A 57,671-nucleotide genomic window follows, 5' to 3' on the forward strand; every position below is an offset into this window, starting at 1 on the left:
CGGAAGTCTTGATAGCCTTGGAAGGAAAGCATGGCGGGCAGGATACGGCCGGCCGCAGATGCGACGAACCCTGCTACCCCACCTGAACCGTTCGACGGTGGAATTGTTAAGACCTGCTTCGACAGTCTGACGAAATGGTCAATGTGTCCAATTCGCTTGTGACCGTGTGCCGGCGCCGCTCCACTCAATCCTGGAAGGACGTTGAGACTGGCATGACCAGGAGCTTTGAGCACGGTTGGAGCGGGTCGTATAGTCGGATGACGTAGAGCAATGGAACGCCGATGAACGCTACCTCGCAAGGCCTCGCGCCACAGGCATGCATGGATGGAGGCCAAGGAAGCTGGCAGCACGAGCGGCGCAACCTGTCGCATGTGCCCCGTAACGCGGTACATCGCGCCGTCTTCCTCGGCCATCCCTCCTGTCCAGCCGATCAAGGATCAGGGCAATCCTGCCGGTATCCTCACGCGCAGAGAACCGTGCCCCGCAGTAACCCTGAAGAGGCGACCCCCCGTAGTACCTCAATCAGCGACACGGACCTCTCATGCTGAAACCCTCCCCCCCTCTCACTCACGTTGTGTTGATCGCCTTGATCACACTGGCCGTTTCTGGATGCAACAAGGAACGCTCATACCCGGTCTATCGCGAGAATCCGGCACCCAAGGATGCGCTACCGATTGTGATTCGGGTCCACGATGCACCTGTGGAGCTCGCTCTCCCGAAGGTTTTCGTCTCCTACGAGATAGATCCGCTCTGCCTCCCGCCGATCAACAACTACGAGGGTGTGCAGTACGCCCCCCAACGGCAGTCTGTAGAGTTCCCAGTACAACGTGTCAGTGCAACCGAGTTCAGCAGCACCGTGTTCGAGGACGGCATGGCAGTCGCTGACTATTACGGGCGCGGGCCATGCGAATGGAAACCCAGCATCATTCGAGCTTCATTCCCAGTCATTTCCGAGGGACACGAAGGCTTCATATCAGTTGCCGTCCACCATCTCGAACTGAAGAAACTACTCACGTCGATTTCGTACGCAGACAGTCAAATGACCCTGCAAACAGCGAGTTCGACGCCGGGGTGGGTGCGAACGCAGTCCCAGTATGGCTACGACAGATTGTCTGATATCGAGAAGCAGAAGTACTTTCCCATAGAGATATCGTCTCCTTCGAAAGGATTCGTCCCATGAGACCTCTAACCAATGCAGCCCTGGCCAATGCAGCCTACTCCCCACCGTCACATCCAGCTCCAGGTGATAAGGAATCGCTGCGCGTTGATGGTGAAGACTTCGAAGTTCTAGGGCGACGTGATGCAGCCAGCGGCTATCAAGGCGTTGTGTACCGGAACATCAAGACCAACGAGATCATCATCGCCCATCGAGGCACCGAGTTTGATCGCCAGGCCATACTTGATGGCGGCGTCGACGCAGCGATGGTCAGCGCCAGAGTCAACGCACAGATTGATGATGCCCTCGTACTGACCAAACGCGCAATCAAGCAAGCTGAGGAAAACGGATATGGTCCGGTGTACGTCACTGGACATTCCCTAGGCGGCGCACTCGCGCAGATCACTGCCCACCACTACAACCTCCCGGGCGACGCCTTCAATCCCTACGGCGCTGCCGGGTTGGCGTATCGCCTGCCTGAAGGCCAGCCGGCCAATGCGGCGCCCTTCACCAACCATGTGATGGCGGGCGACCTGGTTAGTGCGGCCGGCCCTCATTACGGCAAGGTTGAGATGTACGCGCTGCCCAAGGAACTGGAGGTCCTGCGCAATGCCGAGCAGGGCCAGCGCATCGCCTCGCTCGGATCGCTTGGGATGAAAAGCGGCCATGTCATGTCCGCTGCGGTTGCGGTCCAGTTGGGTGATTCCCATCGAATGGTTCACTTCATTGACCGTATGACCGACAAGGGTCCAGTGCAGTCCGTGCTGGACGACCCCGAGGCGCGGATCACAGATGCGGAGGACCTGCGCCGGATAGTGGAGTATCGCAAAGACATCCACCAGTTACGCCTGGGAGCGACCGTACTTGTCGGCGGTGGCCCTGGACTCCTGCGCGACGGGGTCAATTACCTTCGCGGCACCGAGGAAGCCGGAGCATACGTCCGTCGCGAAGCCGAAGCCGTGCAGCGCGCAGAAAGCCCATTGAAACCAGGGGAGCGTTTGGTCCGAGAGGCAACCGAAATGGGCTCGCCCTCTCTGAGCAACCCAGGCTTCGCTCCCAAGAGCTCATTGCAGGAGAGCATCGAATCAACCTTGGACAAGGCAGGCCTGGATCCCAGAACGGAAGCCCACCCCGACCATGCGCTCTACCGGCAGATTCGCGATGGTGTATCGGCCGTGGATGCCAGGCACGGGCGCAGCTTCGATGAAACCAGTGAGCGTGTGACGGCCGGCCTGCTTGCAACGGCCAAGCGCAGCGGCCTGGAACGCGTCGATCATGTTGTCTTGGGCAACACCCCCAGCGATGGTTCAGGCCCTCGCATGTTCGTCGTGCAGGGAGCGCTCGACAATCCGGCACACCTGCGGGCATCGATTGCGGTCAGCGAGGCCGTCAATACACCCGTAGAGCAGTCGCTCGCCAAGGTCGAGCAGATTTCGCAGGCACATCAGGTCGCTCAGCAAGAGCAAACCCAAGAGCAGACCCGAACAGCGATGCGCATGGGCTAGGCCAGCGTGAATTGCTTGGCTCCACCCGAGGCTAGCGCCCACTGGAACGGCCTGCTGAGGCTATGTCGGCCCCCCTCTCCCTAGGAGGAATACAGGTTCCGCCACAGCCAGCCCAGTGCGGCCAGCCCAGCCACCACCACCAGCATCAGCGGCAGCCCGAAGCGGTGCCGCCACGGGATCGGCACCCCGCCCAGCTGCTGGTCCATGGTCTCGGTATCGAGCACCCAGCCGTGCTCGCAGCGGGTACAGGCCAGTTCGTAGCGGCGCTGGTAGGTGAAGCCAAACAGCAGGTCGATGCGCGCCATCTTGTAGCGTAGCTGCGGGGCGAACTCGGTTTCCGCCTGGCAGCGCAGGCAGTGGTGCACTTCGGTGGGGCCGACGATCACCACCCGTTCCTGTTGGCCGATCAGGATCATGGGTCAGCGCGCCTGGCAGGCGGGCTGGGCCAGCAGCCAGGCCTGCGCGGCGGCCACGGTAGCTGCATCACCTTCGATGCGCTGGTCCGGTTCGATCTTCAGCCCATCCCCCTGGCCGTTGCGGTCCTGCATCACGCTCGTGGTCAGCAGCAGCGCGCTGCCATCGACCAGCGGCCGCATCACGTTGGCGGTGGAAAGCCCCGAGGTGGCCAGGCCAAAACTGCGCGTCTGCGGGCGACCGCGGAAGGCAAGCACGGTCGCTTCGCCGGAACTGGCGGTGCGCGGCCCGGTCAGTACGGCCACGGGCGCTCCCGGGTGCTTCAGCAGATGGCCGGGCCCGCCAAGATCGATCCGCACGCGCCCGCCGAGGCGCACGCTGGTCGTAGTCAGCTGCCAGCGCGATGGACCGTCCACGGTGGCGAAGGAACCTACGTCCTCTTCGGCGCCGGGCGTGGTCCGCAGCAGCGGCGCCGCGCCCAGCAGCATCGGCCACATGTTGCCGCCGGTGTTGCCACGCAGATTAACGATCCAGCCGCAACGGAGGCCGCTGTCCTGGTCACGGATGATCGCCTGCCAGCGCTGCGCACGTTCCTTCATCTGCTGATGCGCGGTAGGGCCCTGCATGACACCGTAGCCCCCGATCTCCACCCGACCGATGCGCGGGTCCAGTGATTCAGCCGGGGCAGTCGTTGCGCCCGAGGCTGGCGCCGATGCGCCATTGGCGCGCGCCAGGCGCTCTGCCTTCGCCTGCAGCTGCTTCGCGCTGATCCAGGCACCATGCCCTCCGGAACTGCGGCCGGTGGCCTCCCGCAGCAGCTCGCGGGTCTTGGCCGGATCGTTCTGCGCCGCCTTCAGGCGCGTACGGATGGCGGGCCAGTCCACGCGGTCGCGGTGCAGCGATTCCTTCTCAAGCATGTCCAGCAGCTGGGCCTGCGCCTGTGCTGTCGGCAGGTCGATGGCATCCGGGGCGGCGGCCTGTGCGCTGCTGCAGAACAAGACACCCAGTGCAGCGGCCATCACGCGGAGATCAAGAGGCATTCGACGTTCCTTCGTCGTGGATGAGTACCGCAGCATACGCGTTCGCCGCCATCGTTGTGTGCCGGCTTTGGCATGCGCCGTGCGGGAGGCGATTTACCGTTGCTCATGGAAGATGCGCTGACCGAAGCCATCGAGCAGGCGCCCATCCGCATTCTTCGCGCGGTTGCGTGGTATCGCGGAAAGCCACGCTGCCGATGGCCAGCCCTGGCGCGAACGGCACCTCAGCGAGGCGCGTGCCCGGGAACTGGCCGAGGCCACTCGGTGCCTCACGGCGGTATCCGCCTGTGGGGGTGTGTTCCTGGCGGCGCAGCCGGCGCGCGAGATGGAGGATGCGTCGGCGCAGTGCCCGCCGCAGGTGGAGGAAGGCCTGCTGCACGCGGTGGTGGTGCTGGCCGATCACGCGGGTGGGCCGGAGGCGCCGGGTGCGCGCGCGGCATCGTGACGCCGCTGGATTCGTGTCGACCAAGGTCGACACCCACCAGAGCGGATCGGCGCGTCGGTTGGAACCCGGAGCGGATCATGGCTGTGATGGGGTGGGTGCCGACCCAGGTCGGCACCTACCCAAGCCTGCGGTTGTCACCAATCCGCGCGCAGGCCGATGTTGCCTTCAATGATGCGGCGCTTCTCGTTGCGGTCGCTGCCCAGCTCGCGCGTGTAATCGGCCACGGCATAAGCGCTGATGGTGTGATTGAAGCGACCTACCACACCCACGCCGGCTTCCAGCGCGCGCGAGCGCTGCGAATTGACGATCACGTCATCGTCGAAGCGGATCCGATCCTCGCCGGAACGGCCATGCCAGTAATTGAGCTTGAAATACGGCTGCCAGCCGTTGTCGGCCAACTGGTAATCACCGGCCAGGCGCAGGCCGACGCGGCCGGTCCAGGCGTTGTCGTTGTCGAAGCGCACGCTCGAAACTTCATCGCGGCGGTCATCCAGGGCGGTGCGTTGCCAGATCACCTGCACCTGTGGTTCCAGCCACCACGCGGACTGGCCAAAATGCAGCAGCGGCTTTCCCGCTTCCACCGACGCACTGGTGCCGTCGCCGCTCAGGCCGAAGCCGAGCCCACGCGAGGAACGCACGCGGCCGTCGTAGCGGCTCTGCATCGCCACCGCGTCGATGTACCCCCCGCTGCTGTCGGTGAGCGTCCAGTACAGGCCCACGTGCTTGTCGTCCAGGCGGTTCTGGCCCACCTGCACGTTCTCCCACCCCAATGCCAGGCCGGTGGTCTTGCCCTGCGCGCGGGTGCGGCCGACGAACACGCCGATCTGGTTGCGATGGTTGTCAGAAGCAGCGGCCCACACATCCAGACCGGCCTGCAGGCCCATCACATCGCCATCGAAACCCGGCTGTGCATCACCCTTCCATTGGATCTCGCTGCTCTGGCCCACCAACCGGCCCCAGGCGGTGCGGAATGCGCCCTGGTTGTACAGCAGGCGTTGTTCGCCCTGCCGCTCGTGGAACGTGCCGAGACTGGCCAGCGAAGTCTCGCGCAGCAGTGGCGGCACCACGGCGTAAGCGGCGGTCTCCACGCGGTACAGCGGTACCACTGCGCCTTCGGCCGGACGTGCACCCGGCGTCGGCGGTTGCCCGGTTCCGGGCAATGCACCGCCGGCCACAGGCACGTCCGGCACTGCCGGATCGCTGGGCGGCGCCACCGGTGCCGGTTCCGGCGGCGGCGGTGGCGGCGCGGTCTCGCCCGCGGTCAGGTCCGGATCGGTGGCGCCTTCGGGCGGCGGCGGCGGTGCCGGGGTGATCGGCGGCGGTGGGGCTACCGGCGGCGTCAATGGCGGTGGCGTGGCACTGCCGCCGCCGTTGGGTGCCGGCGTCGGCCCGGTCACCAGCGTCGAGCGCAGGTACCAGTTCTCGCTGGTACCGGCACTGACACCGCCCTTGAACAGGAAGTACTCGTAGGCACCGGCCGCGACCGGTGCAAACAACGAAAACGCGCCCGGCGCGGTGCGGCCACCATTCAAGGCCTGCACCACCAGGATGCCATCGGCCAGCGTGGCCGCGCCGCTGCCGCCAGCATTGAGCACACCGATGCCGGTGGTCCCGGTGGCAGTACCGCCATCGATCACCAGGCGGTCGCTGGTGGAATCGTCCGCACCCAGCACGGTGCGCAGGTACAGGCCACCGCCATCACCGCGATAGTTGCCACGCACGGTGAACACATCGCCAGCGCCAGTACCGGTCAGGTCGATACGCCCGGCATTGACCATCTCCACCAGGGCACCACCGTTGAGCGGACGGATGGCGTGGCCACCACTGCCCGCGTAGACGGTGCTGGTGTCATCTACGGACAGCGTGCCAGTGCCGGATGCGCTGTCGCCGAGCACCAGGTCGCCATCGAAGGCCAGTTCGGTGCTGTTGGCCAGGCGGATCGTCTCCCAGTTCTGGAATCGGCCCACGCCCTCGGTCTTGACGTTGCTGAAGTTGAGCTGGTCGATGCCGCTGCCACCGTCGAACAGCGGCACTGCACCGAGGTTGCCCTGGTTGAGGTTGCTGAAGTTGGCCACGTCGTTGTCCGGGCCCATGTCGATCGCGCCGTAGACGATGCCGCCGCCATTCCAGTTGAAGGTGTCGTCACCGGTACTGAGCAGCACCTGGCCGCGCACGGTGCCATCGGTGATGGTCACGCTGTCGGCGCCGCCACTGACGCTGATGTTGCCGCCGATATACGCCGTACCCGAGATGATGATGGTGTCGGTATCGAAGCCGGTCACCACGTTGCCGTCCACGGTGCCGCCGGACTGGTCCCACAGGTTCTTGTCCAGCTTCATGTTGACGCGGCCGATGCGCCCACCGGTCATCCACGCCTGGTCGCCATCCTCGAACGCGCCGATGATGCGGCCAGCGCTCATGCGGAACGTATCGATATTGTCGCCCTGCTGCAGCGCGCCGATCGTGCCGCCACTCATGACGAAATCATCGCGGCCACTGCCCTGCGCCACCACGCCGGTGACGGTGCCGCCAGTGACGGTCATCTGGTCATCGCCGCTGCCCTGGTCGACGCTGTCGATGGTGCCATTGCTCAGCAGCAGCACATCGTTGCCATCGCCCTGCAGGACGCCGCCGGAGATGCTGCCTGCCTGCATCTCCAGGCGATCATTGCCGGCGCCGAACTGCACGCCGCTGCGCCCACTGATCGTTCCGCTGTTGACCAGCACGCTGTCGCCTGCGCCAACGAACTGCAGGGCAGTGTTGTTGCCGGTGCTGATGCTGCCGGTATTTTCGACGCGGCTGCCACCGCCCAGCTGCACCGCCACACCGCCCGCCGAACTGATCGCGCCCTGGTTTGACAACAGGTGGCCGCCTGCGCCGACCAGGGCGATGGCCGACCCACCACCGCTTTGCTGCAACTGGGCACCGTTGGCGACGTTGACGGTGATGCCGGCCGCGCCATTGGCGGTGACGGGAACGGTCTGCGGATTCGGCGCGTTGGCGTCGCAGGTGACCGTCTGGCCGGCGGCCGGGGTGGCATTGTCACAGCCGGCCCAGGCGGCGCTCGAGCCCAGCAGCATGACAGACGGGACGGCCAAGGCCTGCAGCACGGAAATGGTGAGGCGGCGCGGGTGGAAAGCGCGCGTGACGGCACGGGACATACAGTACTCCTGTACAGGGGATCAGGAACTGCAGAACTGCGCGGGCAGTGTGACGTGTGGTGAACGGTTTCGATAGGTGAATTTGCGTGCCACTTATCACAGTTCAGATTCGAACCTGATCGGGCATCACTTCGCTTCTACCTGGCTGAAATCGTTCATCTTTGCAGCGATCATGAATCAGTGGAGAGCATTTGCGCATGGCGTCATCTACCGGACATTCCACTTCCACCGCGCCACCTCCATCGCGTTCGCCCCGTGTACAGGCCGAACCGCGCCATGCATGGATGACGCGCCATCAGATCTTCAGATAGATCTTCCGCCGGTCCAGCCACCACGCCACACCCCACCACAGTGCGACGAACGCCAGCGCCTGCAGCATCGACGCCAGTTCCAGCGCCTGCGGCATCACGTTGGCCAGCTGCTGCCAGATCCAGCCCCAGGCGCCGGTCGCCATCAGCACCACCGACATCACCGATGCCCCCAGATACGCGGTGATCGCGTTGACCCCGAAGCGCCGGCCCAACGCCGGCCAGCCCTTCTGGTCGATCAGCACGTGCCCCAGCCACAGCGCCAGCGCGGCCAGGCCACCGGTCCACAGCACATAGCTGGGCGTCCATAGCTGCTTGTTCAGCGGCAGCACCGTAGCCAGCAGCAGGCCCAGCACAGCAGTCGCCACACCCAGGCCGGCCAATGCTGCCGGACGCCCGTTGCGCAGCAGGCCACCGGCCAACAGGCCGAGTACGGTGCTGGCCAGGGCGCCCAAGGTGCTCAGCAATCCTTCCGGATCATGACCGAGCCCGGTATCGGCGTGCCACTGGTAGATCCACGGTGCGAACAGCGTGGTATCCAGGCGGCTGGCCGGGTTGGTCCATGGCGCCAGATCACCGATACCCAGCAGCAGCACGGTATACCCCACCAGCAGCGTGACCAGCACGGCCGCCTGTGCGCGCGGGCGGGCATACACGGCCAGCACGCCCACCAGCGCCGCACATGCCGCAATCCGCTGCAGCACGCCCCAGATGCGGAAGTGAGGGGTGTGCAGTGCCCACCAGATCAACAGGTGCAGCAATGCGCCGGCCAGCAGGATGCGCAGTGCACGCTCCAGCACGCCGCGTACCAAGGCCGGCCGTGCCAGCGCATCCAGCGCGCGTGGTGCCACGCTGAACGCCATCGACACGCCGACCAGGAACAGGAAGAACGGGAACACCAGGTCGGTAGGCGTGCAGCCGTGCCATTCCGAATGACGCAGCGGCGCGAACACCGCACTCCAGTCGCCCGGGTTGTTGACCAGCAGCATTGCCGCCACGGTGATGCCGCGCAGGGCATCGATCGAGCCCAAGCGGCGCGGCGGCATGCCATTCATCAGGCGGCCTCGTACTGTCCGGCAATCCAGGTGCCGCGCACCTGCAAGGCGTCATCCAGCAGCACCAGGTCGGCCTGGTAGCCCTCGGCGATGTGGCCGAGGCGGTCGTCGACGTTGAGGAACTGCGCCGGGTAGGTCGAGGCCATGCGTGCGGCTTCGGCCAGCGGCTGGCCGAGCAGCTGCACGGTGTTGCGCACGGCGGTGGCCATGTCCAGCGCAGAGCCGGCCAGCGAACCGGCGGCATTGCGCACCACGCCATCGATGGCAGTGATGGTTTCGCCATACAGCACGTAGCTGGGATCATCCGCACCGACCGGCGGCATCGCATCGGTCACCAGCAGCAGGCGGCCGCGCGGCTTGGCCGCCAGTGCCACGCGCAGGCTGGCCGGATGCACATGCACGCCATCGACGATGATGCCGATCCAGCTGTCGCGGTCTTCCAGCGCAGCGCCCACCGCGCCGGGCTCACGGCCCTGCAGCGGCGACATCGCGTTGTACAGATGGGTGAAGCCACGCACGCCGGCATCCAGGCCGGCACGGATTTCTTCGTAGGTGCCTGCGGTATGCCCAGCGGCAACGATCACACCGCGCTCGACCAGCGCACGGATGGTCTCCAGCGGCACGCGTTCGGGCGCCAGGGTCAGCAGGGTCACGCCGTTGTCGAGCGATGCGGCCAGCGCGATCTCCTCTTCGTCCGGCACGCGGAACTTGCTGGCATCGTGCGTGCCCTTGCGCGTCGGCGCGATGTACGGGCCTTCCAGATGGATACCGATCACACCCGGCACACCCTGCTCGATCGCATCGCGCATCGCGCTGATGGCTTCGCGCATCACGCCCACGTCGTCGCTGATCAGCGTCGGCAGCATCGCGGTGGTACCGAAGCGGCGGTGCGCCTGCGCGATGGTGCGCAGCGACGCCACGTCCGGCGTGTTGTTGAACAGCGCGCCGCCGCCGCCATTGACCTGCACGTCGATGAAGCCGGGCAGCAGCCAGCCACCGCCCAGATCGACCTGCTCGGCCGCCTGGCCCAGCTGCGGCGCTGCATCGGGCAGCAGCGCGCTGATGCGGCCATTCTCGATCACTACCGCCAGATCGTCGCGGAACTCATCGCCCGCAAGAATGCGGGCGTTGCGCAGGACCGTTGCCATTACACCGTCTCCGTAACCTTGTTCAGGTGCGGCGGCAGGTCCGGGTTGAAGCCACGGCGCAGCGCCAGCGCATTGATCGCGCGATAGAAGCTCTGCACGGTCAGCAACGGTGCGCACAGCGGATGCGGCGCGGCAGCCACCGGCAGGTTGCCACCGGCACCGGCCATCCACACCTGCGCGCCGCGCGAAGTAAATTCTTCGACCACCGCACGGGTACCGGCGCCGGTCTCGTCCGGCTGGGCGAAGGCCAGCACCGGGAAACCGCGATCGACAAGGGCCATCGGGCCATGCTTGACCTCGGCCGAGCTGTAGGCTTCGGCATGCAGGCTGCACGTTTCCTTGAACTTCAATGCCGCCTCCTGCGCAGCGCCCAGGCCCAGGCCACGGCCCAGCACGAACAGGTTGGTGGCATCGACCAGGCCCTCGGTCACCGCACTCCAGTCGCACTGCCAGGCCTCGCGCATCGCGTCCGGCAGCAGATCCAGCGCCGCACGCAGGCTGCTGTCCTGCTTCCAGTACGCGGCCAGCTGCAGCAGTGCCGCCAGCGAAGCCAGGTAGCTCTTGGTGGCCGCCACGCTCTTCTCGGCACCGGCATGCAGCGGAATGACCGTATCGGCCAGCTGCGCCAGCGGCGAATCCTCGACGTTGACCAGCGCGACCACGCGCGCACCGGCGGCCTTGGCAGCTTCCGCATTGCGCAGCAGGTCCGGGCTCTTGCCCGACTGCGAGATGACGATGAACAGCGCACCACGCAGCTGCAGCGGAGCAGCGTAGACCGACCCCACCGACGGCGAGGCCGAGGCAACCACCAGGCCCAGCTGGGTCTCCAGCAGGTACTTGCCATAGGTGGCGGCATGGTCGGAGCTGCCGCGTGCGCAGGTGACCACGAACGGCGGCGGCGCGGCGCGCAGGCTGGCGGCCAGGGTTTCCATGGTGGCGTGGTTGCGCGAGAACTGGCGCGCGACCACGTCGGCCGCTTCAGCGGCCTCGGCGAACATCAGGGTGGACGTGGGGTCTGACAGCGACATGGCAGGCTCAGGCAGGATCGGAAGGAAGGGGGCGTGCGCCGGCCGGGCGCATCGGCGCGGTCGAACCGCGCACCACCAGCTGCGGCACGAAGCCCTGGTTGTGCAGCGGTGCCGGCGCATCGTCGTAGGCATCGCTGCGCAGCTGCGCGATCAGCAGGCGCGCAGCGTGGCGGGCGATGTCCTCGGTGGCCTGCTTGGCGGTGGTCAGCGGCGGCCACGACTGGCGGGAGAACGGGCTGTCCTCGAAACCGGCAATCGACAGGTCATACGGCACGTTCATGCCGGCCGACTTCGCGGCGGCCAGCACGCCGGCGGCGATTTCGTCGTTGGAACCGAAGATGGCGGTGGGCGGCTCGCGCAGCGCCAGCAGGCGGCGCGCGCCTCGGAAGCCATCGTCGAAGGTGTAGTCGCCCTGCACCACCAGGTGCTTGTCCACGGTCATGCCGTAGTCCTTCAGCGCGGCTTCGTAACCGGCATAGCGCTCGCCCGAGGACCGGTGCGAGATGCCGCCCCAGAGGAAGCCGATGCGCTGGTGCCCCAGCTGGATCAGGTGCTCGGTGATCTCGTAGGCGGCCTCGCGGTCGTCGACGAATACGCAGGCACCGTCGGCCGGGTCTTCGGTGGCCGCAATGATGCGCACCAGCTTGATGCCACGCGCGGTCAGCGCCTGGATCAGGTCGCGGCGCTCGGACATCGGCGCGGTCAGCACCAGCCCGGCCAGCCGCGAGCGCTGCACCCAGTCGGCCAGTTCATCGGCCAGCAGCGGCGAGCTGGAATCGCAGGGATGGATCTGCAGGCCGAAGCCGGTCTCGCGGCACGCAGCGAGCACGCCGTTCTGCACGCCGATGATGTGGTACGGGTTCGGGTTGTCGTAGACCAGCCCGATCACGAAGGTGGTGCCGCTGCGCAGGTTGCGCGCGGACGGATCGGGCTCGTAGTCGAGCTCGGCGATGGCACGCAGCACCCGCGCACGGGTGGCCTGCATCACCGAGGGTTCGTTGTTGATCACCCGCGAGACCGTCTTCAGCGAGACCTTGGCCTTCTCCGCAACGTCCTTGATGGTCGCTCTGCGCATGGGTTTTCCCTCGGGTTGGCTGCCGTCCATCATCGCCGATCAGCGCTCCTGCGGCAGGCCGGCGCGATGGCCGATCACCGAGTAGAACAGGATGTACAGGTAGCACGGCACCATCAGCAGCACGAACACCAGCTGGAAGTCGATGTGCTGCTTGAGCACGGCGAACAGCTGCGGAATGATCGCGCCACCGGCGATGCCCATCACCAGCAAGGCCGAGCCGGTCTCGGTGAAGCGGCCCAGGCCGCGGATCGCCAGCGGGAAGATCGCCGGCCACATCATCGCGTTGGCGAAGCCCAACAGGGCCACGAAGGCCACCGATACGTAGCCGTGGGTGGCCCAGGCGCCCAGGCAGAACACCACGCCCAGCACCGCTGAAATGGTCAGGTAGCGCGACTGCGAAACGACCTTGGGGATCAACAGCAGGCCGACTACATAGCCGACCAGCATCGCGCCAAGGGTAAGCGAGGTGAACATCTTGGTCTGGTCCAGCGGCAGGTCGAAACCATGGCCGTAGGTACCGATCGCATCACCGGCCATCACCTCCACGCCCACGTAGACGAACAGGCACAGCACGCCCAGCCACAGGTGCGGGAACTGGAAGATGCTGCGGCGCTCGGCGGCACCGGCAGCCGCCGGCGTGGCGTTGGCTTCGGACGACTTGATTTCCGGCAGCGGCGAGAACAGCACCGCCACCGCCAGCACCACCAGCAGCGCAGCCATCGCCAGGTACGGGGTGTGGATCTTGGCGGCAAACTCGTTCAGCAGCGCGGCCTTGGTGACCGCATCTGCCGCCTGCACCTGCGCATCGAGGTCACCGATGCCGTGCAGCACCAGCGTGCCGATCAGCACCGGCGCCAGCATGCCGGCGATCTTGTTGCAGATGCCCATCAGCGCAATGCGGCGTGCCGCCGTCTCGATCGGGCCGAGGATGGAGATGTAGGGGTTGATCGCGGTCTGCAGCAGCGCCAGGCCGCTGCCGATCACGAACAGGCCGCCGAGCGCCCCCGGATACCAGCGCTGGGTGGCGAACTCACCGAACAACGCGGCACCACCGGCCATCACCAGCAGGCTCAGGCTCAGGCCCTTCTTCATGCCGGTGCGGCGCAGGATCCACGAGGCCGGCAGGGCCAGGAAGAAGTAGGACAGGTAGAACACCATCAGCACCAGGAAGGCGCCGACCTCGCTGAGTTCGAAGGCGAGCTTGACGAAGGTGATCAGCGGGCCGTTGAGCCAGGTGAAGAAGCCGATCAGGAAGAACAACACGCCGACGATGGCGATGGAGGTGGCCACGTTCGGGCGCGCGCTTGCAGCGGGGACGGCGGACATCAGGAGGGCTCCTGCGGCGACGGCCGCAGAACGCGGCGTCGGAGAGTGGCTGGGAACAACGTTGTCACATTCTTTCGATGGACAACCGCGGTTTGTCAACTTCCGTGCACGCCCCCATCAACCTCGTGCTGCACTGCGCAAGCCGATTGCCGCGCACCGCACTGAATGCGCGATAGCCCTTGAACCCCATGCGGCAACGGTTCCCGTGTGAATCCAGCACTCACGTCATGTAAACGTTTACTGCCTGCCGCATTCGTTGCGGCGCAGCAACGAAAGTGTCACGAACTCGTTGACATCGTTGTCAGCAGGGTTACAGACTCCGCCCCAATCGCCGCCCCCGATCCCGGGGTCGGCCCCACCTGCAGCAGGAGCCCGCGTGACCGCCAGCCACCCCGCCCCGGCCCATGTCCTGTCCCGCGTCGCGCCCTCGTTCCTGGCCGCGGACGTCGGTGGCACCCATGTGCGCGTGGCCCGGGTCCAGGCCAGCGGTGATGCCGCCCACCCGGTGCAGGTGCTGGAGTACCGCAAGTACCGCAATGCCGACCACGCTGGCCTCAGCGCGATCCTGTCCGACTTCCTCGGCGAAGGCCCGCGGCCCACGCATTGCGTGGTCGCCAGCGCCGGCTACGCCCGCGAGGACGGCACGGTGATCACCGCCAACCTGCCGTGGCCGCTGTCGGCGCGCCAGGTGGAAGCCGACGTCGGCCTGCAGCGGGTCTACATCGTCAACGACTTCGAAGCGGTGGCCTATGCCGCCGCGCAGGTGGACGCCAGCGGCGTGCTGCACCTGTGCGGGCCGGACAGCGCCGCGCGTGGTCCGACCCTGGTGGTCGGCCCCGGCACCGGCCTCGGCGCCGCGCTGTGGATCCCCACCGCGCATGGTCCGGTGGTCCTGCCGACCGAAGCCGGCCAGCCGACCCTGGCCGCCAGCACCGAACTGGAAATGGCCATCGTCCGCCACATGCAGCGCGACCGCGCGCACGTGTCGATCGAACACGCGATCTCCGGCCCGGGCCTGATGAACCTGTACCGCGCGGTATGCGCACTGCAGGGCCAGGCGCCGACCCTGGCCAGCCCCGACGCGGTCACCGCTGCGGCCATGGCCGACAGCGATGCACATGCGCGCCAGGCGCTGGATGTGTTCTGCGGCCTGCTCGGCAGCACCATCGGCGACATGGCGCTGTTCTACGGCGCCCATGGTGGCGTCTACCTAGCCGGCGGCATCCTGCCGCAGATCCGCGAGTACCTGCACGCCAGCACCTTCGTCGAACGCTACCTGCAGAAGGGGCCGATGGGCGAAGCGCTGGCACGCATCCCGGTGAAGGTCGTCGAGCACGGCCAGCTGGGCGTGGTCGGCGCTGCCAGCTGGTACCTGCAGCAGTCGGCCGCCTGACACCGCAACAGGCTTCAACGCAATCGCAGCACGCTGTACGTGGCACGCCAACGCACGGGACTTCGCCGCCGCCCCGCGCCTGTCATCGCAACCGCAACCGAACACCGCCGCCGGCATCCAATCGAGTGATGAGGAGAGACATCATGAACACCCGCAAGACCCTGCTTTCGGCCGCCATCGTCAGCTGCATCGCCTTCAGTGCGCACGCGCAGCAGGCCGCCCCGACCGCCACCGACCTGGACACCGTGACTGTCACGGGCATCCGTGGCTCGATGGAAAAGTCGCTGGACACCAAGCGCGAAGCCAATGCGCGCGTGGAAGTGGTCACCGCCGAAGACGTGGGCAAGCTGCCGGCGCACAACGTCGCCGACACCCTGCAGCGCCTGCCGGGCGTGAACATCAGCTCATCCAGCGCCGATGAAGGCGGCTTCGACGAAGCCGACCGTGTCAGCCTGCGCGGCACCAGCCCGAGCCTGACCCAGACCCTGATCAACGGCCACACCGTCGGCTCGGCCGACTGGTTCGTGCTCAGCCAGGGCAACAACGTCGGCCGCAGCGTCAGCTACTCGCTGCTGCCGTCGGAACTGGTCAGCTCGGTGGAAGTGAACAAGTCCTCGCAGGCCAAGCTGCAGGACGGCGGCACCACCGGTACCGTCAACATCATCACCCGCAAGCCGCTGGAATTCTCCAAGCCGTTCACCGCTGAAGGCTCGATCGGCATGGTGCGTTCGGACCAGGCCAAGTCGAACGACCCGCAGCTGTCGGCCCTGTTCAACTACAAGAACGACGAAGGCACCTTCGGCGTGATGCTGCAGGCCTTCAGCCAGAAGCGCGAGCTGCGCCGCGAAGCGCAGGAAATCCCGGGTGGCTTCTTCACCATTGAAGCCAATGATCCGGTCGCCCAGACCAATCCGGATCTGGTCGGCGTTCAGGTCCCGGGCCTGCTGGGCTCCACCCTGTTCGAACAGACCCGCAAGCGCACCGGCGGCTTGGTTTCGCTGCAGTTCAAGCCGACCGATGACCTGAGCTTCGTACTCAGCGGCTTCAGCTCCAAGCTGGAAGCGAACAACTACAATCGCAACTTCATGATGTTCGGCAACAGCTTCGGCAAGTCGCAGGCACCTGATCCGGGATACGTGGTCAAGGATGGCGTGCTGACCCAGGCCAGCTATGCAGGCAAGCCGGGCACCAACTACGCGGTGTACGACATGATCTACCGCGAGTCGACGGCCAAGACCAACTACATCACCCTGGATGCCGACTGGCAGGTCAGCGACAACCTGACCGCGAAGTTCCAGGCCGGTACCACCAAGGGCACTGGCGAAACGCCGCGCCAGTACATCGCCGAGCTGTTGACCGCAAACGGGGGTGGCGCCAGCTGGACCACTCATGGCAACGGCTCGCCGGTGGATTGGAATGTGGGGGGCGACATCAGCCCCGCCGGCGCCAGCTGGGGCGGCACCTGGGGTAACCAGCAGGTCACTGCAATCGACAAGGAAAAGTGGGCCAACGTTGATTTCAGCCAGTATTTCAACGCGGGCGTGTTGAGCTCAATCGATTTCGGCGCACGCTACGCCGACCACACGCGTGAAGCAAAGTCGCCGGAAGGCGCCACTCCCGGCAACATCTGGGACGCCCTGCGTGGCAGCCCGACCGCCAACTATCCGGGTGGCTTCGCCGACGATATCGGCGGCAACTTCCCGCGCAACATCTGGTACTACACCCCAGCAGCGCTGCGCAATGCGGTGACCAACAATTCCGAATGGCTGTCCGGCAACGATGGTCCCGACGGCCGCCACAACTACGGCGCGGAATGGAAGGTGACCGAGAAGAACTTCGCTGCCTACGTGCAGGGCAACTTCAGTGGCGACCGCTGGAGCGGCAACGTCGGCCTGCGCTACGTCAATATCAAGCAGGATATCGACACTTACGCCACGGCGACAGGTTCGACCGTGCCGGACGTGAGGAGCCTGTTCGGCGCATGGACCCGCGAGGCCTTCGAGAACAAGCACAACCGCGTGCTGCCGAGCGCCAACTTCAAGTACGATCTGCGCGACGATCTGGTGCTGCGCCTCGCCGCCTCTCAGACCCAGACCCTGCCCGATTACTCGGCATTGGGTGCGTCTTCGTACGGCTCGGATCTGAACCGCAAGGGCGGCGGCGGCAATCCGAAGCTGAAGCCGGTGATCTCGACCAACTTCGACGCCAACCTGGAGTGGTACTTCATGCCCCGCGGCATGCTGTCGGTTGGTGCCTACTCGATGCGCCTGAAGGACTACGTGGCCTTCAGCACCGAGAAGCAGATGCTGTTCAGCGAGCTGACCAACCAGCTCGAGGAGTACGACATCTCGCGTCCGAAGAACGCCGACGGCAAGGTGCGCGGTATCGAAGTGGCCTACGAGCAGCCGATCGGCGAGTACTTCGGCGTCAATGCCAACTACACCTACGCCGATGGCAGCACCGAACACACCTGGGCCGACGGAACCGACAACCTGCTGGGCACTTCGAAGAACACCTACAACGTGGGAGCCTACTTCGAGAACGACACCTTCGGTGCGCGTGTCAGCTACACCCGCCGTTCGTCGTTCCTGATCGGCCTGTCCGGCGCCAACCCGTACTACCAGGATGATTTCGGCACGCTGTCGGCATCGCTGAGCTACAAGGCCACCGACTGGCTGAGCATCAGCTTCGATGCGCTCAACCTCAACAACCCGACCTACAAGTACTACCAGACCGCGGCCATCCCGACCTCGTTCTACAGCAACGGCCGCCAGTACTACCTCAACTTCCGCTTCAAGTACTGATCCAGCGGCGGCAACATCGCCGAGTCGTGCACGCACGCCGGGCCTGGGTCATTCCGGGCCCGGCGTTTTTCATGTATAGCGTTCATCGCACCGTTCCAAGGAGTCGTTCCGATGGTCAAGCCTTCCCGCGCCCGGATGCGCAGCGCAGTGCTGCTGGGCAGCCTGCTCGCGATGTTGCCGGCGCTGCCGGCACTCGCCGCCGATCCCACGCCCGCCGCTGAAGCACCTGGTCCGCAGCTGCGTGCCGGCAGCCTGATGCTGATTCCCGCCCCGGCCACCGTGCAGCCCGGCCAGGGCAGCGGCATCACCGTGCGCGCCGATACCGTGCTGCGCGCCGAAGGCGAGGCCGCACAGCGGGTCGCCACCCAGTTCGCCGACCTGCTGGCCCGCAGTGGCGGCCCGCGCCTTGCACTGGCCAAGGGCAAGGCTGCTGGCAAGTCGGGCAGCATCCGCTTCCAGATCGTGCCCACCTTCCGCGACAGCGGCGAAAGCTACACGCTGGAGAGCACCGCGCAGGGCGTGGTGATCCAAGCTGGCAACGAAACCGGCCTGTTCTATGGCGCCACCACCCTCGCCCAACTCGCCACCGGTGGCAGCAACGGCGTGCTGCCGGCGGTGCAGATCCAGGATGCACCGCGCTTCAGCTGGCGCGGTTTCATGCTCGACTCGGCGCGGCATTTCCAGAGCCTGGACGAGATCAAGCGCGTGCTCGACGCGATGGCCGCGCACAAGCTCAACACCTTCCACTGGCACCTCACCGATGACCAGGGCTGGCGCATGGAGATCAAGCGCTACCCGAAGCTGACCGACGTGGGCAGCTGCCGCCTGCCGGCCGGCGACGGTGGCATCGACCCGGTCAGTGGCCAGGAGCACCCGTACTGCGGCTTCTACACGCAGGAGCAGATCCGCGAGGTGATCGCCTATGCCGCCGCGCTGCATATCCAGGTCATTCCAGAAATCGACGTACCCGGCCACGCGACCGCAGCGATTGCCGCGTACCCGGAACTGGGCTCGATCAGCACCCCGCTGAAGCCGATCAGCGAATGGGGCGTGTTCCCGAACCTGTTCAACGTGGAAGACAGCACCGTCACCTTCCTCGAGAACGTACTGGAGGAAGTGATCGAACTGTTCCCGGCCAGGTACGTGCACGTGGGTGGCGACGAGGCAGTGAAGGACCAGTGGGAAGCCTCCAGGCAGGTGCAGCAGCGCATGCGTGCACTGGGCATCAAGGATGAGATGGCCATGCAGAGCCACATCATCAAGCGCCTGGAAACGTTCCTTGAGGAACACGACCGGCGCCTGATCGGTTGGGACGAAATCCTCGAAGGTGGCCTGCCGCCGCAGGCCACGGTGATGTCGTGGCAGGGCACCGAAGGCGGACTGGCTGCGGCCAGCGCCGGCCATGACGTGATCATGTCACCGGTCGGCTACCTGTACCTGGACTACCTGCAGACCGCCTCCCCAAATGAACCGCCGGGCCGCCCGGCCCAGGTCAACCTCGGCAAGCTGTACAACTTCGAACCGGTACCGGCTGAACTGGCTGCCGACAAGCGCGGGCACATCCTCGGCCTGCAGGCCAACATGTTCACCGAGCACACGCGCAGCTACGCACGCCTGCAGCACAACCTGTTCCCACGCCTGGCCGCGGTGGCCGAAACCGGCTGGAGCACGCAGGAACATCGTGACTTCCGCGATTTCCTCGCACGCCTGCCGGCGCAGCTGCAACGCTACCGCGCCTGGGGCCTGGCCTATGCGCAGACCCCGTTCGAAGTAGGCGTGGATTACACCGATGATCGTGCGAAGAACACCGTGACCGTGTCGCTGGCCAATCCGCTGGGTTATGAAGTGCGCTACAGCACCGATGGCCAGCCGGTGACCGCGCAGTCGCCGCTGTACCAGCAGCCGCTGACGGCGCAGCTGCCCGCCGCCGTGCAGGCCGCCGCGTTCTACCAGGGCCAGATGCTGGCCGCGAAACCGACGGTCGCAGACTTCACTGCGCAGTCGCTGCTCAGCCGCCGCAGTGATGAACTGCTCAGCTGCGTAGGCAAGAAGGGGCTGGTGCTGCGCCTGGAAGACGATGGCCCGCGCGAGGGAACGCGCGCGGTGTTCAACGTCGACATTTTCCAGCCGTGCTGGCGCTGGCCGCAGGCACAGCTGGACGGCATCGGCAGCGTCGAGGTCCGCGCGGGCCGTATTCCGTACTACTTCCAGCTGGCCCATGACGAACCCAAGCGTCGCTTCGAGAAGGCCAAGCGCGCGCATGGCGAGATGCGAGTGCGTCGCGGCGACTGCAGCGGCAAGGCGCTGGCCGAAGTGCCGCTGCCGGCCAAGCCGGATGCCGATGGCTTCGTGACGCTGCGTGCGACGCTGCCGAAGGGAACCCAGGGCACCGGTGACCTGTGCATCAACTTCACCGGCGACACGCGCCCGGCGATGTGGGTGCTGGACGAGGTCACGCTGGGGAAATGACGGCAGGTCCGTCCTGGTGGGTGCCGACCCTGGTCGGCACCTCGGGCAGTTCATCCACGCACGGCGTGGATCTACTGGAATTCCATCCACGCATGGCGCGGATCTACGGGTAGGTGCCAACCTTGGTTGGCACGCCCTCAGCCGTGCCAGCGCAGCAGCAGGTCGCGCAGCGGGGTCAATGCGGTAGCCATGCCGGCCAGCACACCGATCGTGTTGGCCAGCGCATCCATCGGGTCGGCAGTGCGGTTGCTGGTCAGCGCGCCCTGCGCGAACTCGATGCCGATCCCCATCAGCACCAGGCCCACGCCCACCCACAGCAGCGGACGTCCGCGCCGGAACAGCTGCACCGCGCTGCCCGCCAGGATGAAATAGGCGAGGAAATGCTCGCCCTTGTCGCTGTTCTCCGGCAGCGGAATCGGTGGCGGGGGGATCAGGCAGACCACGATCACCAGCAGCACCGCCGCCGCCCACAGCGCGGTCCACAACCGCGGCCGCCGCAGCGGCTTGATCACCGGCAACGCGTGGCTCACAGGCGCCAGCTCAGGTCACCCAGCTCGAAGGCCGGTTCGAAATCGACGCCACGCTGCAGGCCGATGGCCTGGAAGCGCTCGCCCATCTCGGTCGGCAAGGTCAGCTTCTTCACCTGGTCGCGCAGCTGGATGCGGCCGACCTCGTCGGTGCGTTCCTCGGCCAGCAGCAGCACCTGGTCCAGGCCATTACCGAGCAGGAAGCTGGCCTGGCTGCAGTAGCCGGCCAGTTCAAAACCACCGTGCAGGCCAGCCTCGGCCATCGCGGTGAAATCCACCGACGCGGTGATGTCCTGCAGGCCCGGCCAGCGGTGCACGTCGTTGTGCACGTGGTGGCGGTAGAACGCACGCACAGTGCCATCGTCACGGTCGTGCTGGTAGAACTCGCCGCGGTTGTAGCCGTAATCGACGAACAACATCGCGCCGCGCTGCAGGCCGCCAGCCACCGCCTGCAGCCAGTACGGCAGCTGCGGCAGCACCTCGGAGCGGTAGCCCTCGGCGAAGGGCTTTTCCAGGTAGCGCTCGATATGCCGCACCGCACCGTTTAGCAGGATGTCGGCGGGCTGCGCACCCCGGATGAAGTTGCCTTCGGCGTCCAGCTCGACGGTTTCCTCGTAGACCTCGCCATCCCTGATCAGGAAGCGCGGGGTGGGCAGCGCGTCGATCACCTCATTGGCGAACACCACGCCTTCCCAATCCTCTTCAAACGGGCGATCAACCCAGTCCACGCGCGCGGCCAGCTCGGCCGGCAGGTTCTGCTGCAGGCGTTGCTGCTGGCGCTCGCGCAGGTCCGCACTGGGTTCGAGGATGGCGTAGCGTGATGGCAGCGCGTCCAGCTCGGCCAGCCGCAGCAGCACGGCCTCGGCGAAGGCGCCGGTACCACCGCCCAGTTCCAGCATGCGCGCCTGCGCACCCAACTGGACGAACACCGGCGCCAACGCATTGGCCACGCTGCCGGCAAACAGGCTGCCGAGCTCGGGCGCGGTGGTGAAGTCGCCGCTGCCGCCGAACTTGCTGGCACCGGCGCTGTAATAGCCCCAGCCGGGGGTATACAGGCACAGCTCCATGAAGCGGGAGAACGGCATCGCCCCACCCTGCGCAAGGATTTCGGCACGCAGGGCGGCGGCCAGCTGGTCGCTGTGGGCCAGGGCATCGGCTTCGGGCAGGGGGAAGGTGGGCTGCATGGCGTCTTCGAATGCGGTGACAATGGTGCACAGGATAGCCGAGCCTTGGAGGACCCTCGATGAGCGACACCCACCCTGTGGTGCTGATCACCGGCAGCGCGCGCCGGATCGGTGCGGCCATCGCCCGCCAGTTCCACGCCTGTGGCTGGTCGGTGGTGCTGCACGCCAACACCTCCAGCGCCGAGCTGCAACAGGCCGCGTTCGATTTCGACAACGTGCGCCCGGGCAGCGTGCTGGCCCTGCAGGCCGACCTGCGTGACGCTGACGCCCTGCCCGACCTGGTGGAACAGGCCGTCACCCACTTCGGCCGGCTGGATGCGCTGGTCAACAACGCCTCCAACTTCTTCCCCACCCCGCTCGGCCAGGTCACCGCCGAGGCGATGGACGAGCTGTATGCGGTCAATGCACGCGCGCCGCTGCTGCTGTCACAGGCGGCGGCGCCCTACCTGCGCCGCCAGCAGGGCAGCATCGTCAACCTGACCGACCTGCACGGCACCGACCCGATGCGCGACCACATCGCCTACACCATGGCCAAGGCCGCGCTGGAAATGGCCACCCGCTCGCTGGCGCTGGAGCTGGCGCCGAAGGTGCGGGTGAATGCGGTGGCGCCGGGCGCGATCCTGTGGCCGGAACAGGGCAAGGACGATTTCGCGCGTGAGGCGCTGCTGGCACGCACCCCGCTGGCACGGATCGGCACCGTCGAGGAGATCGCCGAGGCGGTGTACTGGCTGGTGGCCGAGGCCAGCTTCGTCACCGGCCACACCCTGCGCGTGGATGGCGGGCGTACGGTCAGCTGAAAGGTTGCCGGGATCCACAACGGGGTCAGATCCCTTTTCCCGCCGGGAAAAGGGATCTGACCCCGTCACTCACCATCATTCGAGGTCCACCACCTCGAACGCTTCGCCGAACTGCGAGTGCGCACGCCACAGCGTAGCCAGGTCCAGCCCGCTGACCGGGTCGATGAAGCCCGGCGCGATGTCGGCCAGCGGCTTCAGCACGAAGGCATGCTTCAGCTCCGGGCGCGGAATGCGCAGGTGGCCGGGGCCCTCCACCACCAGATCCCCGTAGAACACCACGTCGATGTCCAGCGTCCGGTCGGAGAAGCGCGGCCCGCTGCGGTCGCGGCCGTGTGCGTCTTCCAGCGCATGCAGCCAGTCATCCAGTTCCTGCAGCGGCAGGTCGGTCTCGATTGCTACTGCATTGTTGAGGAAGGCCGGGCCATCGAAGCCGACCGCGGCGGTACGGTAAGCCGGTGATACCTGCAGCGCGCCGAAGCGCTCGCGCAGGGCCGCCACCGCGGCGTGGAGGTAGCGGCGGGGCTGGACATTGCTGCCCAGGCTCAGGAGCACGGTCGTCATGCGGTTCAGGTGGCAGCGATGGGGGCGTGGACATGCCGTCGTCACGGCGGCCTGCCTACAATCCGGGACGCACATGATAGGGCACCGACATGACCTATTGCGTTGGAATCGAGGTGGACGAGGGCCTGGTCTTCGCCGCCGACACCCGGACCAATGCCTCGCTGGACGATGTGCGCGTGCATCGCAAGCTGCACGTGTTCGAATATCCCGGCCAGGCAGCCTACGTGCTGATGGCGGCTGGCAACCTGGCCACCACCCAGCTGCTGGTGTCGCGCCTGGGACGCGATGCCGACGAACGGCGCGCGCCCAACCTGCGCGACATGACCCACCTGTTCGAAGCCGCCGAGTACGTCGGCCAGCTGCTGGTGGACAGCCAGGTGCGCAGCAGCCACAGCGAACACGGCCACGACGGGGTCAACACCCAGGCCACGCTGATCTTCGGCGGCCAGATCGCCGGCGAGCGTCCCGGGCTGTACATGATCTACCCGCTCGGCAACGCCATCGCCGCCTCGCCGGAGACACCCTACCTGCAGATTGGTGAATCCAAGTACGGCAAGCCGATCCTCGACCGCATCCTCAGCCCGGCCACGCGCCTGGAGGATGCGGCCCGCACCGCCATCGTCTCGCTGGACTCCACCATCCGGTCCAACCTGTCGGTGGGCCTGCCGATCGACCTGGCGCTGCTGCGCGACGGTGAACTGCGCATCGCCCAGCAGCTGCGGCTGGGCGCGGATTCAGCACTGTATGCCGATATCCACCAGAACTGGTCGCGGCGGCTGGAGCAGGCGGTGGACGCCCTGCCGCGGTTCCCGTGGGAAACCGTCCTGTAGAACCCCAGCGGCATCAGCCCAGCGCTTCGGCCACCGCGCGGAACACCTGCTGCATCTGCAGCGGCTTGCGCAGCACATGCACCTCCACACCGGCCGGGAATGCATCGGCGGGCACCGCAATCGCCGCATCCTCCAGCACCAGTGCCGGGCCGCGATAGCCCAGCGTGGCCATCTCGCCCAGCAGCTGGCTGGCCGGCAGCAATTTCGAGCCGGCATCGGCAATCACCAGCGCCGGCATCGCCTCCTGCTGCATCCAACGCAGCGCTGCCGGGCCATCGGAGGCCAGCTGCAGCTGGTAACCCTGGCTGGACAGCGCATTGCCGAGCAGCGACAGGCGCGTGGCCTCGCCGTCGACCACCAGGATCGACTGGCCGCTGCCCAGCGCCACCAGCTGCTCGATCGGCTCGCTGCCGTCGCTGGCTTCGTGCATCGGCAAGCGCAGCTCGAAACAGGTGCCCTGCCCCGGCTGGCTGCTGACATGGATGCTGCCGCCGGCACCTTCGACGATGCGCTTGCAGGAAATCAGGCCCAGGCCGGTGCCATCGGCCTTGGTGGTGAAGAACGGATTGAACAGGTGCGACAGCGTGTCCGCATCCATGCCGATGCCTTCATCGGCCACGCAGATCCGCATCCAGTCCACGCCATCGCGCTCGCCGGCATGGCTGGCGGTCAGGCTCAGGCGGCCGCCGTTGGGCATCGCCTGGATCGCATTGAGCGCCAGGTTCAACATCACCTGCTGCAGCTCGGTGTAGTTGGCATCGACCGCCAGGCCTTCGTCCTGCACCTGCAGTTCCAGGCGCACGGCATCGGGTACGTTGCTGCGCAACAGCAGTGCCACGGCATCGAACAGGCCATCGATCTCGATGCGCTCGCTCGGCTTGCGCGAACCGCGCACGAACGACAGCATCGATTCGGCCATCTCGTGGCCGCGGCGGCCACACTCGGCGATGACGTCGGCCAGGTGGTGCAGCTGCGGATCCTCGGTGCGCGCCTTCAGCAGGTCAGGCATGATCAGCAACGGCTGCAGGATGTTGCGCAGGTCGTGGCTGAGGCCGGCGGCAAGCAGCGACAGGCTTTCCAGGCGCTGCGCGCGCATCAGTTCGGTTTCCACGCGTGCACGCTCCACCGCGCTGCGTGCATCGCGGATCGCACGCGCCACCGCCGACGGCAGGCGCGCCGGCAGATGCTTGATGATGTAGTCATTGGCGCCCTTCTGCAGCGCCGCCACCGCGTTCTCCTCACCCATGGTGCCGGAGACGAAGATGAAGGGTACGTCCGGGGAGGTCTCGCGCACGATGCGCAGCGCGTCATCACCGGAGAACCCCGGCATGCTCAGGTCGGACAGCACGATGTCCGGCTGGAACGCAGCCAGTGCCTGGCGCAGTTCCGCCTCGCTCTCGACACGCTCGAAGCGGGCGTCCAGGCCCGCGTCGAGCATCTGTTCGGACATCAGCTCGGCATCTTCCGGTGAGTCCTCCACCAGCAGGATGCGCAGCGCCCCCAGGGCGGGACCGGTCAGGGGCATGGGCTCACTCGAGTTCCGGTGCCTGGTTGATCAACGCCCAGAACTTGCCCAGTGTCTGCACCGCGCCGAAGAACTGGTCCACGTCCACCGGCTTGACCACGTAGGCGTTCACGCCCATGTCCCAGCTGCGGGCCAGATCGCTTTCCTCGCGCGAGGACGACAGGATCACCACCGGCAGGCGCTTGAGTTCTTCGTGCTCGCGGATCTGCCGCAGCACCTCCAGGCCATCCATGCGCGGCATCTTGATGTCCAGCAGCAGTACCGCCGGCAGGCCTTCCTCGCGGCTGGCGAAGGCGCCGCGGCGCAACAGGTAGTCCATCACTTCCACGCCGTCTTCGACGTGCACGATGGGATTGGCCAGACGCGCCTCTTCCAGGGCGTCGATCGCCATTTCGGCATCGGCCGGGCTGTCTTCGGCGAGAAGAATGGTGCGCAGAGTGGTCATGCAGAGGGCCCTTGTTTGTCCGCGTCGATCGCGGGAGGCAGGTAGAAGTGGAAGGTGGCGCCGACGTCCGGTTCGGCCTCGGCCCAGATACGGCCGCCATGGCGGGTCAGAACGCGGCGCACGCTGGCCAGGCCGATGCCGGTACCCGGGTAGTCGCTGGCCTTGTGCAGGCGCTGGAACACACCAAACAGCTTGCCGGCGTAGGCCATGTCAAAGCCTGCACCATTGTCGCTGACCGTGAACTGATGGCCACCATCGGGCTGCTGCTGGTAATCCACGCGGATCTTCGCCGGCTCGCGGTTGCCCGAGTACTTCACCGCGTTGCCGAGCAGGTTCAGCCAGACCTGGCGGATCATGTTCTCGTCGCCCACTACGATCGGCAGCGGTGCGATGCTCCACTCCACCTGGTGCGCATGGCCGCTGTTCTCGGCCTCGGCCTGCAGGTTGGAATCGAGCATGGCGCGGGTATCGGCCACCAGCGACTGCATGTCCACCGCCTGCTGGCGCATCGCCACGCGGCCCAGCCGCGAATAGACCAGCAGGTCGTCGATCAGTGCCGCCATGCGCCGGGCCGAACTGGAGATCACCTCCAGGTAGTGGCGGCTCTTGTCGTCGGCCTGCTCGCCAAGGTGGCGCGACAGCTTGTCGGAGAATCCGGCCACATGGCGCAGCGGCGCGCGCAGATCGTGCGAGACGGAATAGCTGAAGGCCTCCAGTTCCCTGTTGACCTCGGACACCTGCGCAACCTTGCCTTCCAGCTGGCGGTTCAGCTCTTCCACCCGCAGCTGCACCGCGCGCTGCATGGTGACGTCGCTGATGGTCAGCAGCACCACTTCGTCATCGGTGTCGGGCAGCGGCATGCGCCGTGCATTGAGCAACATGTAGCGCACCATGCCGTCGGCGGTGCGCTGCTCGTGCTCGAAGTCCCAGAGTTCGCGGCCACGCGACAGTACGTCGGACAGCCGCTGCCGCACCACCGGATCCTGCCAGGCATTGTCGCCAACCGTCTCCAGCAACAGGCCATCAGCGCGCTCGTCCTGCAGGCCGTACAGCTCGGCGAATGCCGGGTTGTGCAGCTGCACGCGCAGGTCGCGGTCGAGCAGCACGATCGGTTCGCGTACGGTCTGCAGCACCGAGGCCGCACGCGCGGCCGAGCGCAGCGATTGCCGCTCCGCTTGCAGGCGGCGGCCGATCTGCCGCTGCAACAGCCAAAGCACCAGTCCGAGCAGCGCCAGCTGGATCACCAGCGAACTCCACGACACCAGTTCGGTCTGCTTGCGCTGGCGCGCGGCCTGCTCGGCACGAAGCGTGAGCAGCTTCTGCTCGCTGGCCTGCAGCTCTTCCACCAGCCCACGAATCGGATAACGCGTGCTCAGGTCCTGTACCAGCTCATGCTGGTCGGAGTTCGGTTCGGACCTGGCCAGATCGCGGGCCACGGCCAAGCGGCCCTCCAGCATCGATTCAATGCGACCGATCCGGATCAGCTGATCCGGATTGTCGCGTGTCATCCGCCCCAGTTCGGCCAGGCGCCCGGGAATCTCGTCGGCCCTGGCCATGCGCTCGCGCAGGCCGGGGGCATCCACACCCTTGGACAGGGTCAATGCCGCCGATTCGACATCGCGCACGTCGGCCTGCAGTTGCTGCAGCGCCACGCCAACGGCCTGGGTGTGGTTGACCCAGGCCATCGCTTGTTCGCTGTCCTGCTGCAGTTTGCGCAGGGTCAACCACGGCACCACGATGATCGCGGCAGCGGCCAGCGCCAGGGCCGGCAACCGCCAGCGGTCCCAGATGTCGTCACTGAAAACCAGCGCCATAGTTCCTCGTCAGCTCAGCCGCGAAGCGTTGGCCGGGACGAACCCGGCTGCGGCGGAACCGGCAATATAGCGCAGGCGGTCACAACTCTGGAGTTTCCAGCCGGGTTGCCTGAACAGGTTATGGGAACCCCATGCAGCGGGCGCCCCATGCCGGGGCGCCCACCGGATTCAGCGCTTGGCTGCGGCGCTGACCTTCAATGCGGCGGCATCCACGCGGGTCACGCCCTTGATGCTCTTGGCGGTGGTGACTGCCTTGTCCTTCTCGGCCTGGGTCGCCACGGCACCGCTCAGGCTGACCACGCCGTTCACGGTTTCCACCTTGATTTCAGTGCCCGGGACGTTGCTGCTGGCCAGCAGGTCGGCCTTCACCTTGGTGGTGATCCAGCTGTCGGTCACCGGCTCATTGGAGTCATGGCGATCGGCATGGGTCGTCGGATGGGTGCTGGTCGGCGGACTCTTCGCGGCCGGGTCCTTGGCGAATGCAGCCGAGGAGGACAGCGCCAGGCCCAGCGTCAGGGCAGAAGCAATCAGCGTGCGGGTAGTCTTGCTCATCGTGTCGTACTCCTTCGGGATGTGCTGCCAGTCTGGACAAGCGGCCGTAGAGCAGGCGTGGCGTTGCGGTCATGCCGCCGTGAATCGAAGCGTTTCCAACGGCAACGGTTCAGTTTTGGCCTGTCCGCCCCCGTCGTTTACCCTGCCCTTCCCCATTGCCGGACCCCTGCCATGCGCCCCGACCTGCAACTGGCCCTGGTCGGCTACGGCCTCGCCGGCCGCGTCTTCCATGCGCCGCTGATCCAGCACACACCGGGCCTGGCGCTGCACAGCATCGTCAGTTCGCAACGCGACACCCTGTTGCGCGTGTTCAGCGACGTGCACGTGCGCGCCACGCCCCAGGACGTGTTCGACGATCCAGCAGTGGATGCGGTGGTGATCGCCACACCGAACGCGCAACACGCGCCGCTGGCGATCGCCGCGCTGGCGGCGGGCAAGCACGTGCTGGTCGACAAGCCGTTCGCACTGGATGTGGCCGAAGCGGAAACGGTGCTGGCTGCAGCGCGCGACGCCGGACGCATCGTCACCGTGTTCCAGAACCGGCGCTTCGACGCCGACTTCCTCACCCTGCAGGCGCTGCTGTCCGAAGGCGCGCTGGGCGACGTCGCCGAGTGCCATGCACATTTCGATCGCTACCGGCCTCAGGTGCGCGACCGCTGGCGCGAACAGAACGGTCCGGGAAGCGGCTTGTGGTACGACCTTGGCCCGCATCTGCTGGACCAGATGCTGGTGCTGTTCGGCTGGCCCGAGGCGATCGATGCCGATCTGGCCGTGCAGCGCGAAGGCGGCAGCGGCATCGATTACTTCCACGCGGTGCTGCACTACCCGTGGCACCGCGCGATCGTGCACGCCGGTTCGATGGTGGCTGCACCCACGCCGCACTTCGCAGTGCATGGCCGCGATGGCAGCTGGATCAAGCACGGACTGGATGTGCAGGAGGCGCAGCTGCGCCGTGGCGTGGCACCGGGAGCGCCGGGCTGGGGCATTGATCCGCGGCATGGCGAGCTGCTGCGTTGCGATGCCGAGGACAACGTGCAACGCACGACGGTCGACAACCTGCCGGGCGATTACCGGCGGCTGTATGCGCAGTTCGCTGCAGCGATGCAGGGCGATGGCGAGCCGGCGGTCAGTCCGGTGCAGGCGCTGCAGCTGATGCGGTTGCTGCAGGCCGGCATGGACAGCGCGCGCGAAGGGCGGCGAATCGCGTTGGATTGACCAGTAGATCCACGCCATGCGTGGATGACGTGGGAACGATCGGAGAAGGCTTTTGTAGAGTCGAGCCATGCTCGACTGGCTGTATGGGGTCAGAGCCCTTTCCTGCGAAAAGGGATCCGACCCCGATCTGCCTGGGGTCAGGGCCCTTCGGCAACGCCGAAGGGCCCTGACCCCACCGCACCGCGGTGCTTACGATTTCTTGATGGCGTGGCCGCCGAATTCGTTGCGCATCGCCGACAGCAGGCGATCAGTGAACGAATTGGATTCACGCGAACGCAGGCGTTCCAGCAGCGACAGCGTGATCACCGGTGCCGGCACATCGAGCGCGATGGCTTCGGCGACAGTCCAGCGGCCTTCGCCGGAATCCTCCACATACGGCGCGATGCCATCCAGCGACGGATTGCGCTTGAGGGCTTCGGTGCTCAGGTCCAGCAGCCACGAACGCACCACGCTGCCGTGGCGCCACACCTCGGCCACCTGGGCCAGGTCCAGCTCCATCTCCTGCTTGCGCTCCATCAGCGCGAAGCCTTCGGCATAGGCCTGCATCATTCCGTACTCGATGCCGTTGTGGACCATCTTGGTGAAGTGGCCGGCGCCGGACGGGCCGACACGCCCCCAGCCACGATCCTCGGCCGGAGCCAGCGTGCGCAGCAGCGGTGCAATCTGCTCCACCACCGAGGCTTCGCCACCGACCATCAGGCTGTAGCCTTTCTGCAGGCCCCACACGCCACCACTGGTGCCGCAGTCGACATAGCCCAGATCGTCCTCGGCCAGCGCCTTGGCGCGGCGGATCGAGTCCTGGTAGTTGGAGTTGCCGCCGTCGATGACGATGTCACCCTCGGCCAGGTGCGGGGTCAGCTGGCCCAGCGTCTGGTCGACGGTTTCGCCGGCCGGCACCATCAGCCACACCACGCGCGGTACCGGCAGCGCGGCCACGGCGGCGGCCAGCGAATCAACCACCTCCAGGCCGGCCTCGGCGGCGCGCTGGCGGGCACCTTCGCCCGGGTCGTAGCCGACCACGCGGTGGCCGCCGCGATGCAGGCGCTGGGCCATGTTGGCGCCCATGCGGCCGAGGCCGATCATTGCAATATCCATTGTTTCACCTTCAGTTGGGGTCTAGGGTCAGGCTGCCTGGCCTGCCGGTAGCCGCGCAGTGGCGCAGCTGCGCCTCGCGCCAACGCCGGTAGAGCGTGGTATGCAGATTGTGCACCGCCAGGTCGATCGAAAACGGCGTGCGCGGGTTGCGATCGAGCAGGCGGGCGATGTGGTAGCCAATCGGACGTATACCGCGCGGATGCACATAGATCACGAACTGCCGGTAGAACGGATCGTCCAGCAAGTGGTCCATGCGTGCCAGCGTATCGTGGTAGCGCGGCGCCAGCCGTGCACGCAGGCGAGGGTCGCGCTCGAAAAGCAGTCGCTCGAAGTAGCGCTGGCCGATGCGCGGGATGCCCTGCGCCAGGGTCCACAACTCGGCATTGCGCTGGTCGTACCAGGCCAGGCCGCCGTGCTGCGCCAGGGCCTGCGCAGCGCCCTCGCCGACGTCGACCACCACGAAGTTCTCGGCCTGGTTGCTCAGGTCATCCAGGGTGCCCTTGTCGTACACGTGCTCAATGAAACCAGGCACGCCGACAAAGGCCTGGCGTCCCATCGCCGATGTGCGCACCGCCTTGCCATCGGCGAAGAAATCGCCGGCATGCGCGCCGAGCAGGATGCTGTCGGTCTCGTGCAGGGCCAGGAAGGTACCGATCGACAGCTCATCCGCAGCGAACTCAGCATCGAACGCGGTATCGCCATACAGCTCGCGCTGGGCGGCCAGCTGCGCAACCTGGCGGCCGACACCGCACTCGGCACGCACGGTACCGCTGTAGAACGCCTGCAGCGCCTGGCTGTTGCCCGCACTGGGCACGAAGCCACGGCCGAAACTGCGCGTGCGCTGCCAGCCTTGTGCCGGCGCGCCGTGCAGGCCAAAGCCGATCCAGCCCAACTGCGGGCCGGAGAAGCGGAACGAGGGATTGCCCTGCAATGCAGAGGTCGCGCGCCGCGTGGCCGCCCCCAGCTCGAAGGCATAGGCGCAGACCGTGGCCGGGTCATCCAGCAGCTGCTGCAGCAGTGCCTGCCGCGCGCCGGCGGACAGCGCAGCCGGCCACCGCACGCGCAGGTCACCGGCCGCCTGTGAAGCAGCCAGAGAAGCACGCGTGCACACAGGCCCTCCCTGCACCTGCGGTGCACCGAGCGACGCTTCTTCGAAGCGCCATCCCAGCCGCTGCAGCAGGCCCTGCGCACAGTCCGGAGATGGCGCTGCCCCGACCCACGCGGGCGCCAGCAGCAGGGCTGCAATCAGCCACCTGCCGCGCACGCTCAACCCTGGTCCGTGACCGCCGCTGCGGGTTCCGGCGCCGCTTCCGGCGATGGCGATGGCGATGGCGATGGCGATGGCGCAGGTTTGCCCGTCGCCGCCGGCAGGTACTGCTGCAGGCGCTGGAAGAAGCGACGATAGAACTCGGCGTCGGTGACCGTGCTGCTGGCCACCTTCACCAGCGAATCGTCATTGCTGCCGAACGGCAGCGATACCGAACCCAGCGCGCCCACGCCGACGCTGGCCGAGGTCGGGCTCTTCTTCAGGGCGTAGCGGTCCTGCACCGCGCTGACGAACACCAGCGCCTGGCTGCCACGCGGCGCACAGGAGATGCGCAGCACCAGCTGCTCATGGTCATCCTCGCGCGGCTGGAAGTTCTTGTTGCCCTCCACCTGCGCCTCGTCGGAGCGGGCAATCGCATAGCCCTGGCTGAGCAGGGTGCGCCGCGCCGCCTCGCAGGCATCGGCGGGGCGTCCATCGACCGTGCGCGAGAAGGTATCTCCGGAGTCGAAGGATTCGCGCAGCAGGGTGCTGTCGGCGGCACGGCCACCACAGGCCGAGAGGATCAGGGCGCTGGTGAGTGCCACGGCAGCGCCGGAAAGACGGGAGGCCCGCATGGGTACTCCTGCGAGAACGGAAGCACCAAGGGTAGTCCCGCCCCCGTGTGCGGCAGGTCGTCATGGCCTCCCACGTTGCTCCCGGTTCATGCACGTAAAAGGGGACGGAGGGAATTAAGTCGTTTGTGGCACAAACGACTTAATTCCCTCCGTCCCCTTTTACGGTCCCTTTTTACGCCGAGGGGCCGGCAATGCCGGCCCCTCGGGTATCACATGCCGTCGCCGGCTCAGTCCGCCCAGCGGCCGGCGCCGGTGGACTGCGGCAGCACCTGTGCGGACAGCGGACGGTCGTTGGCCAGCAGGTTCACCGCGTCGGCCAGGATCGAGGCCGACTCGCGCAGCAGCGGGTCCGGACGCTTCTCGGCAGCCTTCTCGCGCGCGGCATCCTTGACGATGTCACGCTCGTTGCCGGTCAGGCCATCGTCGCTGCTGTCATCAGCCAACGGATCCAGGGCCAGGCCCAGCTCCTTGCGCATCACCTGGCGCTCCTTGCGCTGGGTGTCCTGGCGCTCACGCTCGGTGCGGCGCGTGGCCTCGTTGAGCGAGATGTACTTCTTCGCGGCCTCGGTGCGGAACTGCTGCACATCCTCGTTCCACCACTGGAATTCCTTGTCGGCGGCAATGCGCGCGTCATGGCGGGTTTCCAGCTTCGGCAGCAGCGGCGCGAAGTTGCCGTACTGGGTGTGCGGCACGGCGGCGATGCGGGTCCACGGCAGGGCGTTGTCGTAGGTGCTTTCGCCGAACTCGGTGGCATCGACGCTGGCCGGGAAGGCCAGGTCCGGCACCACACCCTTGTGCTGGGTGCTGCTGCCGCTGATGCGGAAGAACTGGGCGATGGTCAGCTTGACCTGGCCGAAGCGCTGGGTCTCGCCGCTCGGCCAACGATCAAGGTCGACGATGTTCTGCACGGTGCCCTTGCCGAAGCTGGTTTCACCGATCACCAGGCCACGACCGTAATCCTGGATGGCACCGGCGAAGATCTCCGAGGCCGAGGCCGAGCCACGGTTGATCAGTACCGCCAGCGGGCCGTCCCAGGCGACGCCCTGGTTGCGGTCGCTGTTGACGGTGATGCGGCCACCGGACTCGCGCACCTGCACCACCGGGCCCTGCTCGATGAACAGGCCGGTCAGTTCGATGGCTTCATCCAGCGAACCACCACCGTTGTTGCGCAGGTCCAGCACCACACCGTCCAGCTTGTCGTTCTTGAAACCGGCCAGCAGCTTGGCCACGTCGCGGGTCGCCGAGGCGTAGTCGGTGGCATTGCGGCGACGGCCTTCGAAGTCCTGGTAGAAGGTCGGCAGCTTGATCACGCCGATCTTCCGCGCCGGTTCGCCATTGGCAGCCGGAATACTCATGGTCTCGCCCTTGGCAGCCTGTTCGGCCAGGCGCACCTTCTGGCGGGTCAGCACCAGAGTGTGGTGCTTGCCGTCGGCACCTTCGGCAGCCGGAATGAATTCCAGCTTGACCTGGGTGTCCTTGGCGCCGCGGATCTTGGCCACGACATCGTCGATGCGCCAGCCGATCACGTCCTCGACCAGGCCGGACTTGCCCTGGCCAACGCCAACAATGCGGTCACCCGGCTTCAGCGTGCCGTCCACCGCAGCCGGACCGCCGGCGATGATCTCGCGGATCACCACCACATCGTCCTGGCGCTGCAGCTGCGCACCGATGCCTTCCAGCGACAGCGACATCGCCTGGTTGAAGTTCTCGGCGGTGCGTGGGGTGAAGTAATCGGTATGCGGATCGACCGCGCTGGTGTACGAGTTCATGAAGAACTGGAAGACATCTTCACCCTTCAGCTCGTTGACCGACTTCTCCAGCGTCGCGTAGCGCTTGTCCAGCGTCTTGCGGATGTCGTCCGGCTTCTTGCCGGCCAGCTTCAGGCGCAGCCAATCGTTCTTCACCGACTTGCGCCACAGTTCATCCAGCTCGGCGCTGCTGGCCGCCCACGGCACCTTCTTGCGGTCGTATTCGAAGCGCTCGTCGGTGGTGAAGTCCGGCTCCTGCCTGAGCAGCTTGCGCGCATAGGCCACGCGTTCGCCGACACGCTGCTTGTAGACCGCGAACACCTGGAACGCCGGCTCAAGCTCGCCGCCACGGATGGCCGAGGAAATGTTGGCTTCGAACGGCGCGAAGCGCGCCACATCGGCCTGGGTGAAGTACTGCTTGCCGCCGTCCAGCGTCTCCAGGTAGCGCTTGAATACGTCCTTGGAGGTGGCCTCGTCCAGCGCGCGCGGGCGGTAGGCGTAGCGGCTGTCGGACAACAGGCCGTACACCAGCTTGGAGGTGGTCACCTGATCGGCGGTGGCCGCCGCGGGCAATGCGGGCGAGTCGGCCTTGGCCGCCAGCGCCAGCGGCGCGACCAGCGCCAGGGCCATCAGGAATGCGGGGGCTTTGAATTTCATTGACGTGCTCGAAGGCGCCTTGCCAAGGGAGAGACTGCGGGGTGTTAAGACACCACGACAGTGCCGAAAGTTGCCGGGTTTGTCACCCGGCCGCACTCGGTGGAAAACCAGCCTAGCGGGGCCGGTGTAGCAAATTGTGAATGCAGGCAAAGGCGTGCGGGCCAGCGGTCCGCGCCCACCATGGTGGTGGCCCCCATTGGCAGCGCCGGGCCATGGCTGGCGAAGGCGTACGGACCAACGGTCCGCACCCACCTCAGGAAATGCCGGCGCCCTTGGCCTGCACGTCGGCGTGGTACGACGAGCGCACCATCGGGCCGGACGCCACGTGGCTGAAGCCCAGCTCGTAGCCGTAGTCTTCCAGCGCCTTGTAGTCTTCGGGGGTCCAGTACTTCAGCACCGGGTGGTGATGCGCGGTCGGCTGCAGGTACTGGCCGATGGTGATCATGTCCACGTCGTGCGCGCGCAGATCGCGCATGGTGGCCTTGATCTGTTCGAACTCTTCGCCCAGGCCCAGCATGATGCCGCTCTTGGTCGGCACCTCCGGGTGCTGCGCCTTGAAGTTCTTCAGCAGGTTCAGCGACCACTGGTAGTCCGCACCCGGGCGCACGTTGCGGTACAGGTCCGGCACGGTCTCGATGTTGTGGTTGAACACATCCGGCGGGTTCTGCGCCAGGATTTCCAGCGCGCGCTCCATGCGGCCCTTGCCGCGGAAGTCCGGCGTCAGCACTTCGATGCGGGTACCCGGCGACTTCGCGCGGATGGCGGTGATGCAGTCGACGAAGTGCTGGGCACCGCCATCGCGCAGGTCATCGCGGTCGACGCTGGTCACCACCACGTACTTCAGGCCCATGTCGGCCACGGTCTGGCCGAGGCTGGCCGGCTCGTTGGCATCCGGCGGCTTCGGGCGGCCGTGGGCCACGTCGCAGAACGAGCAGCGGCGGGTGCAGACCTCGCCGAGGATCATGAAGGTGGCGGTGCCATGCCCGAAGCATTCGTGGATGTTCGGGCAGCTGGCTTCCTCGCACACCGTCACCAGGCGGTTCTCGCGCAGCTTGGCCTTCAGGTTCTGCACGGCATTGCCCGAGGGAATGCGCACGCGGATCCAGGACGGCTTGCGCAGCACCGGTGCGTCGGCGAACTGCACCGGCGAACGGTTGATCTTGTCACCGCCCAGCTGCTTGACCCCGGCCTGCAACGGCGCGGCGGACGGGGAGTCGCCCTGCACGATCTGCAGGGGAATGGAACGGGCGGTGGTTTCAGTCATGGCAGTTCCGGGGGGCGGTCAGGCGGCCGCAGAAAGATCGGGCAGTTCCGGCGTGTGCTGCAGCAGCAGGCCGAACTGGCGGGCCAGGTGGTCCAGCAGCACCGGCTTGACGGCTTCCATCCCTGAGGGGCCGCCCAAGTCTACCACCGAGGTCACCTGCAACCCCTGATAGCCACAGGGGTTGATGCGGTGGAAGGGTTCCAGGTCCATGGACACGTTGAACGCCAGGCCATGGAAGGTGCATCCCCGGCGCACGCGGATGCCGAGCGCGGCGATCTTGGCGCCACCGACATAGACGCCCGGGGCGCCCTCTCGGCGCTCGGCGCCGATGTTCCACTCGGCCAGGGTATCGATGAGGGCCTGCTCGATGCGGCACACGTAGTCGCGCACGCCGATGCCCAGCCGCGGCAGGCGCAGCAATGGATAGACCACGATCTGGCCGGGGCCGTGATAGGTCACCTGGCCGCCGCGGTCCACGTGCAGCACCGGGATCTCGCCCGGCGCCAGCACATGCTCGTCCTTGCCGGCCTGGCCCAGGGTGAACACCGGATCGTGTTCCACCACCCACAGCTCGTCGGCATCGGCGTCGCTGCGCTGGTCGGTGAAGCGCTGCATCGCGCGCCACACCGGTTCATAAGCCTGGCGGCCGAGGTCACGGACCACCGCCGGACGCGGCGCGCGGTCTTCCGGGGCGGCTTCGGCCGGGCAGCTGTCGGCTACAGCGTCCACTTCACTTCCGGGTGGTCGCGCAGTGCCTGGTGCGCCAGGTCGTACTGCTCGCGGCTCTCGGCCTTGAACACGATACGCACGGACACGTACTTGCCGTTGGACGAGTGCTTCCAGCTGATGCGTTCGTTCACCACATCAATGCCGGCAGCCAGCAGCAGACGGGGAAGCTCATGCTCCAGGCCGCGGTTGGCCGGGCCCATGGCACTGAGCTCGAACTGGCCGGGGAACTGGAAGCCGTGGTCGGGGTTGTCGGACTTGATTTCCATGGCCCCATTATCGGGCCGCAGGGCAACAAACCCAAGAGTATTCATCAACGTCAAAGACGGCACCGGCGGCCTGCTGCGTTGCAGGTGCCCCCGGATGTCCGGGCCAAAGCCAAACAACAGCTGACTGGAATCCCCTGTCCAGCACTGGGCCCGGCACCGTGCGGGCGTCCCTGCGGTCGCCTTCACACCAGGCCCGCGGCGCGTGCGCGGGTAACGAATTGTGTCCGCCGGACAATGTTGTTTTCGGAACAGACAAGTGATCCGAACGTGCTCGTTCCGGGACGCGGGCGCGAGTACCGTAACGTTGCAGAAAACGACAGAAAATCGCCCCCTTCCCCATGAGCATTCCATCCATGCGTAGTGTCGCAGCCCTCGGGCTGGCCGGCCTGATGGCCGCTACCCTCCCCCTTGCCGCCCAGGCGGCCGAACAATGTGGCCCGGACGCGATGCGCGATCACCCGCCGCAGGTCAATTTCCGCGTCGACAACGATCTGTTTGGCGGCCGCCACCAGGACCAGGGCTATACCAACGGTGCGCTGTTGACCCTGGTCTCGCCAAACCTGGTCGATTACACCGACGACCCATGCCTGCCGCGCATGGCGCGCTGGGTGAACCGGTATCTGGAAGGCCTGCATCCGGGCAGGTTCGAACAGCAGAACATGATCTTCAGCATTGGCCAGGGCATCTTCACCCCGACCGATTTCAGCCGCAGGGACCTGATCGAGGATGACCGCCCTTACGCCGGCGTACTGATCGCAAACTTCGGTTTCAATGCGCGCAGCGGCGACCGCCTGCAGACCACCCAGCTGACGCTGGGCGTGGTTGGCCCGTGGGCACAGGGAAGGCAGGTGCAGAATGCCGTGCACGAAGTGCTGGGCGACGAGAAATTCAAGGGCTGGGACAACCAGCTGCACAACGAGCCGCTCTTCATGCTGACCCATGAGCGCATGCGCCGCTGGCCGGGTGATGCCAGCATCAATGCCGACGGCTGGGGTTGGGACGCGATCAGCCACTACGGCGGCTCCATCGGCAACCTGGAAACCAAGGCCAACTTCGGCGGTGAAGTGCGCTTCGGCTGGAAGCTGCCGGACGACTTCGGCAGCACGCCGTTGCGCCCGGCCGGTGAAAACACGGCACCGACCCGCGGCGGTCGCCCCAATGGCTGGTCATGGCACCTGTTCGCGACCTCGGACGTCGCCTGGGTGATCCGCGACATCACGCTGGACGGCAACACCTTCCGCAACAGTCACAGCGTGGACAAGCGCCATGTGGTGGCCTACGGCGGCTACGGCGTGGCCGTGATGCGTGGGCGCTGGAAGTTTGCAATGGCGCGTTACCACAGCACGCGCGAGTTCAACGGCCAGCGCGAAGCCCCGGTGTTCGGCAGTTTCACCATCAGCCGCGCGCTGTAATGTGAGTGGCGGCCGCTGGCCGGCACACCGGATCCAACAAAAAAAGGCCGGCTTTCGCCGGCCTTTTCGTTCACCGCGCCTGGGCGTGGTCCGGCGCTACCGCTTTACCAGCTGAAACCCGCACCGGCGGAAACACTCTGGTCACTACCACTGAAGGCGCCGCCCAAGGACACCGAGACGTTCTTCTTCTCGCCCAGTATCCGCTGGTAACCCACGGCCAACGCCGAACGCCCGTTCTGCGAACCGACACCCGCACCCAAACGGTTGTTGCCGCTCAAGCCGGCGGTGTTGATCGCCATGCCCGCATAGGCCGCGCTGATCGCCCCCATGCGGTCAAGCCGCTTGTCCATCGCGTTGAAGCGGCCATCGGTGTACTCACGTTCGGCCTTGAAGCGATCATCCATCTGCTGCACGTTCACGGCATCGGTCGGGCGTACACCGGCCGCGACATTGCTGACGACGCGCTCATTACCCTGGGAGCCTACCGAGAACTCACTGTCGCGGTCAGCCGTAGATCCGGCACCGACAGCAACCGAGTTGTTGCCCGTCGCACTGGCGCCTTCGCCCATGGCAACCGAGCCCGTGCCCGAGGCCACACTGCCCTCGCCCACGGCCACCGAGCCAGCGCCGGATGCCGCACTTCCATTGCCGAGGCCGATCGCGCCCTTGCCGGAGGCATCGCTCCCTTCGCCAATGGCCACCGATCCCTCACCGGTACCGGGGGAGACACCGGGATTGCCCGTGCCGGGATCTCCGGTGCCCGGGCCACCAATGGAACCCTCCTCGATCCCACGTTCGATCGAACCCAGCCGGTCGTCCATCTGTCGCCACTGGGCTTCCCAGTTGGCATTCATCTGCCACAGCTGGCTGCCATTGACGGCTTCCATGCTGAACTGGCCAATCTGGCCTGCGGCGACCTTGTCCAGCACGGTGCCCCCCGTTCCGCCGAGCGAGGCCCTGGACAGGCTTGCATCGTCGTAGGTGAGTACGCTCAGCGTCTCACCGCTGACCGGGTCAATCGCGCCCGCCGCCCGCAGCTGCGCAATGGTCACCACATCATCATCGTTGAGGCCATTGGCCACGCCACTCAGGCGCCGGTTGCCATCCCCCCCTGCGAAATCCACCACAGTGCCGCCCTTGCCGGCCGCCACGCTCACCACGCCTGTAGCGGAATCATGGGTCACGATGCCGGAGGAGCCGTCAGCAAGGCCTGCGACGTCATCACTCAGCGTCTTCAGCGAGCCTTCTGCGCCGGACATGCGCGCCTGCAATCCGCCAACGTCGCTTCCCAGCGAATCCACCCGGGCACCCAGCTTCGAGGCATCGTCCTTGATCGTATCGACGTCACTCTCCATCCGCTCAACGCGCTCGTTGGTCGAGAACAGCTGCGCGCCGGTGATGGCATCGGTACTGCCTGCAGCAATCGTACCGTCAGCCATATTGGTGACGCGGCGATTGTCGACGCCATTGCCCACCGATACCGTATTGGCCGCATGGGTGGTCGCCCCGGCTCCCAGCGCCACACTGTTGCTGTGGCTGGCGGTCGCTTCATAGCCCACTGCCACGCCACCTTCGGCCGAAACAGTGCTGGCATTGCCCAAGGCTACCGCCCTCATCTTGGTGGTTGCGGCGCCGTCCACGCTGGCGCCGCCGCCCAGCGCCAGCGAACCTCCGCCCGCCACCTCTGCACCGGGTCCGATCGCAATCGAGTAGTCAGGCGAATCAGTGCCCGGCGAGCGTGAGCTGTCCGTCTTCGCTGAATTGCCGATGGCAATATCGCGCGCGCCCCCCGCTACGGCGTCATCGCCAAGTTCAACCTTGGTGGCAAGCACACTCGACCTGGTCAGCCCCTGGTCACGGGTGCAGCGCTCACGCTCCGCATTGGTTGCTTCATTGGCGCAGTCCCCGTTGTCCGCTGCTGCGACAGCCAGGGCTGCCGGCAGCATCAAGGCTCCCGCCAGCGCCACTGCCAGCGGGGTGCGGCGCGCAGCGCAACGCGTCGTTGGGGAAATCACGGATATCAGTGTGCGCATGGTCATTGGCATGTACTCCTCTGGGATGGGACGGACAGCCGCAGTGCCCGGCAGTCCTGATGCGCACATGCTCGACCGGACACGCTGGCAAACCCATCGGACGTGTACCAATTCCACGTACCAGACCCGGCCCGACAGCGCCGATACAGGCAAAAAAAAGGCCGGCATTCGCCGGCCTTTTCCGTTCACCACGCCGGGACGTGGATCATTCCGATTCCCACCACATCCAGAAGCTGTCCCACAGGCGCTTGAAGAAGCCGGCCTGCTCGACGGCGGCCACCGCTACCAGCGGTGCCTCGGCGATGACCTTTCCATCCAGGGTGACCTTCACGGTGCCGATCTGCTGGCCGGCGGTGAACGGGGCTTCCAGGGTCTTGGGCACATCGATGCTCGGCTTCAGGTCGTTGTAGCGGCCGCGCGGCACGCTCACCAGCATCGGCTGGGCCACGCCCAGCTGCACCTTGTCGCTGGTGCCCTTCCAGACCTTGTGCTCGGCCACGGCCTTGCCCGGTTCGTACAGGCGGTGGGTCTCGAAGAAGCGGAAGCCCCAGTTCAACAGGGCCAGGCTGTCGTCGGCACGCTGCTTCTCCGACGCGCCGCCCAGCACCACGGCGATCAGGCGCTGGTCGCCACGCTGGGCCGAGCTCATCAGGCAGTAGCCGGCTTCGGACGTGTGGCCGGTCTTGATGCCGTCCACGCTGCCATCGCGCCACAGCAGCAGGTTGCGGTTCGGCTGCTTGATGTTGCCGACCTGGAATTCCTTGATCTTGTTGTACGCGTAGGTTTCCGGGTAATCACGCACCATCGCGCGACCCAGCAGCGCCAGGTCATAGGCGGTGCTGTGGTGGCCTTCGGCGGTCAGGCCGTGGGCGTTGACGAAGTGCGAGTTTTTCATGCCGATCTTGGCGGCGTAGCTGTTCATCAGCGACGCAAAGGCTTCTTCGCTGCCGGCCACGTGCTCGGCCAGGGCGATCGCGGCGTCATTGCCGGACTGGATCGCCATGCCCTTTTCCATGTCCTCCAGGCGTGCGGTCTGGTTGACCGGGAAGCCGCTGTAGCTGCCGTCGGTGCCGGCGCCACCTTCGCGCCAGGCGCGCTCGCTCATCATCACCTGGTCATCCGCACGAACCTTGCCGTTCTTGACCTCGGCGGCGATCACGTAGGACGTCATCACCTTGGTGATGCTGGCCGGTGCCAGCTGCTCGTGGACGTTCTCGCCAGCCAGCACCTGGCCGGTGGCGTAGTCCATCAGGATCCAGGCCTTGGACACGCTCGGTGCCGGGGCCGGCGGGGTGGCGACGGTGGCCGGGGCAGCGGCGGCAGGCGCCGGCGTGGCCGGGGTCGGCAGCGGTGTCTGGGCGGAAGCCAGGCCCACCACCAGGGTGGCGGCCAGGGCGGTGGCGGCGGAACGGAAATTCATTGGACAGCAGGCTCCAGGGGACGGCCAGGAATGGAGGGTGGAACGTAACGGCCATTGTAAGGCCGGGGGAGCATGGGCCGGCAGCACCGGCCCAGGCGGATCAATCCTTGACGATCTGCGGCGAACCCAGGCCCAGACCGGCGATGCGCCCGACAAGTTCCGCGGCACTGGCATGGTCGCTGGCGGGAACGCGCAGGCGGAACAGGGTGCGGCCACCGGCGGCAATGTCGCTGATGGTCGCACCGACGATGCCAGCGGCGTTGAGCTGCCCCATCGCGCGGTTGGCATTGTCGCGGTTGGAGAAGCTGGCGACCTGTACCATCACCGCGCCCACCACCTGCTGCGACAGGCTGGGTGCCGCCGGCGTGGCGGCGCGCACCGGTGCGGGCGCGACGGCGCGCGGCGCGGCACTGGCGACCGCAACCGGTGCCGGCGCGGTGCTGCGCGGCGGCGGCGCACTCGGCGGCAGGCTGCTGACCGCCACATCCGGCACGGCGCTGGCCACACCCTGGGTGGTGGCCGGCTGGCCACGCGCAGGCATGCCGTCGGCCGGCAGGCGCTTGACCAGGCGATCGATATCGCTGTCGGCAGTGCCGCGCGCGGTCGCTGCGGGCCGCGCGCTGGCCACTGCGGCAGCCGCTTCGGCGGCACGACGCTCGCGGCGCGACGGCTTCTGCGCCATCAGGTTGCTCTCGCCCGGCTGCAGCGCGCGCACTTCGACGTTGCCGGTACCGCGTTGGGTGATGCCCAGGCGCACGGCGGCGGCATAGCTGAGATCGACCACGCGGCCATCATGGAACGGGCCGCGATCGTTGACGCGCACGATCACCGATTCGCCATTGTCCAGGTTGGTCACGCGGGCGAAGCTGGGCAACGGCAGCGTCTTGTGCGCGGCGGTGAACTGGTACATGTCGTAGACCTCGCGGTTGGAGGTCAGGCGGCCATGGAACTTGGCGCCGTAGTACGACGCGGTGCCGCGCTCGACGTAGTTGCGGGTATCGTCGAGCACCTTGTACGACTTGCCCAGCACCACGTACGGCGACTTGTTGCCGATCGCCGAGCGTTGCTCGGCGGTCACTTCCGGCTCGGGAATGCAGGCGACGTTCGGAACGTAGTCCGGCGTGCTGTCACGCACGCCCGGCTTGTAAAGGCCACCGGCGGTGTAATTACCGCGGGTGCTCAGGTCTTCCTTGGCCGCCGCGTACGGCGACCCTTCCGGGCAGTGCGCCGGGCGCGAGCCACGCCCCTGCACCAGCGTGCCGCCGGACTTGCCACCATGGCCGGCCGTGGCCGGCTTCTTCGGCGCGCTGCTGCAGGCAGCCAACGCGAGGACGATCAAGCCTGGAACCAGCCATCTGATGTTCATGCCGGGGGCAGCTCCTGTCCGGCGATGGCCTGGGACAACTGGAACACGGCCATCGCGTACATCTTCGAAAGGTTGTAGCGGGTGATCGCGTAATAGTTCTGGAAGCCCAGCCAGTACTGCTTGCCGGCGCTGCCTTCCAGCGTGACCGGGGTGGCGGTGGCACCCGGCTGCACCGCTGCGCTCGGCTGGTAGCCGCGCTGTGCCAGGTCGGCCAGCGACCAGGTCGGCATCCATTCGGTCGGGTTGAATTCCTCGCGGCCCGGCGCCAGCGTGGCCGGCACGGCCACCTGCCCGCCACGCACCCAGCCGCCCTTCTTCACGAAGTAGTTGGCGATGGACGAGAACACATCGTCGTAGCTGGTGAACAGGTCGCGACGGCCATCACCATTACCGTCCACGGCGTAATCGAGGTAACTGGAGGGCATGAACTGGCCCATGCCCATCGCGCCGGCATAGCTGCCCTTGAGCGTAGTGATGTCCAGCTTCTCTTCGCGGCCCAGCTCGAACAGCTTGGCCAGCTCATCGCGGAAGAACAGCTCGCGGCGCACTTCGCGTTCCAGCTTGGCCGGGTCGCCGCTACGCGGGTAGTAGAACGCCAGCGTATACAGCGCATCCAGCACGCGATGGCTGCCGGCGTTCTTGCCGTAACTGGTTTCCACGCCAATGATCGCCACGATCACTTCGGCCGGGACGCCGGTGCGCTGCTGCACGCGATCCAGTTCGGCACGGTGCTGGGCCAGGAACGCACGACCGCCGTCGATGCGTGCCTTGCTGATGAACATCGGCCGGTACTCGTTCCACGGCTTGACCCGCTCGGCCGGGCGCGACATCGCCGCGATGATCGGCTGGCGCACCTGCGCCTGGTCGAGCACGTTGCTGATCTGCTCCGGCTTCAGGCCATAGCGCTTGGCGGTATCGGCAATGAAGCGGGCCCGCGCGACCTCGAACGGCACCGGGGTGAGATCGACCGGCGGCGCAGTGGCGGCAGTGGCTTCGGGTGCGGCCTCGGCCGGGCCATGGGCCTTGGCGGCGGGCTGGCGCGGCGTACTGCTGGCCTGGGGTGAAGACGGTGGGGACTTCGGCTGGGTCGCGCAGGCGACCAGGCCGAGGGTGAGCATGCAGGCCAGAGTGCGTCGAATCATCGTCGCAGGTTAGCAGGTCATGGATGAATTAAAACCCCTAACACCATGAATCACAACGATTTGCCCGCGTTCAGCGGGAAATGTGAAGACGTCGTGATCACCCTTCCCCATTCAGATAGAGGTTGCCGGTTGCGTCCCCATCCCCGCAGACGCAACCGGCGACCGGATCCGGTCGGTACCTGCGCGGCTGCCGCTCCCCAGTGGCAGTACCCCGCGCTCCCTGTACCCGTTGGATCAGTACTGCTTCCCGCCCGACGCCCCCTCGCGCTGCATCGATTGACGGCGCGCCGTGCCGAACGGGCCGCCATTGTGCAGGCCGATTACGACAAGTCCATTGATCAAGATCAACGCGCTGTAAAAATGTGAACCAGCTAACATTTTTTATGGAATTTGGTCAGAGCGCGTGTTGCTGTGCGGCGTTGTGAGAACGCTTCCACAACGGGCATTGCGCAGAGTCAGGAAGGCTCCAGCCAACGGCGCAGCCCCTCGTGTGTGGCCGCGCAAAGCAGTTCAGGGGTGAGGCCAGGTTCCGTGCGCGTCTATCCACGGAGAAGAAAGAGAAGATCAAAAGCGGGTCGCGGCGCTGCGCTTGCTCGTGAGCCGAGCACTGCTATGCCGGTCGTCCTGACCGGCACCCTTCGGGCCGTCGCCATGGGCGACGTTGGCAGCGGCTCCTGCCGCTGCCTTCGGCGCTACAGGATGCAATGAAGCGGGCGGCCAAGCTGGTTTTGCTTTTGATCTTCTTTTTCTTTTCCGTGGGTGGACGCGCCCGAAAACTGTCAGGGGGCGGGCGCGGTGGGTTCGCGGGACCGTTGGCGCCATGGATGGCGCCATCGAGCCCCCAAGGACGGGTTTACGGCGTGTCCCGCGAACCCACCGTGCCCGCCCCACACATGAGCCGCGTTACGCGACCACCCACGAGGGGCTGCGCCGTTGGCTGGAAACCCTATCCCCCGTGCACGGGCCGGTGCCCACGCACCGCCATCACCAGCCCGATGCCGGCCAACAGCGAGACCGCCGAGGTCCCGCCGTAACTGATCAGCGGCATCGGAATGCCCACCACCGGCAGCAGGCCGGAAATCATTCCACCGTTCACCAGCACGTAGACGAAGAACGCCAGCCCCAGGCTGCCGGCCAGCAACCGCGCATGGGTGTCGCGCGCATGCACTGCAATCCACAGGCAACGGCCGACCACGAACAGGTACAGCGCGAACAGCGTCACCACGCCAAGCCAGCCGAACTCTTCGGCCAGCACCGAAAATGCGAAGTCGGTGGTGTACTCGGGCAGGAAATCCAGCGTGGCCTGCGTGCCCTGACCCCAGCCACGCCCCTCCCAGCCACCGGAGCCGATCGCGATGCGCGACTGCAGGATGTTCCATCCCGTACCAAGCGGGTCCGCTGCCGGGTCGAGGAAGGTCAGTACGCGATCCTTCTGGTATTGCCGCAACAGGCCGAACCACGCCAGCGGTGCGGCCACCGACAGCCCCGCCGCGCCGGTGGCCACCCAGCCCCAGTGCAGTCCGGCCAGCAACAATGCGAACACGCCGCTGGCAGTCACCAATGTGGCGGTGCCGAGGTTGGGCTGCATCAGGATCAGCACCGCCGGCACGCCGATCAGCACTGCGGCCGTCAGCACCGTGCGCGGCGAAGGGGGCAGCGGTTGCCGGTGCAGGTACCACGCCATCATCAGCGGCAGGCTGAGCTTGAGCAGCTCGGACGGCTGCAGGTAGAACGCGCCCAGGTTGAGCCAGCGCTGCCCGTACTTTCCGGTGCCGATCACGTACACCGCCACCAGCGGCAGCATCGACAAGGCATACAACGCCGGTGTCCATGCGCGCAGGCGCAGCAGCGAAACACGCGACAGCAGCCACATGGCCAGCAGCCCACCGGCAAAGCGCGTCGCCTGCCCGGCCACTGGCCCGGACACGCTGTGCAGCACCGCCAGGCCCGCGCCCATCAGCATCAACAAGGCGACCAGCAACGGCAGATCGATCGTGCGCACCACCTCACGGCAGCCGCCAAGCAGTCGTTTCCATTCCACGAGCAGCACGCTAGCAACGGGCGCTTGCGTGAAGCTGTCATGGCGCCTGGACGCTACAGAAGCGCGCGGCCCGGGTTACCCGTAGCCGCCATGCACTGGATTGTGGCTGCGCACCGCCATTACCAGGCCGAAACCGGCCAGCAGCGATACCGCCGAGGTTCCGCCGTAGCTGATCAGCGGCATCGGCACGCCCACTACCGGCAGCAGGCCGGAGATCATCCCGCCGTTCACCAGCACGTAGACGAAGAACGCCAGGCCGGTGGCGCCGGCCAGCAGGCGCGAATAGGAATCGCGCGACTGGCTGGCAATCCACAGGCAGCGCCCGATCACCACCAGGTACAGCGCCAGCACGGTGGCCACACCGATCCAGCCGAATTCCTCGCTCAGCACCGAGAACGCGAAGTCGGTGGTCTGTTCGGGAATGAAGTTCAGGTGCGACTGCGAGCCCTCGCCCCAGCCCTTGCCGTCGAAGCCGCCGGAACCGATCGCGATCTTCGACTGGATGATGTTCCAGCCGGCCCCCAGCGCATCCATCTCCGGGTCCAGGAACATCATGATGCGGTCCTTCTGGTACGGCCGCAGCAGCCAGAACCAGGCCACCGGAGCGACCGCCGCGACGCCGCCCACGCCCAGACCGACCCACCACCATGGCAGGCCCGCCAGCAGAAGCACGAACACGCCACTGGCGGCGATCAGCACGCCGGTGCCAAAGTCCGGCTGCAGCATCACCAGGCCGGTGGGCACGCCGATGATGACCAGCGCGGTCAGCACGGTACTGAAGCGCGGTGGCAGCGGCATCTTGTGCAGGTACCAGGCCACCATCATCGGCAGGCTGACCTTCAACAGCTCGGCCGGCTGCAGGTAGAAGAATTTCAGGTCCAGCCACTGCCGGCCGTACTTGCCGGTGCCGAGCACGAACACCGCCAGCAACGGGATCATCGAGATCGCGTAGATCATCGGCGTGGCCGAGCGGATGCGCAGGATCGGTACCCGCGAGATGCCCCACAGCGCGGCCATGCCCACCGCGAAGCGCACGCCCTGGGCCATCACCAGGCCGTCGCCACCGGCGCTCTTCAAGGTGGCCAGGCCAATCACCATCAGCGCGCCCAGGGCGAGGCACAGCACCCAGTCCAGCGTGCTGAAGAAGCGGCGCAGCATGTCGCCGGCCCAGCGCAGGAACACTCTCATCGTGCGGGCTCCGCGGGGGTCGGGCGCGTCGTGGCCGGCAGCGCGGCGGCGGCCGGCGTTCCCGGCTGCGGTGCGGGCGAGGGTTCGGGCGCAGGCACGCCGACCAGCACCGGATGCTCACCCAGCTGCGCCGCGGCGAGGTCACCCGCCTGGCGCGCGCCCACATCTTCGTTGTCGAATGCAGTGGCGCCGATGGCGGTGGTGCCGCGCTCGCTGTCCAGCGGCTGCATGCCTTCGGGCATCTTGCCGAGCAGGTAGGCGTCGAACACCTTGCGGGCGATCGGCGCGGCCGCGGCGCCGCCGTAACCACCGCCCTCCACCGCGATCGCCAGCGCGATCACCGGCCGGTCCACCGGCGCAAAGCCAACGAACAGCGCGCGGTGGCGCAGGTGCATCGGCAAGCTCTTGGGATTCACCGCGGCGGTGCCCTTGCGGCTGATGACCTGCGCGGTTCCGGTCTTGCCGGCCATCGTGTACGGAGCGCCGGCCGCCATGCGTGCGGCACTGCCGCCAGGCAGCATGGTGGCCATCATGCCTTCGCGCACCGCCTGCAGGTTGTTCGGGTTCGGGCTGATCGGCTTGCTCTCGCCCGGGTCGGTCGCCACCCAGTCATGGTCGAACCCCGCACGCTGCTGGATCACCAGATGGGGCGTGCGCAGCTGCCCGTCGGCCAGTCCACTGACACCCCGCGCCAGCTGCAGCGGGGTGACCTTCCAGTCGCCCTGGCCGATGCTGATGTTGACCGTGTCGCCGGGGTACCAGGCTTCCTTGCGGCTCTTCCGCTTGTAGGCCGGCGAAGGCAGGATGCCGCCGATCTCGCCGGTCAGGTCGATCCCGGTCGGCTGGCCGAAGCCGTAATACTCCATGTAATGGTCGAAACGCTCGATGCCCAGGTCCAGCGCCAGCTTGTAGTAGTACGTGTTGACCGACTGCGCGATGGATTTGCGCAGGTCGGTCCAGCCATGGCCGCCGCGGTGCGAGTCACCCCAGCCGCGCGAAGTACCGGGCAGGTAGAACATGCCGGTGGAAAGCACTTTGTCTTCGGGCCGGCGCACGCCCGAATCGAGGCCGGCCAGTCCGATCAGCGGCTTCAACGTGGAACCGGGGGCGACGCCACCCAGCACCAAGCGGTTGAACTGCGGCCGCGAGGGATTGTCGTTCAGTGCCTTGAAGTCGGCATGCGAAATGCCGTTGACGAACAGATTGGGGTCATAGGATGGCAGGCTGACCATCGCCAGCACTTCGCCGGTACGCGGGTCCATCGCCACCGCCGAGCCTTCCTGGTCGCCGAAAGCGGCCACCATGGCGCGCTGCAGGTCGGCGTCGATCGACAGTCGCAGGTCGGCACCGGACTGCGCGGCGACGCGGCCGATGGTGCGGATCGCACGGCCCTGCACGTTGGTCTCGACCTGCTCGTAGCCGACCTTGCCGCGCAGCTGCTGCTCGTAATAGCGCTCCAGGCCGGACTTGCCGATGTGGGTCAGCGCGGCATTGCCTTCGCCGAGAATCTCCAGGTCCTTGTCATCGACGCGGCCGACGTAGCCGATGATGTGCGCGAACAGATCGCCATACGGGTAGCGGCGGGTCAGGTAGGGCTCCAGCTCGACGCCGGGGAAGCGCCAGCGATCAACCGCGAAGCGCGCCATCTCCTCGTCGCTCATGCGCAGCTTCAGCGTGACCGGCAGGAACTTGCGGCGCGCCTTGCGCGACTTGTTGAACGCTTCCAGCTCTTCCGGGCTGATGTTGATGATCTTCGCCAGCCCTTCCAGGGTGGCGTCCATGTCCTTGACCTTGTCCGGGGTCACGTCCAGGCGGAAGGCCGGCACGTTCTCGGCCAGAAGGCGGCCGTTGCGGTCGTAGATCATGCCGCGCCCGGGCACCACCGGCCGCGGCTTGATGCGGTTGGCTTCCGAGCGCGTGGCGTAGACGTCATGGTCCAGCACCTGCAGCTTGAAGTACCAGCCACCCAGGCCCAGCAGGCAGACCAGCACGCCCAGGAAGCCCAGCGCCGCGCGACGGCGGAACTGTTCGGCTTCGGCGTGCGGGTTCTTGACCTGGCGGCGCGGGATCATGGCTCAGCGCCCGCGCTTGCCGAATCGCACCGCGTCCAGCAGCACGAACACCAGCGGCCACAGGCCCATGCCCAGTAGCGGTGCCCACCAGTACGACCACGGCAGGGTGGGTTCACCCACCAGGATGTGCACCAGCGCGCTGACGATGCGGTCGTTGAACAGCAGGCCGCCGATGGCCAGCATCTGCTGCGACATCGGGAAGAAGCGGATGCGGGCGCGGAAGCGCTGCAGGATGAAGGCCAGCATCACCAGCCGCAGCGCCTGTTCGCCGAGCACGCCGCCGTACAGCAGGTCGGCAACCACGCCGCTGGCGAAGGCGATGCCCAGGCCGACGCGCTCGGGGGCTTCGATCACCCAGTACGCCAGCACCAGCGCCAGCCAGTACGGGCGCAACGGCTGCAGCAGCGCCGGCAACGGCAGCAGGCCCAGCAGCAGCGCCACCACCAGGCTGGCCGGCAGCACCCACGGATTGTCGCGCAGGCGGCTCATCGCTGGGCCTCCGGCTGCGGCTGGGTGGGTTGCGGTTGCAGGCCAGCGGCCGGCACTACCGTAGAGCCGGCTGGAGTGGAGCCCCCTTGTTGTTGAAGGGGGCGCGCCGACGGCGCGGGGTTAAGGGAGGATGCGGGGGCAACCGGCTTCGTCGAAGACGGAGCCGGTTGCCGGCCAGCGGCCGGCGCTACCGGAGCGCCGGCTGGGGGAGAGCCCCCCTCTTGTTGAGGGGGGCGCGCCGAAGGCGCGGGGGTAAGGGAGGATGCGCGGGCCGGTTGCGCCGAAGGTACGGTCGGCTCAAGGGGGCGCGCCGAAGGCGGGGGGTTAAGGGAGGGTGCGGGGGCCGGTTGCACCGAAGGTGCAGTCGGCTGCAATTCGCTGGCCGCAGGCAAGCGAATTGCAGCCCCCGGGCGCAGCAGCAGCACGTCGCGACCGCGGTCGAGCTGCGCCGCCGGCTTCAGTTCGCCGACCAGGAAGGCATGGGTATCGTCCGGGCGCAGGCCGGTGATGGTGCCGACCGGGAAGCCGGCCGGGAAACGCCCGCCGAGGCCGGAGGTGACGATCTCATCGCCCACTTCCACCCCGGCGCTGAGCGGGATGTCGCGCAGCTCCAGCGTGTCGCCGCGACCGTAGACGATCAGGCGCACGCCGTTGCGGGCCACGGTGACCGGCACCGCGTGGTCGGGGTCGGTCAGCAGCAGCACGGTGGAAGTGCCGCCGGTGACGCTGATCACCTGCCCCATCAAGCCGCCGGCATCGATCACCGCCTGGCCGACGTGCACGCCCTCGCGGGTACCTGCATCGAGCACCAGGCGTTGCTTCACCGGGTCCAGGTCGATATCCAGGATCGGCGCCAGCTGCACGTCCAGGCCACTGCGCTCGGCCACGTTCAGCAGTTCGCGCAGCTGGGCGTTGTCCAGCGCGGCGGTCTGCAGGCGGGTCAGGCGCGCGTTGGCCAGCAGCAACTGGTTGCGCAGTTCGCGGTTCTCGGTCACCAGCTGGGTGTGGCTGGCGGCGGAATCCTTCACCTGGTTGCCGAGTTTGCCGGGCAGGCCAGCCAGTGCCCATACCGGCTGCACCAGGCTGTTGGCCTGCTCGCGCAGGCGCGCCAGCCAGCCGGCCTGGTCGTCGAGCACGATCAGGGTGATGGCCAATGCGAGATAAGCCAGCAACCGCAAGGGGCTGGCGGCATCACCGGATCGGGAAGCGACGGGAGGACCGGCGTAGGGCGGCACGGCAACGATTCAACTGGCAGAAGGCGGAAGGGAAACACGCGGGCGCCCCGCCGGTGCCGGCCCGCCATCACAGCGGGCCGCACCCCGGAAGTGCGCGGCGGGCAGGAACGGCCGGGACGGCTTATTCCGGCGCAAAGAACTCGTTGCCGTGCATGTCCACCAGCTCCAGCGCACGACCGCCACCGCGGGCCACGCAGGTCAGCGGATCGTCGGCCACCTGCACGTGCAGGCCGGTTTCCTCGGAGATCAGGCGGTCCAGGTCACGCAGCAGGGCGCCGCCACCGGTCAGCACGATGCCGCGTTCGGCGACGTCGGCGCACAGCTCCGGCGGGGTCTGCTCCAGCGCCAGCTTGACCGCGCTGACGATGCCCGACAGCGGCTCGTGCAGGGCCTCGAGCACCTCGTTGGAGCTGATCTTGATCATCTTCGGCACGCCCTCGGCGAGGTTGCGGCCGGAGATTTCCATCTCGATCACTTCCGCCTGCGGGTAGGCGCAGCCCAGCTCGACCTTGATGCGTTCGGCGGTGGCTTCACCGATCAGCATGCCGTGGTTGCGGCGCACGTAGTTGGTGATCGACTCGTCGAAGCGGTCGCCGCCGATGCGGACCGAGGCCGAGTAGACGATGCCGTTGAGCGAGATCACCGCCACTTCGGTGGTGCCGCCGCCGATGTCGATGACCATCGAGCCACGGGCTTCGGTGACCGGCATGCCGGCGCCGATCGCAGCCGCCATCGGTTCTTCGATCAGGAACACGTCACGGGCACCGGCTTCCTCGGCCGATTCCTTGATCGCGCGGCGCTCGACCTGGGTCGAGCCGGCCGGCACGCAGACCAGCACGCGCGGGCTCGGGCGCAGCACGCGCGACTTGTGCACCTTCTTGATGAAATGCTTGAGCATCGCCTCGGTGTAGGTGAAGTCGGCGATGACGCCATCCTTCATCGGGCGGATGGTGGTGATGTGGCCCGGGGTACGGCCCAGCATCTGCTTGGCTTCGGCGCCCACGGCTGCCACCGAGCGGGTGCCACCGATGGCACGGTCCTGGCGCACGGCCACGACCGACGGCTCGTTCAGCACGATCCCCTGCCCGCGCACGTAGATGAGGGTGTTGGCCGTGCCCAGGTCGATGGACAGGTCATTGGAGAACATGCCACGGAGTTTCTTGAACATCTGAGGAAGGAGTCCTGAGGGGTGTCGTGCCCGCCGCGGGATGGCGAAAAAATGGGCAGAAATCGAGGCCGACAAGCCTAGCAACCCGCCTGCCGCCGAGCAAGGAAAAAACTAGCTGAACCCGCGTCTTCACAGGCTTTCGGCCTGATCGGGCCTCACCCGGTTCTGGCCCTGAGCGGCACCAGCGGGTAACCTTTGCGCCGTCGGGCGCCCAAGGGCGCCGTTTGCTTGCCCGCTGAACCGGGCCGGCCCACCCCAAAATTCACCGCATAGGCTTACATCGATGTCCGCTCTGATCTGTGGTTCTCTTGCCTTCGACACCATCATGGTGTTCCCGGACCAGTTCAAGAATCACATCCTGCCGGACAAGGTGCACATCCTGAACGTGTCTTTCCTGGTGCCGCGCATGCGCCGCGAGTTCGGCGGCTGCGCCGGCAACATCGCCTACAACCTGCACCTGCTGGGCGGCCAGCCGATCCCGATGGGCACCGTGGGTTCGGACTTCGGCCCGTACCGCGAATACTTCGATGGCCTGGGCATCGACCTGTCGCGCGTGCGCGTGATCGATGAGCTGTTCACCCCGCAGGCGTTCATCACCACCGACCACGACAACAACCAGATCACCGCCTTCCACCCGGGCGCGATGATGCGTTCCTACGAGAACCACGTGCGTGGCGTGCCGGGCGTGACCCTGGGCCTGGTCGGCCCTGACGGCCGCGAGGGCATGATCCAGAACGCGCAGGAATTCCACGAAGACGGCATCCCGTTCATCTTCGACCCGGGCCAGGCCATGCCGCTGTTCAACGGCCCGGAATTGCGCGCCTTCATCGACCAGGCCGACTACGTGGTGGTCAACGACTACGAGTCGAACCTGCTGCAGGAACGCACCGGCTGGGACGAGAAGGAGATCGTCAGCCGGGTGAAGGCCTACATCACCACCCGCGGCCCGAAGGGCGCGGTCATCCACACCCCGGAAAAGAGCTACGACATCCCGCCGGCGCACGAGCGCCGTGTGGTCGACCCGACCGGCTGTGGCGACGCTTTCCGCGCCGGCCTGATCTACGGCATCCAGAAGGGCTACGACTGGCTGACCATCGGCCGCATGGGCAACCTGATGGGCGCGCTGAAGGTCGAGCACCCGGGCACGCAGAACCAGCGCTTCACCTTTGATGAGTTCAACGAGCAGTTCAAGCAGCAGTTCGGTTACGCGCTGGGCGCGTAAACCGAACTGCCCGCGCATCTGCTCGGTGGGTGTCGACCTTGGTCGACACGCTGTGCTCTGGCAGGTGCCGACCCTGGTCGGCACTGCCGGCCAGCGGCCGGCACTACCCCCTGCGCTGCCAGGCGGCCAACAGGTCGCGGCAATCAGCGAAATGCCAGTCGGCGTGGTCCGGCCACGGGTTCTCCGGCAGGTTGACCAGCACGGTGTGGGTGCCCGCGGCGCGGCCGCACTCCAGGTCGTAGGCGTGGTCTCCGACCATCACCGCCTCCGCAGCCCCGATTCCCCAGCGACGAAGATGCTGCTGCAAGCCATCCGGCGACGGCTTGGGTACCGCCTCGTCGCGACCGATGATGTCGGCATCGTCGAACAACGCCCCGACCCCGATCGCATCCAGCGTCAGCTTCGCCAATGCATGATCGTTGCGGGTCAGGATGCCCAGCCGGCAACCAGCCTCCGCCAGCGCGCGCAGCAGCGCCACCGCGCCCGGCGCCGGGAGCGCGTCCTCGGCCAGCGCACGTTCGTGATCCAGCAACCACTCCCGCTTGGCCTGCGCCGGTGCGTCCGGCAGCGCTGCGATATGGTCGAGGATGTCTTCCTCGGCCGCGATCTGCAGCGCGCGGCGGATCGCGGCGAAATCATGCACGGCCACCGTCAGCGTGCCGTCCATGTCGAACACCCAGTGCCTGATCGCGGACAACGCGTGCACTGCGCTGCCCGTCGCGATCATCACTGCCACCACTGCGGCATGCGACTGGCGTCGACACCACCGGTTTCGAACACGGCCGTACGCGTGCCGCCGGCCTTGACCGGAAACTCGATGCTGATCGACTTGCCCTTGCGCGCCAGCTTCCACAGTGCCTTCTGGTCGGTGATGAACATCGCAATGGCTTCATCGGTCTTCGGCCGCCAGGCCGCCATCGACACCGGCTTGCCGTCGTCCACGGTCACTTTTACCGTGCACTGCGGGCAGCGGAAATCGCCGGCCTGCAGCACCAGGTAGGCGTGCCGCTTCCACTCCGGGTGATCGCGGAACACCAGCTGCACCGGCTTGGCGCCACTGCCATCCACGTCCACCCGTTCCTTGCTGTAGATCTGCGCCGAAACCTGGTTGCCCTTGCTGCCCACCGGGATCTGGTTGTACTGCCACAGCGCCTGCATGCGGCGCAGGTCGCGCGCGGCATCGCCCTTGGCCTTGACCTCGTCGAAGCCGGCAGCGATGCGCTCGGCGGCGGCGGTGTCCTTGTACTGGTCAAGCAGCGAGGCGCCGTGCAGGCGCGCACGTTCCCAGTCCTGTGCGGCCACGGCCATGTCGTACTGCTTGGCCACATCCTCGGCCTTGGCTTCCTTCTGCGCCTGCAAGGCAGCCGCGGCGGCTTCCTGCGCCTTGCGCTCTTCCTCGGGGTTGCTGCAGGCGGCCAGGGCCAGCGTGCAGGCGGTGAACAGGATCAGTCGTTTCATGGCGGAGGTCCTTTGCGAGTGCATCCCGATTCTATCGGCAGCGAAAAGCGGATACACCAACGGCGGGTTTCCCCGCCGTTGGTGGTGAAGCAGTGACCGGTTGCCGACCAGCGGCCGGCACTACCGCTTACTTGGCTTCAGCCTTGGCCAGCATGTCCTGGACCGAGGCGGTGGTGATCGGGTGATAGCCCGGCTTGGCCTTTTCAAAGGCCTGCTTGGCCAGCTCCAGTCCCTTCGGGGTCTTCACCAGTTCGGCGTAGATCGGCATGATCAGCTTGCGACGACCGACGCGCTCGATGAACGCGGCTGCGCCTTCATTGGCCTGCTCGTATCCACTGCGGATCGCCAACGGGTACCAGCGCATGGCGATCTCGCCATTCGGGGTGCCGGTGAAGTGGAAGGCCTTGTCCAGCGTGGCCAGCTTGTCCAGCGGCTGGGTGGCGCCCAGGCCGTCGATGAAGCGCACCCATTCCTGCGTGCTCCAGTCGGCGATGACCTGGCTGCTCGGCACGGTGCCGGCGCTGGCGAAGGCGATGCGCGCAGTATCGACGCTGCTGAAGTTGCGCGACTGCGCCTTGGCCGCGAACGCCGGAATGCCCGGCTCGTCCAGCCATGCCTTCAGTTCGGCCTCGGTCACTGCCGACGGATTCTTCGGCAGCAGGTTCTTCTTCATGTACTCGACGAACTGGTCGGTGTTCGCGCTCTGGAACGCGTGGTCATCGAACCAGCCGCGCAGGAACGGATCGAAGGTCTCGCGGCCGAAGCGCTGCTCGAGGAATTCCAGGAACCACGAACCCTTGACGTAGGCCACCTGGCTGAGGGCTTCGTCGGGGTCGCGCTCGTTCAGCGGCGGCAGCGCCAGCGCCTGGTCGGCCGGGCTCATGTCCTTCACTTCGGCCAGCAGGTCGGTCTGGTCGATCTGCTTCTCCATCTCGGCCATCTCCTTGCCGTACAGGGCTTCGGTGATGCGGCCCTGGACGTAGGTGGTGAAGCCTTCATTGAGCCAGATGTCCTTCCAGCTGGCGTTGGTCACCAGGTTGCCCGACCAGCTGTGCGCCAGTTCGTGGGCGACCAGCGAAACCAGCGACTTGTCGCCGACGATCACGGTCGGGGTGGCGAAGGTCAGGCGCGGGTTCTCCATGCCACCGAACGGGAACGAAGGCGGCAGCACCAGCATGTCGTAGCGGCCCCAGCGGTATTCGCCGTACAGCTTCTCGGCGGCACCGATCATCTTCTCGGTGTCTTCGAATTCCTTGGCGGCCTTGTTGACCATGGTCGGCTCGGCCCAGACGCCGGAGCGGCCGGAAATCGGCTCGAACACCAGGTCGCCGGCGGCGATGGCCAGCAGGTACGACGGAATCGGCTGCGGCATCTTGAAGGTGTAGTCACCGTCACGCGCGGCCTTCGGATCGTTGTCGGCGCTCATCAGCACCATCACGTCCGGTCGCGAGACCACGTGCGCACTGTAGGTGAAGCGCACGCTCGGGGTGTCCTGCAGCGGCACCCAGGAACGGGCGTGGATGGCCTGCGACTGGCTGAACATGAAGGGCAGCTTCTTGCCCTCGGTCATCGACGGCGCCAGCCACTGCAGGCCCGAGGCGGTCGGTGCGGTGTGGTAGGTCACTTCCACCTTGGCCGGCTGTTCCGGGGCCTCGATGGTCAGCTTGCTGCCGAACACCTTGTCGACCGGGGCCAGCTCGAACCTCAGCGCGCTGCGCGCGCCATCGGCGGCGACGGCCTCCACCTTGGACACGGTCAGCTCGCGGGTGTCGAGCACCAGCTGCTTGGCGTCCTTCTGCTTCCATTCCAGGGTGTAGGTGGCGGTACCGCCGATCTGCTTCTGGTCGAAGTCCAGCTTCAGATCCAGCGCGATGTCCTTGATGACGACCTTGTCCGGCTCGGCGTACGAGCTTTCGTCGTGGCTGCGGTTCTCGGCGTTCACGGGGGCGGCGGGGGCCTTTGCGGCAGTCGGGGCGGCGGCGGGCGCGGCCGCCTCCTGGGAGCAGCCGGC

46 protein-coding genes (1 of these 46 running past the window's edge) are annotated in these 57,671 nt (G+C 66.7%); 11 read left to right on the plus strand and 35 right to left on the minus strand.

Annotated elements, in window-relative coordinates; all coding sequences use genetic code 11:
• Window positions 1-541 precede the first annotated feature (541 nt).
• Complete coding sequence (locus tag ACYKG1_RS18105; RefSeq protein WP_262083666.1) at window positions 542-1,180, plus strand: hypothetical protein; 639 nt, start codon at window positions 542-544, stop codon at window positions 1,178-1,180.
• Complete coding sequence (locus tag ACYKG1_RS18110; RefSeq protein WP_478471053.1) at window positions 1,177-2,661, plus strand: XVIPCD domain-containing protein; 1,485 nt, start codon at window positions 1,177-1,179, stop codon at window positions 2,659-2,661. Before ACYKG1_RS18105 ends, ACYKG1_RS18110 begins: the two co-directional genes overlap by 4 nt.
• An 80-nt stretch (window positions 2,662-2,741) precedes the next feature.
• Here the strand turns inward: ACYKG1_RS18110 and ACYKG1_RS18115 are convergent, their stop codons facing one another.
• Complete coding sequence (locus ACYKG1_RS18115) at window positions 2,742-3,077, minus strand: hypothetical protein (RefSeq protein ID WP_478471054.1); 336 nt, start codon at window positions 3,075-3,077, stop codon at window positions 2,742-2,744.
• A 3-nt stretch (window positions 3,078-3,080) separates the two neighbouring features.
• Window positions 3,081-4,115 (minus strand): S41 family peptidase, encoded by a 1,035-nt coding sequence (locus tag ACYKG1_RS18120; protein ID WP_478471055.1) that lies wholly within the window; start codon window positions 4,113-4,115, stop codon window positions 3,081-3,083.
• Between the two features lie 163 nt (window positions 4,116-4,278).
• Here ACYKG1_RS18120 and ACYKG1_RS18125 point away from each other — a divergent pair, with 163 nt between their 5' ends.
• Entirely contained in the window at window positions 4,279-4,557 is a 279-nt protein-coding gene (locus ACYKG1_RS18125; protein WP_478471056.1) for a hypothetical protein, read from the plus strand.
• Between the two features lie 134 nt (window positions 4,558-4,691).
• Here the strand turns inward: ACYKG1_RS18125 and ACYKG1_RS18130 are convergent, their stop codons facing one another.
• The 6 genes from ACYKG1_RS18130 to ACYKG1_RS18155 all read right to left on the minus strand — a co-directional run bounded on the left by ACYKG1_RS18130 (window position 4,692) and on the right by ACYKG1_RS18155 (window position 13,658).
• Window positions 4,692-7,718 (minus strand): autotransporter family protein, encoded by a 3,027-nt coding sequence (locus ACYKG1_RS18130; protein ID WP_478471057.1) that lies wholly within the window; start codon window positions 7,716-7,718, stop codon window positions 4,692-4,694.
• A 295-nt stretch (window positions 7,719-8,013) separates the two neighbouring features.
• Window positions 8,014-9,081 (minus strand): acyltransferase family protein, encoded by a 1,068-nt coding sequence (locus ACYKG1_RS18135; RefSeq protein WP_262227730.1) that lies wholly within the window; start codon window positions 9,079-9,081, stop codon window positions 8,014-8,016.
• Window positions 9,081-10,229, minus strand: a complete 1,149-nt coding sequence (gene nagA, locus ACYKG1_RS18140) for an N-acetylglucosamine-6-phosphate deacetylase (protein WP_478471058.1) — start codon at window positions 10,227-10,229, stop codon at window positions 9,081-9,083. Before nagA ends, ACYKG1_RS18135 begins: the two co-directional genes overlap by 1 nt.
• Window positions 10,229-11,257 (minus strand): SIS domain-containing protein, encoded by a 1,029-nt coding sequence (locus ACYKG1_RS18145; RefSeq protein ID WP_154353345.1) that lies wholly within the window; start codon window positions 11,255-11,257, stop codon window positions 10,229-10,231. The genes nagA and ACYKG1_RS18145 overlap by 1 nt, the downstream gene beginning before the upstream one ends.
• A gap of 7 nt (window positions 11,258-11,264) precedes the next feature.
• Window positions 11,265-12,332 carry a LacI family DNA-binding transcriptional regulator gene (locus ACYKG1_RS18150; protein WP_006391719.1) on the minus strand — a complete coding sequence of 356 codons (1,068 nt, stop codon included), beginning with the start codon at window positions 12,330-12,332 and terminating at the stop codon, window positions 11,265-11,267.
• Between the two features lie 39 nt (window positions 12,333-12,371).
• Window positions 12,372-13,658: a sugar MFS transporter gene (locus ACYKG1_RS18155; RefSeq protein ID WP_478471059.1), complete on the minus strand. Its 1,287-nt coding sequence runs from the start codon at window positions 13,656-13,658 to the stop codon at window positions 12,372-12,374.
• A gap of 376 nt (window positions 13,659-14,034) precedes the next feature.
• On the opposite strand from ACYKG1_RS18155, the gene ACYKG1_RS18160 reads away from it, so the two are divergent.
• The 3 genes from ACYKG1_RS18160 (at window position 14,035) to ACYKG1_RS18170 (ending at window position 20,324) form a co-directional block, all read left to right on the plus strand.
• Window positions 14,035-15,051, plus strand: coding sequence for a glucokinase family protein (locus ACYKG1_RS18160; protein WP_262227733.1), 1,017 nt, complete (start codon window positions 14,035-14,037; stop codon window positions 15,049-15,051).
• Window positions 15,052-15,194: 143 nt separating this feature from the next.
• Complete coding sequence (locus ACYKG1_RS18165) at window positions 15,195-17,855, plus strand: TonB-dependent receptor (protein WP_100473927.1); 2,661 nt, start codon at window positions 15,195-15,197, stop codon at window positions 17,853-17,855.
• Window positions 17,856-17,966: 111 nt separating this feature from the next.
• Window positions 17,967-20,324, plus strand: coding sequence for a beta-N-acetylhexosaminidase (locus ACYKG1_RS18170; RefSeq protein WP_478471060.1), 2,358 nt, complete (start codon window positions 17,967-17,969; stop codon window positions 20,322-20,324).
• A 137-nt stretch (window positions 20,325-20,461) separates the two neighbouring features.
• On the opposite strand, the gene ACYKG1_RS18175 is transcribed toward ACYKG1_RS18170, so the two are convergent.
• Both ACYKG1_RS18175 and ACYKG1_RS18180 read right to left on the minus strand, forming a co-directional pair.
• Window positions 20,462-20,854 carry a VanZ family protein gene (locus tag ACYKG1_RS18175; protein WP_478471061.1) on the minus strand — a complete coding sequence of 131 codons (393 nt, stop codon included), beginning with the start codon at window positions 20,852-20,854 and terminating at the stop codon, window positions 20,462-20,464.
• Window positions 20,851-22,035 carry a class I SAM-dependent methyltransferase gene (locus tag ACYKG1_RS18180; RefSeq protein WP_478471062.1) on the minus strand — a complete coding sequence of 395 codons (1,185 nt, stop codon included), beginning with the start codon at window positions 22,033-22,035 and terminating at the stop codon, window positions 20,851-20,853. The genes ACYKG1_RS18175 and ACYKG1_RS18180 overlap by 4 nt, the downstream gene beginning before the upstream one ends.
• A gap of 59 nt (window positions 22,036-22,094) precedes the next feature.
• Between ACYKG1_RS18180 and ACYKG1_RS18185 the strand changes: the two genes are divergently transcribed.
• A complete protein-coding gene (locus ACYKG1_RS18185) occupies window positions 22,095-22,832 on the plus strand; it encodes a pteridine reductase (RefSeq protein WP_100473931.1) in 738 nt (245 codons plus the stop codon).
• Window positions 22,833-22,907: 75 nt separating this feature from the next.
• Here ACYKG1_RS18185 and folK read toward each other — a convergent pair whose 3' ends face one another.
• Window positions 22,908-23,393: a 2-amino-4-hydroxy-6-hydroxymethyldihydropteridine diphosphokinase gene (folK, locus tag ACYKG1_RS18190; RefSeq protein WP_262083653.1), complete on the minus strand. Its 486-nt coding sequence runs from the start codon at window positions 23,391-23,393 to the stop codon at window positions 22,908-22,910.
• A gap of 89 nt (window positions 23,394-23,482) precedes the next feature.
• Here folK and ACYKG1_RS18195 point away from each other — a divergent pair, with 89 nt between their 5' ends.
• The gene (locus tag ACYKG1_RS18195) at window positions 23,483-24,223 is read left to right on the plus strand and encodes a proteasome-type protease (RefSeq protein WP_262083652.1); all 741 of its coding nucleotides are present in this window, start codon (window positions 23,483-23,485) and stop codon (window positions 24,221-24,223) included.
• A 13-nt stretch (window positions 24,224-24,236) separates the two neighbouring features.
• Here ACYKG1_RS18195 and ACYKG1_RS18200 read toward each other — a convergent pair whose 3' ends face one another.
• From ACYKG1_RS18200 to ACYKG1_RS18215, 4 genes are all read right to left on the minus strand, one after another.
• Entirely contained in the window at window positions 24,237-25,748 is a 1,512-nt protein-coding gene (locus tag ACYKG1_RS18200) for an ATP-binding response regulator (RefSeq protein ID WP_100473933.1), read from the minus strand.
• Window positions 25,749-25,752: 4 nt separating this feature from the next.
• A complete protein-coding gene (locus ACYKG1_RS18205) occupies window positions 25,753-26,193 on the minus strand; it encodes a response regulator (protein WP_087923644.1) in 441 nt (146 codons plus the stop codon).
• Window positions 26,190-28,007 (minus strand): sensor histidine kinase, encoded by a 1,818-nt coding sequence (locus ACYKG1_RS18210; RefSeq protein ID WP_100473934.1) that lies wholly within the window; start codon window positions 28,005-28,007, stop codon window positions 26,190-26,192. The genes ACYKG1_RS18205 and ACYKG1_RS18210 overlap by 4 nt, the downstream gene beginning before the upstream one ends.
• 168 nt (window positions 28,008-28,175) lie before the next feature.
• The gene (locus ACYKG1_RS18215) at window positions 28,176-28,559 is read right to left on the minus strand and encodes a BON domain-containing protein (RefSeq protein WP_478471063.1); all 384 of its coding nucleotides are present in this window, start codon (window positions 28,557-28,559) and stop codon (window positions 28,176-28,178) included.
• Window positions 28,560-28,730: 171 nt separating this feature from the next.
• Between ACYKG1_RS18215 and ACYKG1_RS18220 the strand changes: the two genes are divergently transcribed.
• On the plus strand, window positions 28,731-29,774 hold the full coding sequence (locus ACYKG1_RS18220; protein ID WP_478471064.1) for an oxidoreductase: 1,044 nt from the start codon (window positions 28,731-28,733) through the stop codon (window positions 29,772-29,774).
• 189 nt (window positions 29,775-29,963) lie between these two features.
• On the opposite strand, the gene gnd is transcribed toward ACYKG1_RS18220, so the two are convergent.
• The 7 genes from gnd to ACYKG1_RS18255 form a co-directional block, all read right to left on the minus strand.
• A complete protein-coding gene (gene gnd, locus ACYKG1_RS18225) occupies window positions 29,964-30,869 on the minus strand; it encodes a phosphogluconate dehydrogenase (NAD(+)-dependent, decarboxylating) (protein ID WP_478471065.1) in 906 nt (301 codons plus the stop codon).
• Window positions 30,870-30,879: 10 nt separating this feature from the next.
• Window positions 30,880-32,133 (minus strand): hypothetical protein, encoded by a 1,254-nt coding sequence (locus tag ACYKG1_RS18230; RefSeq protein WP_478471066.1) that lies wholly within the window; start codon window positions 32,131-32,133, stop codon window positions 30,880-30,882.
• Between the two features lie 2 nt (window positions 32,134-32,135).
• Window positions 32,136-32,750, minus strand: coding sequence for a DUF2242 domain-containing protein (locus tag ACYKG1_RS18235; protein WP_478471067.1), 615 nt, complete (start codon window positions 32,748-32,750; stop codon window positions 32,136-32,138).
• Window positions 32,751-32,977: 227 nt separating this feature from the next.
• A complete protein-coding gene (locus ACYKG1_RS18240) occupies window positions 32,978-35,155 on the minus strand; it encodes a carboxy terminal-processing peptidase (protein ID WP_100473938.1) in 2,178 nt (725 codons plus the stop codon).
• 253 nt (window positions 35,156-35,408) lie between these two features.
• On the minus strand, window positions 35,409-36,419 hold the full coding sequence (gene lipA, locus ACYKG1_RS18245; protein ID WP_100473939.1) for a lipoyl synthase: 1,011 nt from the start codon (window positions 36,417-36,419) through the stop codon (window positions 35,409-35,411).
• Between the two features lie 18 nt (window positions 36,420-36,437).
• Complete coding sequence (gene lipB, locus ACYKG1_RS18250) at window positions 36,438-37,148, minus strand: lipoyl(octanoyl) transferase LipB (RefSeq protein WP_006470564.1); 711 nt, start codon at window positions 37,146-37,148, stop codon at window positions 36,438-36,440.
• Window positions 37,136-37,414, minus strand: coding sequence for a YbeD family protein (locus ACYKG1_RS18255; RefSeq protein WP_005411067.1), 279 nt, complete (start codon window positions 37,412-37,414; stop codon window positions 37,136-37,138). Before ACYKG1_RS18255 ends, lipB begins: the two co-directional genes overlap by 13 nt.
• A gap of 353 nt (window positions 37,415-37,767) precedes the next feature.
• Between ACYKG1_RS18255 and ACYKG1_RS18260 the strand changes: the two genes are divergently transcribed.
• Window positions 37,768-38,826, plus strand: a complete 1,059-nt coding sequence (locus ACYKG1_RS18260) for a lipid A deacylase LpxR family protein (RefSeq protein ID WP_202908128.1) — start codon at window positions 37,768-37,770, stop codon at window positions 38,824-38,826.
• A gap of 104 nt (window positions 38,827-38,930) precedes the next feature.
• Here the strand turns inward: ACYKG1_RS18260 and ACYKG1_RS18265 are convergent, their stop codons facing one another.
• The 10 genes from ACYKG1_RS18265 to ACYKG1_RS18310 form a co-directional block, all read right to left on the minus strand.
• Window positions 38,931-41,027, minus strand: coding sequence for a YadA family autotransporter adhesin (locus ACYKG1_RS18265; RefSeq protein ID WP_478471068.1), 2,097 nt, complete (start codon window positions 41,025-41,027; stop codon window positions 38,931-38,933).
• A gap of 37 nt (window positions 41,028-41,064) precedes the next feature.
• Entirely contained in the window at window positions 41,065-42,279 is a 1,215-nt protein-coding gene (locus ACYKG1_RS18270) for a D-alanyl-D-alanine carboxypeptidase family protein (RefSeq protein WP_100473942.1), read from the minus strand.
• Window positions 42,280-42,379: 100 nt separating this feature from the next.
• On the minus strand, window positions 42,380-43,645 hold the full coding sequence (locus ACYKG1_RS18275) for a septal ring lytic transglycosylase RlpA family protein (protein WP_478471069.1): 1,266 nt from the start codon (window positions 43,643-43,645) through the stop codon (window positions 42,380-42,382).
• Entirely contained in the window at window positions 43,642-44,787 is a 1,146-nt protein-coding gene (mltB, locus tag ACYKG1_RS18280; RefSeq protein ID WP_100473944.1) for a lytic murein transglycosylase B, read from the minus strand. Before mltB ends, ACYKG1_RS18275 begins: the two co-directional genes overlap by 4 nt.
• Window positions 44,788-45,733: 946 nt before the next feature.
• The gene (gene rodA, locus ACYKG1_RS18285; RefSeq protein WP_478472772.1) at window positions 45,734-46,828 is read right to left on the minus strand and encodes a rod shape-determining protein RodA; all 1,095 of its coding nucleotides are present in this window, start codon (window positions 46,826-46,828) and stop codon (window positions 45,734-45,736) included.
• Between the two features lie 75 nt (window positions 46,829-46,903).
• Window positions 46,904-48,016 carry a rod shape-determining protein RodA gene (gene rodA / locus ACYKG1_RS18290; RefSeq protein ID WP_100473946.1) on the minus strand — a complete coding sequence of 371 codons (1,113 nt, stop codon included), beginning with the start codon at window positions 48,014-48,016 and terminating at the stop codon, window positions 46,904-46,906.
• Window positions 48,013-50,088 (minus strand): penicillin-binding protein 2, encoded by a 2,076-nt coding sequence (gene mrdA, locus ACYKG1_RS18295; RefSeq protein WP_478471070.1) that lies wholly within the window; start codon window positions 50,086-50,088, stop codon window positions 48,013-48,015. The genes rodA (ACYKG1_RS18290) and mrdA overlap by 4 nt, the downstream gene beginning before the upstream one ends.
• A 3-nt stretch (window positions 50,089-50,091) precedes the next feature.
• Window positions 50,092-50,577 (minus strand): rod shape-determining protein MreD, encoded by a 486-nt coding sequence (gene mreD / locus ACYKG1_RS18300; protein WP_049470244.1) that lies wholly within the window; start codon window positions 50,575-50,577, stop codon window positions 50,092-50,094.
• A complete protein-coding gene (gene mreC / locus ACYKG1_RS18305; protein ID WP_478471071.1) occupies window positions 50,574-51,812 on the minus strand; it encodes a rod shape-determining protein MreC in 1,239 nt (412 codons plus the stop codon). Before mreC ends, mreD begins: the two co-directional genes overlap by 4 nt.
• Window positions 51,813-51,933: 121 nt before the next feature.
• Window positions 51,934-52,980: a rod shape-determining protein gene (locus tag ACYKG1_RS18310; RefSeq protein WP_005419402.1), complete on the minus strand. Its 1,047-nt coding sequence runs from the start codon at window positions 52,978-52,980 to the stop codon at window positions 51,934-51,936.
• A gap of 283 nt (window positions 52,981-53,263) precedes the next feature.
• Between ACYKG1_RS18310 and ACYKG1_RS18315 the strand changes: the two genes are divergently transcribed.
• Window positions 53,264-54,202, plus strand: a complete 939-nt coding sequence (locus ACYKG1_RS18315; protein WP_049463230.1) for a carbohydrate kinase family protein — start codon at window positions 53,264-53,266, stop codon at window positions 54,200-54,202.
• Window positions 54,203-54,305: 103 nt separating this feature from the next.
• Here ACYKG1_RS18315 and ACYKG1_RS18320 read toward each other — a convergent pair whose 3' ends face one another.
• The 3 genes from ACYKG1_RS18320 to ACYKG1_RS18330 form a co-directional block, all read right to left on the minus strand.
• Window positions 54,306-54,929 carry an HAD family hydrolase gene (locus ACYKG1_RS18320; protein ID WP_100473949.1) on the minus strand — a complete coding sequence of 208 codons (624 nt, stop codon included), beginning with the start codon at window positions 54,927-54,929 and terminating at the stop codon, window positions 54,306-54,308.
• Window positions 54,929-55,660, minus strand: coding sequence for a hypothetical protein (locus tag ACYKG1_RS18325; protein ID WP_478471072.1), 732 nt, complete (start codon window positions 55,658-55,660; stop codon window positions 54,929-54,931). Before ACYKG1_RS18325 ends, ACYKG1_RS18320 begins: the two co-directional genes overlap by 1 nt.
• A gap of 127 nt (window positions 55,661-55,787) precedes the next feature.
• Window positions 55,788-57,671 carry the 3' portion of a M1 family metallopeptidase gene (locus tag ACYKG1_RS18330; RefSeq protein ID WP_478471073.1) on the minus strand. Its footprint extends 45 nt past the window's final position, so the window shows 1,884 of its 1,929 coding nt (coding positions 46-1,929); its start codon lies beyond the right edge, outside the window; the stop codon is at window positions 55,788-55,790.

This window comes from Stenotrophomonas sp. 85239_Sma, assembly GCF_056481725.1.

What these genes read in the sequence shown, in the direction of transcription:
- ACYKG1_RS18105 (WP_262083666.1), top strand. Translation starts at nt 542, where the DNA reads ATGCTGAAACCCTCCCCCCCTCTCACTCACGTTGTGTTGATCGCCTTG.
- ACYKG1_RS18110 (WP_478471053.1), top strand. Translation starts at nt 1,177, where the DNA reads ATGAGACCTCTAACCAATGCAGCCCTGGCCAATGCAGCCTACTCCCCA.
- ACYKG1_RS18115 (WP_478471054.1), bottom strand. Translation starts at nt 3,077, where the DNA reads ATGATCCTGATCGGCCAACAGGAACGGGTGGTGATCGTCGGCCCCACC.
- ACYKG1_RS18120 (WP_478471055.1), bottom strand. Translation starts at nt 4,115, where the DNA reads ATGCCTCTTGATCTCCGCGTGATGGCCGCTGCACTGGGTGTCTTGTTC.
- ACYKG1_RS18130 (WP_478471057.1), bottom strand. Translation starts at nt 7,718, where the DNA reads ATGTCCCGTGCCGTCACGCGCGCTTTCCACCCGCGCCGCCTCACCATT.
- ACYKG1_RS18135 (WP_262227730.1), bottom strand. Translation starts at nt 9,081, where the DNA reads ATGAATGGCATGCCGCCGCGCCGCTTGGGCTCGATCGATGCCCTGCGC.
- nagA (WP_478471058.1), bottom strand. Translation starts at nt 10,229, where the DNA reads ATGGCAACGGTCCTGCGCAACGCCCGCATTCTTGCGGGCGATGAGTTC.
- ACYKG1_RS18145 (WP_154353345.1), bottom strand. Translation starts at nt 11,257, where the DNA reads ATGTCGCTGTCAGACCCCACGTCCACCCTGATGTTCGCCGAGGCCGCT.
- ACYKG1_RS18150 (WP_006391719.1), bottom strand. Translation starts at nt 12,332, where the DNA reads ATGCGCAGAGCGACCATCAAGGACGTTGCGGAGAAGGCCAAGGTCTCG.
- ACYKG1_RS18155 (WP_478471059.1), bottom strand. Translation starts at nt 13,658, where the DNA reads ATGTCCGCCGTCCCCGCTGCAAGCGCGCGCCCGAACGTGGCCACCTCC.
- ACYKG1_RS18165 (WP_100473927.1), top strand. Translation starts at nt 15,195, where the DNA reads ATGAACACCCGCAAGACCCTGCTTTCGGCCGCCATCGTCAGCTGCATC.
- ACYKG1_RS18170 (WP_478471060.1), top strand. Translation starts at nt 17,967, where the DNA reads ATGGTCAAGCCTTCCCGCGCCCGGATGCGCAGCGCAGTGCTGCTGGGC.
- ACYKG1_RS18180 (WP_478471062.1), bottom strand. Translation starts at nt 22,035, where the DNA reads ATGCAGCCCACCTTCCCCCTGCCCGAAGCCGATGCCCTGGCCCACAGC.
- ACYKG1_RS18185 (WP_100473931.1), top strand. Translation starts at nt 22,095, where the DNA reads ATGAGCGACACCCACCCTGTGGTGCTGATCACCGGCAGCGCGCGCCGG.
- folK (WP_262083653.1), bottom strand. Translation starts at nt 23,393, where the DNA reads ATGACGACCGTGCTCCTGAGCCTGGGCAGCAATGTCCAGCCCCGCCGC.
- ACYKG1_RS18195 (WP_262083652.1), top strand. Translation starts at nt 23,483, where the DNA reads ATGACCTATTGCGTTGGAATCGAGGTGGACGAGGGCCTGGTCTTCGCC.
- ACYKG1_RS18200 (WP_100473933.1), bottom strand. Translation starts at nt 25,748, where the DNA reads ATGCCCCTGACCGGTCCCGCCCTGGGGGCGCTGCGCATCCTGCTGGTG.
- ACYKG1_RS18205 (WP_087923644.1), bottom strand. Translation starts at nt 26,193, where the DNA reads ATGACCACTCTGCGCACCATTCTTCTCGCCGAAGACAGCCCGGCCGAT.
- ACYKG1_RS18210 (WP_100473934.1), bottom strand. Translation starts at nt 28,007, where the DNA reads ATGGCGCTGGTTTTCAGTGACGACATCTGGGACCGCTGGCGGTTGCCG.
- ACYKG1_RS18215 (WP_478471063.1), bottom strand. Translation starts at nt 28,559, where the DNA reads ATGAGCAAGACTACCCGCACGCTGATTGCTTCTGCCCTGACGCTGGGC.
- ACYKG1_RS18220 (WP_478471064.1), top strand. Translation starts at nt 28,731, where the DNA reads ATGCGCCCCGACCTGCAACTGGCCCTGGTCGGCTACGGCCTCGCCGGC.
- gnd (WP_478471065.1), bottom strand. Translation starts at nt 30,869, where the DNA reads ATGGATATTGCAATGATCGGCCTCGGCCGCATGGGCGCCAACATGGCC.
- ACYKG1_RS18235 (WP_478471067.1), bottom strand. Translation starts at nt 32,750, where the DNA reads ATGCGGGCCTCCCGTCTTTCCGGCGCTGCCGTGGCACTCACCAGCGCC.
- ACYKG1_RS18240 (WP_100473938.1), bottom strand. Translation starts at nt 35,155, where the DNA reads ATGAAATTCAAAGCCCCCGCATTCCTGATGGCCCTGGCGCTGGTCGCG.
- lipA (WP_100473939.1), bottom strand. Translation starts at nt 36,419, where the DNA reads ATGACTGAAACCACCGCCCGTTCCATTCCCCTGCAGATCGTGCAGGGC.
- ACYKG1_RS18255 (WP_005411067.1), bottom strand. Translation starts at nt 37,414, where the DNA reads ATGGAAATCAAGTCCGACAACCCCGACCACGGCTTCCAGTTCCCCGGC.
- ACYKG1_RS18260 (WP_202908128.1), top strand. Translation starts at nt 37,768, where the DNA reads ATGCGTAGTGTCGCAGCCCTCGGGCTGGCCGGCCTGATGGCCGCTACC.
- ACYKG1_RS18265 (WP_478471068.1), bottom strand. Translation starts at nt 41,027, where the DNA reads ATGCCGGCCTTTTTTTTGCCTGTATCGGCGCTGTCGGGCCGGGTCTGG.
- ACYKG1_RS18270 (WP_100473942.1), bottom strand. Translation starts at nt 42,279, where the DNA reads ATGAATTTCCGTTCCGCCGCCACCGCCCTGGCCGCCACCCTGGTGGTG.
- ACYKG1_RS18275 (WP_478471069.1), bottom strand. Translation starts at nt 43,645, where the DNA reads ATGAACATCAGATGGCTGGTTCCAGGCTTGATCGTCCTCGCGTTGGCT.
- mltB (WP_100473944.1), bottom strand. Translation starts at nt 44,787, where the DNA reads ATGATTCGACGCACTCTGGCCTGCATGCTCACCCTCGGCCTGGTCGCC.
- rodA (WP_100473946.1), bottom strand. Translation starts at nt 48,016, where the DNA reads ATGAGAGTGTTCCTGCGCTGGGCCGGCGACATGCTGCGCCGCTTCTTC.
- mrdA (WP_478471070.1), bottom strand. Translation starts at nt 50,088, where the DNA reads ATGATCCCGCGCCGCCAGGTCAAGAACCCGCACGCCGAAGCCGAACAG.
- mreD (WP_049470244.1), bottom strand. Translation starts at nt 50,577, where the DNA reads ATGAGCCGCCTGCGCGACAATCCGTGGGTGCTGCCGGCCAGCCTGGTG.
- ACYKG1_RS18310 (WP_005419402.1), bottom strand. Translation starts at nt 52,980, where the DNA reads ATGTTCAAGAAACTCCGTGGCATGTTCTCCAATGACCTGTCCATCGAC.
- ACYKG1_RS18315 (WP_049463230.1), top strand. Translation starts at nt 53,264, where the DNA reads ATGTCCGCTCTGATCTGTGGTTCTCTTGCCTTCGACACCATCATGGTG.
- ACYKG1_RS18320 (WP_100473949.1), bottom strand. Translation starts at nt 54,929, where the DNA reads ATGATCGCGACGGGCAGCGCAGTGCACGCGTTGTCCGCGATCAGGCAC.
- ACYKG1_RS18325 (WP_478471072.1), bottom strand. Translation starts at nt 55,660, where the DNA reads ATGAAACGACTGATCCTGTTCACCGCCTGCACGCTGGCCCTGGCCGCC.